At 64.1% G+C, this 57,403-nt stretch carries 51 protein-coding genes and 1 riboswitch (2 of these 52 running past the window's edge); of the genes, 37 read left to right on the forward strand and 14 right to left on the reverse strand.

Going from position 1 to position 57,403, the window contains the following annotated elements; translation table 11 throughout:
• The 6 genes in view from NMB38_RS01960 to NMB38_RS01985 are tightly spaced (at most 6 nt apart) and all read left to right on the forward strand, a layout consistent with a single transcriptional unit that may run on beyond the window.
• Positions 1-994: the 3' portion of a glycosyltransferase gene (locus NMB38_RS01960; protein WP_345956519.1), read on the forward strand. The gene continues 134 nt to the left of window position 1, outside the view; the window shows 994 of its 1,128 coding nt (coding positions 135-1,128); its start codon lies off the left edge, out of view; it ends in the stop codon at positions 992-994.
• Positions 994-1,890, forward strand: a complete 897-nt coding sequence (locus tag NMB38_RS01965; protein ID WP_028687918.1) for an antimicrobial resistance protein Mig-14 — start codon at positions 994-996, stop codon at positions 1,888-1,890. The genes NMB38_RS01960 and NMB38_RS01965 overlap by 1 nt, the downstream gene beginning before the upstream one ends.
• Positions 1,887-3,317, forward strand: a complete 1,431-nt coding sequence (locus NMB38_RS01970; RefSeq protein ID WP_132578077.1) for a PIG-L deacetylase family protein — start codon at positions 1,887-1,889, stop codon at positions 3,315-3,317. The genes NMB38_RS01965 and NMB38_RS01970 overlap by 4 nt, the downstream gene beginning before the upstream one ends.
• Positions 3,314-4,459, forward strand: a complete 1,146-nt coding sequence (locus tag NMB38_RS01975) for a glycosyltransferase (RefSeq protein WP_028687917.1) — start codon at positions 3,314-3,316, stop codon at positions 4,457-4,459. Before NMB38_RS01970 ends, NMB38_RS01975 begins: the two co-directional genes overlap by 4 nt.
• Positions 4,456-5,340, forward strand: coding sequence for a glycosyltransferase (locus NMB38_RS01980; RefSeq protein ID WP_028687916.1), 885 nt, complete (start codon positions 4,456-4,458; stop codon positions 5,338-5,340). The genes NMB38_RS01975 and NMB38_RS01980 overlap by 4 nt, the downstream gene beginning before the upstream one ends.
• Before the next feature lie 6 nt (positions 5,341-5,346).
• Positions 5,347-5,985: a CatB-related O-acetyltransferase gene (locus NMB38_RS01985; RefSeq protein ID WP_028687915.1), complete on the forward strand. Its 639-nt coding sequence runs from the start codon at positions 5,347-5,349 to the stop codon at positions 5,983-5,985.
• Here the strand turns inward: NMB38_RS01985 and NMB38_RS01990 are convergent.
• Positions 5,962-7,170 carry an acyltransferase family protein gene (locus NMB38_RS01990; protein ID WP_027913986.1) on the reverse strand — a complete coding sequence of 403 codons (1,209 nt, stop codon included), beginning with the start codon at positions 7,168-7,170 and terminating at the stop codon, positions 5,962-5,964. The genes NMB38_RS01985 and NMB38_RS01990 overlap by 24 nt on opposite strands.
• A gap of 1 nt (position 7,171) precedes the next feature.
• Complete coding sequence (locus tag NMB38_RS01995) at positions 7,172-9,028, reverse strand: O-antigen ligase family protein (protein WP_345956521.1); 1,857 nt, start codon at positions 9,026-9,028, stop codon at positions 7,172-7,174.
• Between the two features lie 147 nt (positions 9,029-9,175).
• Between NMB38_RS01995 and msbA the strand changes: the two genes are divergently transcribed.
• Positions 9,176-10,981 (forward strand): lipid A export permease/ATP-binding protein MsbA, encoded by a 1,806-nt coding sequence (msbA, locus tag NMB38_RS02000; protein WP_027913984.1) that lies wholly within the window; start codon positions 9,176-9,178, stop codon positions 10,979-10,981.
• Positions 10,982-11,110: 129 nt separating this feature from the next.
• The gene (gene hldE, locus NMB38_RS02005) at positions 11,111-12,532 is read left to right on the forward strand and encodes a bifunctional D-glycero-beta-D-manno-heptose-7-phosphate kinase/D-glycero-beta-D-manno-heptose 1-phosphate adenylyltransferase HldE (protein ID WP_027913983.1); all 1,422 of its coding nucleotides are present in this window, start codon (positions 11,111-11,113) and stop codon (positions 12,530-12,532) included.
• A 69-nt stretch (positions 12,533-12,601) separates the two neighbouring features.
• Here hldE and NMB38_RS02010 read toward each other — a convergent pair whose 3' ends face one another.
• The 4 genes from NMB38_RS02010 to NMB38_RS02025 form a co-directional block, all read right to left on the reverse strand.
• Complete coding sequence (locus tag NMB38_RS02010; RefSeq protein WP_027913982.1) at positions 12,602-13,573, reverse strand: hypothetical protein; 972 nt, start codon at positions 13,571-13,573, stop codon at positions 12,602-12,604.
• 46 nt (positions 13,574-13,619) lie between these two features.
• Positions 13,620-14,432: an aldo/keto reductase gene (locus NMB38_RS02015; protein ID WP_027913981.1), complete on the reverse strand. Its 813-nt coding sequence runs from the start codon at positions 14,430-14,432 to the stop codon at positions 13,620-13,622.
• The gene (locus NMB38_RS02020) at positions 14,429-15,604 is read right to left on the reverse strand and encodes an NAD(P)/FAD-dependent oxidoreductase (RefSeq protein ID WP_027913980.1); all 1,176 of its coding nucleotides are present in this window, start codon (positions 15,602-15,604) and stop codon (positions 14,429-14,431) included. Before NMB38_RS02020 ends, NMB38_RS02015 begins: the two co-directional genes overlap by 4 nt.
• A 104-nt stretch (positions 15,605-15,708) precedes the next feature.
• Entirely contained in the window at positions 15,709-16,041 is a 333-nt protein-coding gene (locus NMB38_RS02025) for a DMT family transporter (protein ID WP_027913979.1), read from the reverse strand.
• An 83-nt stretch (positions 16,042-16,124) separates the two neighbouring features.
• Between NMB38_RS02025 and NMB38_RS02030 the strand changes: the two genes are divergently transcribed.
• Both NMB38_RS02030 and waaA read left to right on the forward strand, forming a co-directional pair.
• On the forward strand, positions 16,125-17,015 hold the full coding sequence (locus tag NMB38_RS02030; protein ID WP_196128357.1) for a LysR family transcriptional regulator: 891 nt from the start codon (positions 16,125-16,127) through the stop codon (positions 17,013-17,015).
• A gap of 11 nt (positions 17,016-17,026) precedes the next feature.
• Positions 17,027-18,298, forward strand: coding sequence for a lipid IV(A) 3-deoxy-D-manno-octulosonic acid transferase (gene waaA / locus NMB38_RS02035; RefSeq protein ID WP_110606947.1), 1,272 nt, complete (start codon positions 17,027-17,029; stop codon positions 18,296-18,298).
• A 98-nt stretch (positions 18,299-18,396) separates the two neighbouring features.
• Here the strand turns inward: waaA and NMB38_RS02040 are convergent, their stop codons facing one another.
• A complete protein-coding gene (locus tag NMB38_RS02040; protein WP_023532888.1) occupies positions 18,397-19,830 on the reverse strand; it encodes a TolC family outer membrane protein in 1,434 nt (477 codons plus the stop codon).
• A gap of 159 nt (positions 19,831-19,989) precedes the next feature.
• Positions 19,990-20,096, forward strand: a riboswitch (TPP riboswitch).
• 154 nt (positions 20,097-20,250) lie between these two features.
• On the opposite strand from NMB38_RS02040, the gene thiC reads away from it, so the two are divergent.
• Together thiC and cytX are read left to right on the forward strand one after the other, a co-directional pair.
• On the forward strand, positions 20,251-22,131 hold the full coding sequence (gene thiC / locus NMB38_RS02045; protein ID WP_027913976.1) for a phosphomethylpyrimidine synthase ThiC: 1,881 nt from the start codon (positions 20,251-20,253) through the stop codon (positions 22,129-22,131).
• A 110-nt stretch (positions 22,132-22,241) separates the two neighbouring features.
• Positions 22,242-23,525 (forward strand): putative hydroxymethylpyrimidine transporter CytX, encoded by a 1,284-nt coding sequence (gene cytX / locus NMB38_RS02050; protein ID WP_027913975.1) that lies wholly within the window; start codon positions 22,242-22,244, stop codon positions 23,523-23,525.
• On the opposite strand, the gene NMB38_RS02055 is transcribed toward cytX, so the two are convergent.
• Entirely contained in the window at positions 23,494-24,240 is a 747-nt protein-coding gene (locus tag NMB38_RS02055; RefSeq protein ID WP_345956526.1) for an RsiV family protein, read from the reverse strand. The genes cytX and NMB38_RS02055 overlap by 32 nt on opposite strands.
• A 185-nt stretch (positions 24,241-24,425) precedes the next feature.
• On the opposite strand from NMB38_RS02055, the gene NMB38_RS02060 reads away from it, so the two are divergent.
• From NMB38_RS02060 to NMB38_RS02100, 9 genes are all read left to right on the forward strand, one after another.
• On the forward strand, positions 24,426-25,043 hold the full coding sequence (locus NMB38_RS02060; RefSeq protein ID WP_023532940.1) for an NUDIX domain-containing protein: 618 nt from the start codon (positions 24,426-24,428) through the stop codon (positions 25,041-25,043).
• Positions 24,998-25,486 (forward strand): DUF1249 domain-containing protein, encoded by a 489-nt coding sequence (locus tag NMB38_RS02065; protein WP_219858223.1) that lies wholly within the window; start codon positions 24,998-25,000, stop codon positions 25,484-25,486. The genes NMB38_RS02060 and NMB38_RS02065 overlap by 46 nt, the downstream gene beginning before the upstream one ends.
• A gap of 93 nt (positions 25,487-25,579) precedes the next feature.
• Positions 25,580-26,299: a 3',5'-cyclic-AMP phosphodiesterase gene (cpdA, locus tag NMB38_RS02070; protein ID WP_232097643.1), complete on the forward strand. Its 720-nt coding sequence runs from the start codon at positions 25,580-25,582 to the stop codon at positions 26,297-26,299.
• 294 nt (positions 26,300-26,593) lie between these two features.
• Positions 26,594-27,202: a YqiA/YcfP family alpha/beta fold hydrolase gene (locus tag NMB38_RS02075; RefSeq protein ID WP_027913971.1), complete on the forward strand. Its 609-nt coding sequence runs from the start codon at positions 26,594-26,596 to the stop codon at positions 27,200-27,202.
• A gap of 35 nt (positions 27,203-27,237) precedes the next feature.
• A complete protein-coding gene (gene parE, locus NMB38_RS02080) occupies positions 27,238-29,142 on the forward strand; it encodes a DNA topoisomerase IV subunit B (RefSeq protein ID WP_027913970.1) in 1,905 nt (634 codons plus the stop codon).
• Positions 29,139-30,125 (forward strand): esterase-like activity of phytase family protein, encoded by a 987-nt coding sequence (locus NMB38_RS02085; protein WP_027913969.1) that lies wholly within the window; start codon positions 29,139-29,141, stop codon positions 30,123-30,125. The genes parE and NMB38_RS02085 overlap by 4 nt, the downstream gene beginning before the upstream one ends.
• Positions 30,122-30,640 carry a retropepsin-like aspartic protease family protein gene (locus NMB38_RS02090; RefSeq protein WP_345956527.1) on the forward strand — a complete coding sequence of 173 codons (519 nt, stop codon included), beginning with the start codon at positions 30,122-30,124 and terminating at the stop codon, positions 30,638-30,640. The genes NMB38_RS02085 and NMB38_RS02090 overlap by 4 nt, the downstream gene beginning before the upstream one ends.
• A 10-nt stretch (positions 30,641-30,650) precedes the next feature.
• Positions 30,651-32,906 carry a DNA topoisomerase IV subunit A gene (gene parC, locus NMB38_RS02095; RefSeq protein WP_027913967.1) on the forward strand — a complete coding sequence of 752 codons (2,256 nt, stop codon included), beginning with the start codon at positions 30,651-30,653 and terminating at the stop codon, positions 32,904-32,906.
• Between the two features lie 172 nt (positions 32,907-33,078).
• Positions 33,079-33,789, forward strand: a complete 711-nt coding sequence (locus tag NMB38_RS02100) for a PqiC family protein (protein ID WP_023532908.1) — start codon at positions 33,079-33,081, stop codon at positions 33,787-33,789.
• A gap of 262 nt (positions 33,790-34,051) precedes the next feature.
• Here the strand turns inward: NMB38_RS02100 and NMB38_RS02105 are convergent, their stop codons facing one another.
• Complete coding sequence (locus tag NMB38_RS02105; protein ID WP_027913966.1) at positions 34,052-35,497, reverse strand: histidine kinase; 1,446 nt, start codon at positions 35,495-35,497, stop codon at positions 34,052-34,054.
• Positions 35,498-35,631: 134 nt separating this feature from the next.
• On the opposite strand from NMB38_RS02105, the gene serB reads away from it, so the two are divergent.
• Positions 35,632-36,846 (forward strand): phosphoserine phosphatase SerB, encoded by a 1,215-nt coding sequence (gene serB / locus NMB38_RS02110; protein WP_058604066.1) that lies wholly within the window; start codon positions 35,632-35,634, stop codon positions 36,844-36,846.
• Between the two features lie 76 nt (positions 36,847-36,922).
• Here the strand turns inward: serB and asd are convergent, their stop codons facing one another.
• Genes asd through NMB38_RS02125 form a run of 3 tightly spaced genes read right to left on the reverse strand, consistent with a single transcriptional unit; the run spans position 36,923 to position 40,183 of the window.
• Entirely contained in the window at positions 36,923-37,786 is an 864-nt protein-coding gene (gene asd, locus NMB38_RS02115; RefSeq protein ID WP_027913964.1) for an archaetidylserine decarboxylase, read from the reverse strand.
• A 9-nt stretch (positions 37,787-37,795) separates the two neighbouring features.
• Positions 37,796-38,605 carry a rhodanese-like domain-containing protein gene (locus tag NMB38_RS02120; RefSeq protein WP_027913963.1) on the reverse strand — a complete coding sequence of 270 codons (810 nt, stop codon included), beginning with the start codon at positions 38,603-38,605 and terminating at the stop codon, positions 37,796-37,798.
• Between the two features lie 42 nt (positions 38,606-38,647).
• Entirely contained in the window at positions 38,648-40,183 is a 1,536-nt protein-coding gene (locus NMB38_RS02125; RefSeq protein ID WP_027913962.1) for an HDOD domain-containing protein, read from the reverse strand.
• 130 nt (positions 40,184-40,313) lie between these two features.
• On the opposite strand from NMB38_RS02125, the gene motA reads away from it, so the two are divergent.
• Positions 40,314-41,165: a flagellar motor stator protein MotA gene (gene motA / locus NMB38_RS02130; RefSeq protein ID WP_023532967.1), complete on the forward strand. Its 852-nt coding sequence runs from the start codon at positions 40,314-40,316 to the stop codon at positions 41,163-41,165.
• A gap of 3 nt (positions 41,166-41,168) precedes the next feature.
• Positions 41,169-42,191 carry a flagellar motor protein MotB gene (gene motB, locus NMB38_RS02135; protein ID WP_049696704.1) on the forward strand — a complete coding sequence of 341 codons (1,023 nt, stop codon included), beginning with the start codon at positions 41,169-41,171 and terminating at the stop codon, positions 42,189-42,191.
• Between the two features lie 81 nt (positions 42,192-42,272).
• Here motB and rsgA read toward each other — a convergent pair whose 3' ends face one another.
• Entirely contained in the window at positions 42,273-43,304 is a 1,032-nt protein-coding gene (gene rsgA / locus NMB38_RS02140; RefSeq protein WP_104925732.1) for a small ribosomal subunit biogenesis GTPase RsgA, read from the reverse strand.
• A 139-nt stretch (positions 43,305-43,443) separates the two neighbouring features.
• Between rsgA and orn the strand changes: the two genes are divergently transcribed.
• Positions 43,444-43,986 carry an oligoribonuclease gene (orn, locus tag NMB38_RS02145; protein ID WP_027913960.1) on the forward strand — a complete coding sequence of 181 codons (543 nt, stop codon included), beginning with the start codon at positions 43,444-43,446 and terminating at the stop codon, positions 43,984-43,986.
• Positions 43,987-44,097: 111 nt separating this feature from the next.
• Positions 44,098-44,709 (forward strand): trimeric intracellular cation channel family protein, encoded by a 612-nt coding sequence (locus tag NMB38_RS02150; protein WP_027913959.1) that lies wholly within the window; start codon positions 44,098-44,100, stop codon positions 44,707-44,709.
• An 84-nt stretch (positions 44,710-44,793) separates the two neighbouring features.
• On the opposite strand, the gene queG is transcribed toward NMB38_RS02150, so the two are convergent.
• Positions 44,794-45,858, reverse strand: a complete 1,065-nt coding sequence (gene queG / locus NMB38_RS02155) for a tRNA epoxyqueuosine(34) reductase QueG (RefSeq protein ID WP_028687879.1) — start codon at positions 45,856-45,858, stop codon at positions 44,794-44,796.
• A gap of 64 nt (positions 45,859-45,922) precedes the next feature.
• On the opposite strand from queG, the gene NMB38_RS02160 reads away from it, so the two are divergent.
• From NMB38_RS02160 to NMB38_RS02210, 11 genes are all read left to right on the forward strand, one after another.
• Positions 45,923-46,783, forward strand: a complete 861-nt coding sequence (locus tag NMB38_RS02160; RefSeq protein WP_028687880.1) for an NAD(P)H-hydrate dehydratase — start codon at positions 45,923-45,925, stop codon at positions 46,781-46,783.
• Entirely contained in the window at positions 46,771-47,253 is a 483-nt protein-coding gene (tsaE, locus tag NMB38_RS02165; RefSeq protein ID WP_494354880.1) for a tRNA (adenosine(37)-N6)-threonylcarbamoyltransferase complex ATPase subunit type 1 TsaE, read from the forward strand. Before NMB38_RS02160 ends, tsaE begins: the two co-directional genes overlap by 13 nt.
• Before the next feature lie 2 nt (positions 47,254-47,255).
• Positions 47,256-48,686 carry an N-acetylmuramoyl-L-alanine amidase gene (locus NMB38_RS02170; RefSeq protein ID WP_027913955.1) on the forward strand — a complete coding sequence of 477 codons (1,431 nt, stop codon included), beginning with the start codon at positions 47,256-47,258 and terminating at the stop codon, positions 48,684-48,686.
• The gene (mutL, locus tag NMB38_RS02175) at positions 48,683-50,572 is read left to right on the forward strand and encodes a DNA mismatch repair endonuclease MutL (RefSeq protein ID WP_027913954.1); all 1,890 of its coding nucleotides are present in this window, start codon (positions 48,683-48,685) and stop codon (positions 50,570-50,572) included. The genes NMB38_RS02170 and mutL overlap by 4 nt, the downstream gene beginning before the upstream one ends.
• Position 50,573: 1 nt before the next feature.
• Positions 50,574-51,545 (forward strand): tRNA (adenosine(37)-N6)-dimethylallyltransferase MiaA, encoded by a 972-nt coding sequence (gene miaA / locus NMB38_RS02180; protein ID WP_028687881.1) that lies wholly within the window; start codon positions 50,574-50,576, stop codon positions 51,543-51,545.
• Between the two features lie 94 nt (positions 51,546-51,639).
• Positions 51,640-51,900 (forward strand): RNA chaperone Hfq, encoded by a 261-nt coding sequence (hfq, locus tag NMB38_RS02185; RefSeq protein WP_015272006.1) that lies wholly within the window; start codon positions 51,640-51,642, stop codon positions 51,898-51,900.
• A gap of 12 nt (positions 51,901-51,912) precedes the next feature.
• Positions 51,913-53,214: a ribosome rescue GTPase HflX gene (gene hflX, locus NMB38_RS02190; protein ID WP_027913952.1), complete on the forward strand. Its 1,302-nt coding sequence runs from the start codon at positions 51,913-51,915 to the stop codon at positions 53,212-53,214.
• 96 nt (positions 53,215-53,310) lie between these two features.
• Complete coding sequence (hflK, locus tag NMB38_RS02195; protein WP_027913951.1) at positions 53,311-54,489, forward strand: FtsH protease activity modulator HflK; 1,179 nt, start codon at positions 53,311-53,313, stop codon at positions 54,487-54,489.
• Complete coding sequence (gene hflC, locus NMB38_RS02200; protein ID WP_027913950.1) at positions 54,489-55,358, forward strand: protease modulator HflC; 870 nt, start codon at positions 54,489-54,491, stop codon at positions 55,356-55,358. Before hflK ends, hflC begins: the two co-directional genes overlap by 1 nt.
• 287 nt (positions 55,359-55,645) lie before the next feature.
• Positions 55,646-56,833, forward strand: coding sequence for an ATP phosphoribosyltransferase regulatory subunit (locus NMB38_RS02205; protein WP_027913949.1), 1,188 nt, complete (start codon positions 55,646-55,648; stop codon positions 56,831-56,833).
• Positions 56,834-56,889: 56 nt separating this feature from the next.
• Positions 56,890-57,403 carry the beginning of an adenylosuccinate synthase gene (locus NMB38_RS02210; RefSeq protein WP_023533002.1) on the forward strand. It continues 779 nt past the right edge of the window, so 514 of the gene's 1,293 nt are visible here — the first part of the coding sequence; the start codon lies at positions 56,890-56,892; its stop codon lies beyond the right edge, outside the window.

The raw sequence follows: 57,403 nt of genomic DNA on the forward strand, positions 1-57,403 counted from the left end.
CGCAGCCGACCCGCAGGTGGCGGCCGGCTGTGCGTCGGATGAAGTGCTGTTTCTGGAGTTCAGCTCCAAGGCGGTCCGTGGCCTGAAGCTTGGCGCGATTCGGGCGTTGCGCAAGGTCGCGGCCCAGCGCAACTTCGCGTTCTGCATAGCTCACCGCTTCAAGCCGATCTACGTCGCCTTGCTCGGTACCCGGTTACCGGTGATAGGCGTGCACCATGCCTTTGGCGACTATGAGCGCAAAGGCCGGCGCCTGTTCGCCAACCTGTTCAGCAAGCGCTTGAGCCTGCTGGGTGTATCCGACGCAGTGCGCGACGACATGCGCCGCTGCCTGGCGCAGTGGCCCGCCGAGCGCATCCAGACGCTGTACAACCGCATCGATATCGCGGCCCTGCAAGCTGCCCTGGTGCCGCGTGCCGAGGCACGCGAAGCCTTGGGGCTGGATGCGCAGACCTGGGTGGTGGGCAACGTCGGTCGGTTGCACCCGGACAAGGACCAGGCCACCTTGCTGCGCGGCTTTGCCCAGGCATTGCCGGCATTGCCGGGTGGTGCGCGCCTGGCCATCCTGGGCAAGGGCCGCCTGGAACCCAAACTGAAGGCCCTGGCCCGCGAGCTGGGCGTTGCCGATCAGGTCGACTTCCTGGGGCAGGTGCCCGATGCGCGTCGCTATTTCCAGGCCTTCGACGTGTTCGCCTTGAGTTCCGACCATGAGCCTTTCGGCATGGTCCTGCTCGAAGCCATGGTCGCTGGCGTCCCGGTGCTGGCCACGGCCTGTGGCGGCGCGCGGGAAGTGGTCGAGGGTGTCGGCATGCTGTTCCCACTGGGCGAGGCCAGCCAGCTGGCGCAAGGCCTCGAACGCATGGCTGCGCTGGACGACTCGCAACGCCAGGCGTGCGCCGAGCATATGCTCGAACGCCTGCGCGAGCGTTTCTCGGACCAGGCGGTGCGCGATACCTTCTGGCAACTGCCCCAGGTTCGCGCGTTGGTGGGGGCCTGATGTTCAACCATGTAAAAGCCCTGCGCGAGCGTGGCTGGCAAGTCATTGACGCGCAAACCTATGCCCAGGCCTGGGCGCGTTTCGGCGGCAGTGTCGCCACTCATCCCCTGGTGGTCTCGCAGTTGGCGGACCTGGCGCAGATCCCCGTGCGTTACCTGGCCTGGCACCATGGCGGGGAGCTCAAGGCGGCCATTCCCACCTGGGGGCGCCACCTGGCGCTGTCCAAGGACGTGCTCAAGCGCAGCGGCAAGAAGGCGTTGTTTGACCTGGGCAATGCCGAAATCATCCTGCCGGCGGCGGCCGACGCCGCTGCGCCGCTGCGCCATGGCGCACGCTACCTGTCCGAGCTGAACCAGGGCCGCTTTGTTGGTCTCAAGGCGCAGAAAGAACAGCTGGCGATGGCCCGTGCGCCCGAAGACCTGTCGAAGAAATTCCGTTACAACCAGCGCCGTGAGCTGCGGTTACTGGAAGAAGCCGGTGGCGTGGTGCGGCCGATCAGCGACTTCGATGCCGCTACCATCGCCGCCATGTATTGCGACCTTTTCCAGCGTCGCTGGGGGTTCGCAGCCACCGGCGCCGAGCGCATGGGCGACGTGATCGCGCGGCTGCGGGACCTGCTGATCGGCTCGGTCCTGCTGCTCGAAAACAAGCCTATCGCCATCCAGCTGGTGTACCGCGTCGAGGCGCCTGAGTGGATCAGCGTCGAATACGTCAATGGCGGCGTCGACCCCGAGACCAAGGCGTTCAGCCCCGGCAGCGTGTTGAGTTTCCTCAACACCCAGGCCGCCTGGGAAGACGCCCGCGCGCGCAACAAGCCATTGCGGTTCTCGTTCGGCCGTGCCGACCGCGAGTACAAGGACCGCTGGTGCCACCCCGTGCCGGTGTACCAGGCGTGAGCCGCAAGCAGCAGTTGCTAAAGCGCCACCGGCGCAACAAGCGCCTCGCGCTCCTGGTGGCCGTGGCGGCGTTGATTGCGCTGGGTTTGGTCACCTGGTGGCTGCCGTTGTTGCTGCTGCCGCTGCTTTGGGTGGCCCACGAGGCATGGCTGGCCGATCACCTGTTCTACACCCCGGCCGACGACTACACCTACGCCTTCGATGAGGCCGATGAAGTGGCGGGCGTGAGCTTGAAGGACGGCCGCTTGCAGCTACCTGCATTGCCCGTCGCAGAAGGCGCCACGTGGGTGCTGCAGGTTGAGCTGCGTTGCGCCCTGCTGGGCAGGTTTCTTGACCCCGGCGTGTCCATCGAAGGCGCAGGTGGCGAAGACCTGCAGGTGTTCGAGCGCGGTGTTCGCGGCAAGCGCTACCTCAACCTGACTGGGCTCGACACGGCGCTGCGTCAGGGCCAGATCACCTTGCGCGGGCGCTTCTGCCGGCTGGTGGGCCAGCCGCGCCTGTGGATGTTCCAGCAGCCAGACCTGCGTCGTAAGCGGGTGATGGTCATCGCGCCCCATGCCGATGATGCCGAACTTGCCGCCTACGGCCTGTACAGCCAGGCAGACGAAGCCTGGATCGTGACCCTGACCGCTGGCGAAATCGAGGCCGAGCACTACCAGGCCATGGGCCTGTCATCTGTCGAGGCTGCGCGCCTCAAAGGGCGCTTGCGCGCCTGGGACAGTATCGCGGTGCCTCGCTGGGCAGGCGTTGCGCAAGAGCGCTGCGTGCAGTTGGGCTATTTCTGCCTGCAATTGCCGGCCATGCGGCAGGCACCGACGACCCCCTTCGGCTCGCGTGAAGCGGACATGGCCGACACGCGCCCCTTCCGTACCCTCAACGCGTTGCCTCTGCCCGGCGACGACGGCGTCCCGACTTGGCACAACCTGCTGGCCGACGTGCGCGCGTTGATACAACAGGCGCGTCCGGAAGTGATCGTGATGCCGCACCCGGTGCTCGATCCGCACCCTGACCACGTGGCTGCCCAGCAAGCCCTGCAGGAAGCGTTGCAGGGCCTGCCGTGGCAACCCGAGATCCTGCTGGGCTATGCCAATCACCTGCACGACAACGACCGCTGGCCCATGGGCGACAGCGGTGCAGGCGTGGCCTTGCCGCCGGTCACCCACGCGTTGTCGGTCGGGCAGCCGTGCACCTTGGTGCTGGACCGTCCTCTGCAACTGGACAAGGCCATGGCTCTGGGCATGATGCACGACCTGCAGCCCCGCCCGCCCTTCAAGCGCCGAGTGCGACGGGTGATCCAGCGCTGGCTGGCAGGCCGGCGCAGTTCGCCTTACGGCGAGAACGAATTTTTCCGCAAGGCCGTGCGTCGCCACGAGCTGTTCTGGGTTCTGACGGACCGCCACCAGGGTGTACATCGGGAAAACGTATGAAGCGTTTCAAAGTCCTGCAACTGCAACCGGACTACAACATCAAGCAGCACGATTTCGCCGACCTGGCCGAGCAGATCTTCAAGGCGCTGCCAGCGGATCGGTTCGAAACGACCATGGCCTTTCTCAAGGGCCGGCCTGCGCCTGGCCAACCGGTCAGCCGCGCCGACCATTCGGTGTACTTCGACTTCAGCGACAGTGCGCTCAAGGGCATGCGTCTCAAGGCCTTGTGGCAGCTCTACCGGTATTGCCGGCGCGAACGCTTCGACGTGGTGATCTGCAACCGCTTCAAGCCTGTGAACATGCTGTTGCAGCTCAACCGCTGGTTGAAGATCCCGTTGTGCATCGGCATTTCCCATGGCTTCGGCGAGTACGACCGCGCCTACCGCCGTCGTCAGACCCAGCGCCTGATCGACGGGCATTGGCAGTTCGTAGGCGTGTCGCCGGCAGTCAAGCAGTACCTGCTGGATTGCAGCTGCGGCTTCACCGATGCCAACACCCACGCCATCACCAACGCCATCGACACGGATCAGGCCCAGGCGTTGCAGCTGGACAAGGCCGAGGCCCGTACGCAACTTGGCCTGGCCCAGAACGTTCGCATGGTCGGGGCGCTGGGCCGCCTGGTGCCGGTCAAAGGCCATACCTACCTGATCCAGGCGTTTGCCGCCCTGAAGGACAAGTACCCCACCGCGCAGCTGGCGATCATCGGTGCTGGTCGTGAGCAGGCGCGCCTGCAGGCTGAGATCGATCGCCTGGGGCTGACGGGCAGGGCGCACCTGCTGGGCTTTCGTGACAACGCCCTGCGCTACGTCCGTGCCTTCGACATCTGGGCCATGCCATCGCTGGCCGAAGGCCTTGGCCTTGCCCTGCTCGAAGGCATGAGCGGGCGCTTGCCGGTCATCGCCAGCGACGTGCCGGCCATGTTGCCGCTGATTACCGGCGCGGGCGGCGAGGTGGTCAAGCCCGCGGACGTTGACAGCCTGACCACGGCCCTGGACCGCTACCTGGCGCTGGATGACGCGGCGTTGCATGCCAAGGGCGAGCAGGCCTACCACTACCTCAATCAACACCACGACATCGACGTGTTCCGTGAGCAATACCTGGCGCTGATCGAGTCGGGCTTGGCTGCCAAGGAGCCGAAATGAGTGCGGACCCAACCCTGGTCACGGTGATCATTGCATCGTACAACCATGGCCCTTACATCGAGCAGAGCATTCTCAGCGTATTGAACCAGACCTACCCGCACATCGAGCTGCTGGTGGTGGACGACGGCTCGACCGATGACAGCGTCGAACGTATCGAGCGCCTGCAGGCGCAACATGGCTTCGATTTTCGCGTGCAGCGCAACAAAGGCCTGACCCACACGCTCAACGAGGCCATTGCGCGGGCCAGGGGCACGCTGATCGCGCCGTTCGGGTCCGACGACATCATGATGCCGGATCGCATCGCGATCCAGGTCCAGTACATGGCCGACAAGCCCGAAGTGGGTATCTGCGCTGGCAACATCGAGCTCATCGATTCCCAGGGTGAGCTGTTCCCCGAAGCGCGGCAGCGCCGCGAGGTTCCGTTCAGGCGCCTGGACTTCGAGGACATGTTCCTGGAACGCAAACCCTACCCACCTGCGCCCACGCTGCTGATCCGCCGCGAGGCGCTGGAGAAGGTGGGCGGTTTCGACCCGGATATCCGCCTGGAAGACCTGCTGATCGAACTGAAGGTGACCCATGCCGGGTACTTCATCGATGGCCTGAGCGTGGTCATGGCGCGCTACCGCAAACATGCCAGCAACTCGTACAAGAACCACCGATTCATGATCGACAACATCCTGCGTACCTATGCCAAGTTCAAGGATCACCCGGCCTACGAGCAGGTCAAGTTCAAGGCGCTGAACTCGATGTTCCTCAAGGTGGCCAACCGTGACCGCAAGCTGGCCCGCGAACTGCTGGCGCAGATTCCACTGCGCGCCTATACGCGCAAGACCTGGCGCGGGCTGGGGCGGTTGTTCTTCTCGCCCTTGGAAAAGGGCTGAAGGGCCATGGGCTGGCTATCGCGCTACCGGGAAAAACGGGCCAAGCGGGCGATTCGCAAGCTGCCGGCCATCGAGCGCGGGCAGGCGCGATTTGCCGCGCGTTACCCCCAGTACGCTTTCGGCGTGGGCAGCTATGGCGTGCCCGAGGTGCATGACTGGCAAGAGGGCACGACGCTGCGCATCGGCGCCTATTGCTCGATTGCCGAAGGCGTGCAGATTTTCCTTGGCGGGCATCATCGGGCCGACTGGGTCACCACTTACCCATTCCCGGCCATGCTGCCCGAGGCATCGGTCATAGAGGGCTATGCCTTCAGCCGCGGGGATGTGACCATCGGCAACGACGTGTGGCTGTGCTCCAACTGCACGATCCTGTCGGGGGTGAACATTGGCAGTGGCGCCATCGTGGCCGCTGGGGCCGTGGTGACGCGGGATGTACCCGCTTACGCGGTGGTCGGCGGCAACCCGGCCAGCGTCGTGCGCTGGCGATTCCCGGAAGCGGTACGCGTGCAACTGCTGGCCAGCGCCTGGTGGGACTGGCCACCTGCCGAGATTGCCCACGTGGTGGGCAAGCTGTGCAGCGATGATATCCAGGCGTTTCTCGCCTATGCCGAGCAGCGCGCCTCAGGCCTGGCGGGTCGAACCTGACTTCAGGTTGTCAGGCTTGGTCTGCCGGCGCTGGGCCAGGCGCTTGCCCAGGGCGATCCCCGGCTTTTCCAGTATGAGGAACGTGGCGCTGCTCAAGACCACCAGGACGGTGCAGGCGATGGCGATCACGGCCATGAATGCCCCGTGGTCGTCGTAGGTGAACCCGTAAGAGGGGTAGAGGCGATAGGCGAGCCACCACAGCACCAGCCCATGGAGCAGGTAGAGGCTGTAACTGATTTCACCCAGCCAGCGGGCACTGCGCAGGGCCAGGGCGCCCAGCAGGTCGTTGCCCGAGACGATGATGCAGAACACGAGGCTCAGCAGCAGCAGCGGGAATACCGCGAAGGTCTTGTGCAGCACTGTCATCACCAGCACCAGCAAGCCGATGGCCATCCAGGTGCCGTACCTGCCCTTGGCCCATTGCACCAGCCTCGGGCTGCGTACCCAGTACACCGCCGCAATGCCGCCTGCAAAGCTCATCAGGTATTTCTTCTTCAGCGCATGTTCCCAGCCCACGAGCTTTGCCAGCAGGTACAGGGCGACCACGCAGGCAATGGCCCTCAAGAGCGTACCGCGGTAGACGAACATCAGGCCCAGCAACGGCAAGGCCAGGTAGAAGTAGATTTCGTAGTTCAGGGTCCAGGTCACGTTCGAGATCAGGTTGCCGGTGCCGGCCAACTGGTTGATGTCGGGACGGTGGAACAGCAGCCAGGCTGAAAGCTGTTGTGCCAGCGCGGTCGGCGTATCCAGCAGCTCCCAGCCTTGCAGATAGAACACCGTCACAAGCACCGCAGCCAGCAGGCCGAAATACAGGGGGTACAGGCGCATGACCCGGGAAATGGCAAAGGCCCGCCAATCGAAGGCGCGGCCCTGGCGAACCAGCCTGCTCCAGAACAGAAACCCGGTGATCATGAAGAACAGGGCGACGCTCGCTTGCCCGATCTGGGCAAAGAAGCGCTCCGGTGGCATGTTGATCTGGCCAGTGTGCTGGTAATGCCAGGCAATGGCGGCATGGTGGATGAAGACCCCCAGTGCCAGGTAGCCCCTCAAGCCATCGAGGGTGGCCCAGCGCCCCGCCACCGGCTCCAGATGGCGCGCCACCCAAGGGCTGCGCAGCAGCAGCCCTGCCAGCAACAGGGCCAGGCCGAACACCAGGAAACTGAGCAGCGGCGCGAGGTAGCCCATGTCAGCGATCCGCTCCAGGGGCCAGTTCGAGCTTCTGGCGCAGGGCGTGGCTCATGGTCTGGCTGGCCGCTGCACTGTAGCCCTCCAGCAGGGCCTGGACGTTTTCCTCGAACAGCCACTGCTTGTCTTCGGCGTAGCGCTGCATGTGGCGCAGGTTGCGCTGGCGCAGGTCTGCCGACAGTGGCGAAGGCAGCAGGCGCATGTCGGCAAGGTCGATCAGGCCAAATTCGCCGTTGTCCATCAGCAGTACGTTGCCCAGGTGCAAGGACCGGAAGTAGACGCCTTGCTGGTGCAACTGACCCATGAACCGCCCCAGCCGCTGCACCAGGGCCTTGCGTGCTGCCAGCGAGGGGCAGGCCTGCAGCGCCTGGCGCACGGTCTGGCCTGCCAGGGGGATGTAGCGCACCCCCTGGGTGCCATCGGCGTAGTTCAGCAGTTCCACGACGGGGGGCGTGGGAATGCCTTCGAGTGCCAGTTGCTGGCTGTTTCTGGCAAAGCGGCGCGCGTAGGGGTAGAAGGCGCCGGCGGTGTACCAGGCGCGCGGGCGGAACAACTTCAGGAAGCTGCCATCTTGCAGGAGCAGGACCTTGGGCCCAAGCCCGTCCTCTTCGATGATGCGGGCACCCTCATGCAGCTGCCTGGCCTGCGCCTCGCTCAAGCGAGCGCGGTTGGCCGCCACCAGCCTGCCGCCCCGGCGGGCGATGTTCAGCCCGGCGACCAGTGCCAGCGGAATCCACAGCAGGAACCAGTGCTCCTTGGGCCGCGACAGGATACCGCCGCCCTCGGTCAGGCCCGCACCAATGCCGAACACCAGCAGTGCCGAGGCCATCTGCAGGGCAGGGTGGGTGCGGTACGTCCAGCCGCTGTAAAGCGCGTAGAGGATCATGCCCAGCCACGGCAGCAAGCCCAGGATGCCCACGTAATACAGCACGCCCATGACGAAACTGTGGGGCTCGCTCAGCAGGTAGCCCACGCCGACATCGATGGACAAGGGCGCGTCGTAGCCGTGGCCAATCAGCGGGTGCTGGAGGAACAGGTCCCAGGTAATGCGCCAGATATCGAAACGGTACGAGTCGCCGCGCGCCATGATCAACTGCGGGTCCACCACCAGTACTGCGGCGATGAACAGCGGAGCGGCCAGGAACAGGGGGATCGAACGACGGTCCAGGCACAGCAGGGCGATCCAGTTCACCGCCAGGGTCATGGCCACCAGGGGCGTGCGGGAACCGGTGGCCACCACCGCGGCGAACATGACCGCAAAGGCCGCCATGCACAGCGACACGGTCAGCGCCCGCTTGCCGTTGACCGCCATCCACAGCCAGTAGGTCCCGAAGAAACCGTACAAGTGCGAGCTGAGCAGCGGGTTATCCAGAGCGCCTGCGCCGATCAGCCGGCTGCCTGGCGTGTAGGTGAGCATGAACGTGGTCAGGTCCCGCAGCGTGGCCAGCAGCGCCAGTAGCGCAGCCCCCAGGAAAAGGCCCTTGAGCGCCTCGGGCCGGTAACGCAGCATCAGCCCGGTGCCCAGGAACAGCATCAGGGTGTGCAGGGGCCGCTTGATCAGGTTGTCCGCCTGCGCCGCCGAGGGTGACCAGCTCAGGCTGAGGATGGCGTAGCCGGCGAAGGCCACGAACAGCCACAGCAACGGTTCACGAAACAGGGTTTTCAGTTCACGAGGCCGGACACATAGCGCCAGCAGGGTCGGGATGCTGAAAAGGCCGTAGTACAGCTTGTGGTGCAGGCTGCGTTCGGGCAGGAAGAACAGGGCACCGAGCAGCGCCAGCATGCCGGCCGGCAGCAGCCACAGGCACACGAAATCGAAAAAGCGGTTGCCGGCGTTGTGTAGGCTGCTTGGGAACATGGAGAAAGAGGGCCCAGGTCGAAAGAACGGGCAATGTTACCCCAGCTTTGCGCGCATTGCTGCTGGTAAGCGGCGGGGGCCGAGTGGTCCGACGTCGCTGCCAACGTGTGGTAAAGTCAGCACCCCATTTTCAGCATGTTCCGTGATATGACAGACGCCAACGGCTCTCAGAGCCCATCGAGCATGAAGATCTATTTCCGTCTACTTGGCTATGTCCGACCCTACATCGGCGTGTTCCTGCTGAGTATCCTGGGCTTTCTGATCTTTGCTTCGACCCAGCCAATGCTGGGTTACATCCTCAAGTATTTCGTCGACGGCCTGTCCAACCCGGATGCCTCGCTGTTTCCCAACGTCCCGCACCTGCGCGACCTGAACCTGCTGCACACGGTGCCGGCGCTGATCATCATCATCGCCGCCTGGCAAGGCCTGGGTTCGTTCCTGGGCAACTACTTCCTGGCCAAGGTCTCGCTGGGCCTGGTTCACGACCTGCGGGTGCAGCTGTTCAACAACCTGCTGAGCCTGCCCAACCGCTACTTCGACCAGAACAACTCCGGGCACCTGATTTCGCGCATCACCTTCAACGTGACCATGGTCACTGGGGCGGCTACCGACGCCATCAAGGTGGTCATTCGCGAAGGCATGACGGTGGTGTTCCTGTTCGGCTCGCTGCTGTTGATGAACTGGCGCCTGACGCTGGTGATGCTGGCCATCCTGCCGCTGATCGCCTTCATGGTGGGCCGTGCCAGCAAGAAATTCCGCAAACAGAGCAAGAAGATCCAGGTTGCCATGGGCGACGTCACCCACGTGGCGTCCGAGACCATTCAGGGCTACCGCGTGGTGCGCAGCTTCGGCGGCGAGGCCTACGAGCGCCAGCGCTTCCTCAAGGCCAGCCAGAGCAACACCGACAAGCAGCTGCGCATGACCCGTACCAGCGCCATCTACACGCCCCTGCTGCAACTGGTGATCTACGTTGCCATGGCCGTGCTGATGTTCCTGGTGCTGTACCTTCGTGGCGATGCCTCGGCAGGCGACATGGTGGCCTACATCACCCTGGCCGGCCTGCTGCCCAAGCCGATTCGCCAGCTTTCGGAAGTGAGCTCGACCATCCAGAAGGGCGTGGCCGGTGCCGAGAGCATCTTCGAGCAGCTCGACGAGCAGCGAGAAGTGGACACCGGTACCGTCGAGCGCGATGCGGTCAGCGGGCGCCTGGAAGTGCGCAACCTCAGCTTCACCTACCCCGGTACCGATCGCCAGGTGCTGAGCGACATCAACTTCACCGTCGAGCCTGGGCAGATGGTCGCGCTGGTGGGCCGCTCCGGCAGCGGCAAGTCCACCCTGGCCGGCCTGATTCCACGCTTCTACCACCACAGCAGCGGCGAGATACTGCTCGATGGCGTGGAAATCGAAGACTTCAAGTTGCTCAACCTGCGTCGACACATCGCCCAGGTCAACCAGCATGTGACCTTGTTCAGCGACACCATCGCCAACAACATTGCCTACGGTGACCTGGCCGGGGCGCCGCGTGCCGACATCGAAGCGGCGGCTGAGGCAGCCTTCGCCAAGGATTTCGTCGATCAGCTGCCCAAAGGTTTCGATACCCAGATCGGCGAAAACGGGGTGTTGCTCTCCGGTGGCCAGCGCCAACGCCTGGCCATCGCCCGCGCGCTGTTGAAGAACTCGCCACTGCTGATCCTGGACGAAGCGACCTCGGCCCTGGATACCGAGTCCGAGCGGCACATCCAGGCTGCGCTGGACCGCGTGATGCAGGGGCGCACCACGCTGGTGATCGCGCATCGCCTGTCGACCATCGAGAAGGCCGACCAGATCCTGGTCATGGATCAGGGCCGTCTGGTGGAGCGGGGCACCCATGCCGAGCTGCTGGCCGCCAACGGTTACTATGCGCGCCTGCATGCCATGGGCCTGGATGAGCCGGCCAAGGCCGACATCACCTGATCCTACCTGCCAAGGGGCCTCGGTGCCCCTTCTGTTTCGGGGTACTCCTCAGCGCGAACTGGCCCTAAAGCCGCCAGCCGCGCTGTGCTAATATCCCGTCCCTGTTCACTATTGTCATATGGGTTGCCCATGAAGTTGTCCATGCCGCGTTTCGATCAAGCCCCGGTACTGGTGGTCGGCGATGTCATGCTCGACCGCTACTGGCATGGCGGTACGTCGCGTATTTCGCCGGAAGCGCCAGTGCCGGTGGTCAAGGTCGATCAGATCGAGGATCGCCCAGGCGGTGCGGCCAACGTGGCCTTGAACATCGCCGCACTGGGCGCGCCGGCGTCCCTGGTGGGCGTCACCGGGCAGGACGAAGCTGCCGACAGCCTTTCCAACAGCCTGCAGGCGGCAGGCGTGCGTTCGGTCTTCCAGCGCATTGCGCATCAGCCGACCATCGTCAAGCTGCGGGTCATGAGCCGGCACCAGCAGCTGCTGCGCATCGATTTCGAAGAATCCTTCGCCACCGACCCGGTGTCGCTCAGCGCAGAAGTCGACGGTTTGCTCGAAGGCGTCAAGGTCCTGGTGCTGTCGGACTACGGCAAGGGCGCGCTGAAAAACCACCAGGCGCTGATCCAGGCCGCACGGGCCAAGGGCATCCCGGTGCTGGCCGACCCCAAGGGCAAGGATTTCTCCGTCTATCGCGGGGCCAGCCTGATTACCCCCAACCTCAGCGAGTTCGAGAACATCGTTGGGCGTTGTACCGACGAGGCGGAGCTGGTTGCCAAAGGTTTGCAGCTGCTCCAGGAGCTGGACATGGGCGCCTTGCTGGTGACCCGTGGCGAGCACGGCATGACCTTGCTGCGCAATGGTCATCCGCCCCTGCACCTGCCAGCCCGTGCACGTGAAGTGTTCGATGTGACCGGCGCAGGCGATACGGTGATCTCCACCCTTGCCGCCGCCATTGCCGCCGGTGAAGAGCTGCCCCAGGCAGTGGCCCTGGCCAACCTGGCGGCGGGTATTGTCGTCGGCAAGCTTGGTACTGCGGCGATCAGCGCGCCGGAACTGCGCCGCGCCATCCAGCGCGAAGAAGGGTCCGAGCGCGGGGTGCTGGGCCTTGAGCAATTGCTGGTAGCGATCGACGATGCCAGGGCACACAACGAGCGTATCGTGTTCACCAATGGCTGCTTCGACATTCTGCATGCGGGCCACGTGACCTACCTGGAGCAGGCGCGCGCTCAAGGCGATCGCCTGATCGTGGCGGTCAACGACGATGCATCGGTCAGCCGGTTGAAGGGCCCGGGCCGGCCGATCAACAGCGTCGATCGCCGCATGGCCGTGTTGGCAGGCTTGGGCGCAGTGGACTGGGTGATCAGTTTCTCCGAAGGCACCCCAGAAAACCTGCTGAGCCAGGTCAAGCCGGATGTGCTGGTCAAAGGCGGCGACTACGGCATCGATCAAGTGGTTGGCGCCGACATCGTCAACGCCTATGGCGGCACCGTGAAAGTGCTGGGGTTGGTCGAAAACAGCTCCACCACTGCCATCGTCGAGAAGATCCGCAAGCACTGACAGGGCAGGGCTGCGTGGCAGCCCTTGTTGCGGCGGCGCCAGCGGCGGCGCGCTGCATGCCCGCTTCGCTCAGGGCTTGTGCAGCGAGGTACGCGCCCGCTTGAGCAGCGCTCGGGCCTTGGCACCGAACCGTTGCAGGTGGGAGGCTCGGGCAGGCTTGGGTTCAACCAGGCCTTGTTGACGCACCCAATCCTTCCAGCGTATCCGTTCCTCGTTGACCACCCAGCCCTCCTGCCGGGCGAAGCTTTCGGCCAGGTACAACCCCCGTGTGCTGGCCGGCACCAGTTCGTCTTTCTTCAGGGTATACAGCTCGGCCAGGGGTTGGCCGTCCTGTAGCGGCATCAGGTACAGGTCCGGGCGCTTGCGGTTCAGCCGCGCCACCAACTGGTCGCCCTCAAGACGTTCATCCACATGGAACAGGCTGAGCTTCTTGGCCTCCCTGGGCACTTGCAGGCGCATGTCGTAGATCAGTTGCAGCGAAGCGGTCGGCAGGTGCACGTAGGCACGGGGCCGCTCCAGCAGGACCAGGTTGCCGCAGTGGACCGGGCGGGCGGCACCGGACTGCGGGGTCAGTTGAAAATGCGGCGTTTCTCGGTAGTGCAAGGCTGCCGCATAGGGCACAGGTAGCCAGGTGTCGTTGAAGCGGCCGCCCAGCCAGCCCTCTGTGGTTTCCAGCAGGCATTCCTCGGCTACTTCCTGCACGGCGGTGTGCAATGGCAGGTTCAGTTCCTGAGCGGGCACGTAACCTGAGATCAGCTTTAGCACCACGTCGCCGCGGTCTTGGCGCCGTTGACGCACCAGCACCCAGTAGTCGCGGTTCTGCCAGCTCAGCGTCAGGCGCACCGACACACCCAAGTTGGCAAGCTCGACCACGAACCGCTGGGGATCTGCCACCGCCACCGGTTTGCGACGTTGTTGGGTCTGGGCGAAATTGAGGGGCATGCCAGTGCCCTGGTAGAGAAGGCTTTCGGCCGTGGCCTCGACATGCAGCGGCAGCGTCTTGAAGTTGCTCGGGTTCTTGCGTATCAGCGTTCGCGCCACGTTGCTCCTCCTTGCGACGGCTCGCCCGGCGCGTGGCCAGGCAGACTCAATGCTGGCCCAGGATTCGGGCGACGGTGGCCACGTTATGGGCCAGGTGCAACGGGTTGATGGTGCCCACGATAGCACTGCTGACGCCAGGGTGGGCGAAGAGCAGCTCGAAGCTGGCACGGACCGGGTCGACGCCGGGTGCCAGGCAGGCATGGCCGCTGGCCAGGGCCTTTTTGACCAGGATGGCCTTGCCGTGCTGCGCAGCGTAGTCGAGTACCGGGCGCTCTGCCTGTTCGTTCAGGTTGAAGGTGACCATGGCGCAGTCGCCTTGCTCCAAGGCCTTCAAGCCTCCGGCTACAGTCTTGCCTGAAAACCCGAAGCCCAGGATCTTGCCTTCACGCTTGAGCGTGGCCAAGGTCTCATACACCGCCTGCTGCTCGAGGATGGCCAGGTCATTACCGTCGGAGTGCACCAGCACCAGGTCGATGCGGTCGGTTTCCAGCCGGCGCAGGCTGCGCTCCACCGATCGGCGCGTGTGGGCCGCGCTGAAATCGAAACGCGATTGACCGGCGTCGTATTCCTCGCCCACCTTGCTCACCAGCACCCAGGCATCGCGCTGACCCCGCAGCAGCGGGCCAAGGCGCTCTTCACTGCGGCCATAGGCCGGAGCGGTATCTAGCAGGTTGATGCCCAGGTCGCGGGCCTGGCCAAGCAGCAGCCTGGCTTCATCGTCGCCGGGGATGGTGAAGCCTGAAGGGTATTTCACGCCCTGGTCCCGGCCAAGCTTGACCGTGCCCAGCCCCAGGGGCGAAACCTGCAAGCCCGTGCTGCCCAGGGGGCGGTGCAAACCGTGGAGAGTTGGCAAGCTCATGGCAGGAGGGTCTCCCATGCAGGCTGGCCCAGCGGCGGGCGCGGCAAGTCGGTCAGGTCGGCCTGGGCCTGAGGTTGCACGGCGTCGCGTTGCAACTGGCGGATAACCCGGTCGCTGAAGTCAGGTGCCAGGGCCAGCTTGGTAGGCCAGCCCACCAGCAGCCGTTGCTGTTCGGCAAGAAACGCATTGTCCGGGCGCACCAGGCCGGACTGGGCAGGCTCGGCACGGTCCACTCGCAACGTGGCCCAGTGCAACTGGCTTTGATCCACCCAGGGCAGCAGGCTGGCCACTTCTTTCTGCGCGGCGGCGATCTGCGCGGCCGGCTCGCGGGCCACGCCATCGGCTTCGGCCAGTTCGCCGCCCAGGTACCACACCCACTGTCCGTCGGCGGCCGGGTGGGTGGTGACCGTCATCCGCGGCTTGGGGCCTGCGCCCAGGCAATGGGCATAAAGTGGCTTGAGGTTGGCTCCCTTGACCATCACCATGTGCAGGGGGCGGGTTTGCATGGCGGGCTGCTCGAGCCCCAGTGCCTGCAACAGGTCCGCGATGCCGGCGCCCGCGCTGAGCACGATGCGCTGGGCGCGGATGTCACGCCCGTCCACACGCAGGCCCACCAGCTCGCCCTCGTCGCGCAGCGGCTCGATGCGTTCGCCCGCCAGGAGGCTGTCACCGGCCAGTTCGGCCAGGTTGGTCAGCAGGCTGGGCACGTCGATCACCAGTTCGGCCAACCGATAGACCTTGCCCTTGAAGGCACGGTCCTGCAACGCCGCAGGCAATTGGTCGCCTTTGACCTGATCCACCCGGCCGCGCACCGCCTTGCTGGCGAAGAAGCTGGTGAGATTGCCGGCCAGGGTGCCTGGAGACCACAGGTAGTGCGCATCGGACAGCAGGCGCGTATGGCGCAGGTCCAGTTCGCCGTTGCCCGCCAAGGCTTCGCGCCAGCGGCGCGGCATGTCGGCAATCGCCTCCGAGGCGCCGGTCAGCGCCCCATGCAGCGCGTACTTGGTGCCGCCATGGATGATGCCCTGGGACTTGAGCGTCTGTGCGCCGCCTACCGTGGCGCGCTCCACCAGCACTGTCGAATAACCCAGGCGGCGCAAGCGGGCATTGAGCCAGAGGCCTGCGACCCCGGCGCCGACGATCAGCACGTCAGTGGAAATGGCAGATGGCATGGCGATACCTCGAAAACTGGGACAGCTGGCAAGTATACAGGCTCAGGGTCGGATGCACGGGCTGGCGTGCGCCACGCATCCTGACGCTGCTGCCACGGCCCGGCTCAGTGCCCCGTGGTCTTGGAGAACAGCTGAATCACCACCACGCCGCCGACGATCATCGCCATGCCGAGCATCGCCGGGATGTCCAGTTTCTGCCCATAGAGCACCAGTGCCGCCACGCTGATCAGCACGATACCCAGCCCCGACCAGATCGCGTAGGCGATGCCCACCGGGATGCTGCGCACCACCAGCGTCAGCATCCAGAACGCGATGGCGTAGCCCGCCACCATCAGCAGCAGAGGCAATGGGGTGCTAAGGCCTTTGACAGCCTTCATGGAGGCGGTGGCGACGACTTCGGCGCAGATGGCAATCGCGAGGTAGGTGTAGGCATTCATGGCGGTTCTCCAGTGGATGGGCGCATTCTAGGCCGTACTCGAATGCGGTAAAGTCATTACCTATCTGGTAAGGAGATAGGTGAATGGCCGAGCAATGGAGTCTGGATCAGTTGCGCACGTTCATGCGCGTGGCTGAGCTGCGTTCGTTTTCTGCCGTTGCGCGCGAACAGCACAAGGCTCAATCAGCGGTCAGCAACGCCATCGCCCTGCTCGAAACGGACCTTGGGGTCACCCTGTTCGAACGCAGCAGTGGGCGCCAGCCGAAGCTCACCGCAAACGGCGAAGCGCTGCTTGCCGATGCCCGCGAGCTGCTGCGCCAGTGCGAGCGTCTGGATGGGCGGGCCTTGGCGTTGATGCGTGGCCAGGAAGCACTGCTGCGGGTGGCGCAGGATGAGGCGATGCCGTATCAGCCTGTCATCGACAGCCTGGATGAGTTGGCAACCCGTTACCCCTTTCTGGAAGTTCAACTGGCCAGCGGCGCGCAGGGCGACGTCGCACGCAAGCTGGTGGAGCGGCGTGCCGACCTGGGGTTGTTCTTTCACCATGAGCGCATACCGGCGTCGCTGGAACGGCGGGCCTTGGGTAGCGTGGAAATGGTCACGGTCTGCGCCGTCGGCCACCCCTTGGCGCAGGCCGGCCGGGCGGACCGACAGCAACTGGCACGCCATCGCCAGCTGCTGATCACCCCCCAGCAGAGCGGTTACCCGGGGGGTGAGGCGATCAGCCCACAGGTGTGGCGGGCCGACAGCTTCTATGCCATGGCCGAACTGCTGATGCGCGGGCTGGGCTGGGCCTGGCTGCCGCGGCATGTGGTGCAGTACCCCACCTATCAGGCGCACATGGTGGAGCTGGCCAGCGACTGGCGGCCACCGGCGCTGGTGGTGGAGCTGGCCTGGCGTCGGGACGAGCCATTGGGCCCGGCCGCGCAGTGGCTGGCCGAGCGTTTTGCAGTGCATTTGCGTGCGATCGGGTAAACTTCGCCGCCATGAACAGAACTCTCTACACCTTGCTGTTTCACCTTGCCCTGCCACTGCTTGCACTTCGCCTGTACCTACGCGCGCGCAAGGCGCCTGCCTACGGGCGCCGTATCGACGAGCGCTTTGCCATCAAGCTGCCGACGATGCGCAAGGGCGGCATATGGGTCCATGCGGTTTCCGTAGGCGAAAGCATCGCAGCTGCCCCCATGGTGCGCGCACTGCTCAAGGCCTACCCTGAGCTGCCGATCACACTGACGTGCATGACGCCCACCGGTTCGGAGCGCATTGGCGCCCTGTTCGCCGATGAGCCGCGGGTCCAGCATTGCTACTTGCCATACGACCTGCCGTGGGCGGCGGGGCGCTTTCTCGACCATGTGCAGCCAAGGCTGGGCGTGATCATGGAAACCGAACTCTGGCCCAATCACATCCATCAATGCGCCAGGCGCGGTATTCCCGTGGCGCTGGCCAATGCGCGCCTGTCCGAACGCTCGGCCCGTGGCTACGGGCGGTTTGCCAGGCTGACCCGGCCCATGCTGGCCGAAATGAGCCTGATTGCCGCGCAGACCGAGGTGGAGGCGCAGCGCTTTCTGGCACTCGGCGCGCGTGCTGCCTGCGTGCAGGTCACCGGCTCCATCAAGTTCGACCTGAAGATCGATGAGCAGCTGGTGCCGCGCGCCCAGGCTTTGCGCCAGCAATGGGCCGCCACTTCGCGCCCGGTGTGGATTGCCGCCAGCACACACGACGGCGAAGATGCCCTGATCCTCCAGGCACACCAGCAGTTGCTGCAGGTGCATGGGGATGCGTTGCTGATCCTGGTGCCCCGGCATCCGGAGCGCTTTGACGCGGTTCATGCCATCTGCAGTCAGCAGTTTGCCACGGTGCGTCGCTCTACCGGGCTACCGGTGCTTGCCCAGACCCAGGTGCTGCTGGGCGACACCATGGGTGAATTGCTGTTCTTGTATGCCCTGGCCGACATGGCGTTCGTCGGTGGCAGCCTGGTGCCGACCGGCGGGCACAACCCGTTGGAACCGGCAGCCCTGGCGCTACCGGTGCTCATGGGGCCGCACGTGTTCAACTTCCTCGAAATCAGCGCCATGCTGCGCGAGGCGGGTGCGTTGCAGCAGGTCGATGACGCTCAGGGGTTGGCCGGTGCCGTGCAACGGCTGGTCGAATTACCGCAAGATGCCCGGCGCATGGGTGAGGCGGGTAGGGCGGTGATGAGGGCCAACCAAGGGGCGCTGCAGCGCTTGCTGAAGGGGTTGGGAAGGCTGATGCCCTGAGCGCTCACTGTCGGGGCGATGGTTGCGGTTGGCGTGATCAGGGCCGCTTTGCGGCCCATCGCCGGCAAGCCGGCTCCCCCAGATGAGGCTGCCCGTCCTCAGGGCTTACGCTCGAAATTCTTCGCCGCCGCTGCCGCCAGGTCCGGTGGCAGGAAATCCTTGTCCGGGTTGTAGTCGGGTTTCAGGTAGCGCTTGAGGTCCTGCAAGTCTTGCGGGCTCAGCGTGCCGGCCGCCTGTTTCAGGCTCAGGTTGTCGAGGATGTAGGCGTACCGGCTGTTGTTGTAGTCGCGCACCGAGGTGTACAGCTGGCGCTGGGCGTCGAGCACATCGACGATGTTGCGGGTGCCCACCTGGTAGCCGATTTCGGTAGCCTCGAGCGCGCTCTGGTTGGAGATGATCGACTGCTTGCGCGCCTGTACCTGTTCGACGTCGGTGTTCACCGCACGGTGCAGGTTGCGGGTGTTCTCCACCACCTGACGGCGCAGGCTTTCGCGCTGCTGTTCGCTCTGGCTGAGGCGCTGGTAGGCTTCGCGTACCTGTGAACTGGTCAGCCCGCCGCTGTAGATGGGAATGTTCAACTGCAGGCCAACGGTGGTCTGCTCCACGTCGCCACCATAGCGAACACCCAGCGGCGATGGATTGCTGAAGCCCAGGTTGTCGTTGTCACCCTTCTGGTATTTGGCCACGGCATCGACGGTCGGGGCGTGACCGGCCTTGCGCTGACGCAACGTTTCTTCCGCCGCGGACACCGCGTAGTTGGTCGCCAACAGGTTGAGGTTCTGCCGGCCGGCGGTTTCGACCCAGGCCTTGGCGTCGTTGGGCACGGGCACCTGCACCGGCAGGCTGTGGACCACACCCTGGATAGCGGTGTACTCCCGATTGGTCAGGGTGACCAACGCCTGGAAAGCATCCTGCACCTGACGGTCGGCGATGATGCGGTTGGCGCGGGCCGTGTCATAGCTGGCCTGGGACTGCAGCACGTCGGTCTTGTCCGAAAGCCCCACGTCGAAACGTTCGTTGGACTGGTCGAGCTGACGCTTGAGGGCCGCTTCCTCGGCCTTGCTGGCCGCCAGGTTGTCCTGCGCACGCAGCACCGCAAAGTAGCTTTGCGCAGTCTGCAGGATCAGGTTCTGCTCGGTGGCAGACAGCTCCAGCGCGGCCTGTTCGTTGACGGCCTCGGCCGCTTGCAACTGGAACCAGCGGTCAGCGCGGAAGATGGGCTGGGCCAGGGTCGCGCTCCAGGCATTGCCGCTGCGGTTGGATGTGATCGACGGCTCGTCGAGCTTGGTGCGGGTGCTTTGCATCTCGGCACCGGCCGACAGGTTGGGCAGCAAGCCGGCACGGGCCTGGGGCACGATTTCGCGGCGCGCGCCGTAGTCGGCGCGGGCGGCTGCCAGGTCGGCGTTGTTCTCTACCGCTTCCTGGTAAACGCTCACCAGATCGGTTTTCACCGTTGCCGGTACGTCCGCCGCCCAGGCCATCGTATGGGACGCACAAGACACGGCCAGGGCCAGTGAGAGTTTGCGCAGCATAGGGGCAATCCTTGTACGAAATGTAATTACTGAACTGTTGAGTTTTGCTTGATGACGCAGTGTAGTGCCACGCGCTCCGGGCAACAATCACCCTGATGCCGTTGATCATTCCCGGGATTGCTCGCTTGGCTTTGCCGGCAACTCCAGTCTAGACTGCGCATGTTCTTGTCGGGGTGCCTTGAAGCAAAGGCTGAGATCGCATAGGTGCGGATCCCGTTGAACCTGATCAGGTTAGCGCCTGCGTAGGGAACAAGATTGCTCGCCTTCCCGGGGAGCCTCTTGTGCCAGGTCCGGGAAAGCATCGGCTGTTTGCAGCCCATGACACCCCGTCTTTGGCACCGCACCCGTCTAGGAGTGCGTCCGCGTCCTTCAGGTTCACCCCGACATTCCACTGCTAGGAAGCCGTCTGGAGAGCCTGTGATGACCCAACAAGAAAAAGCGATGAACCTCAGCGAATCGGCGCAAGTCGATCAGCAGTCCGTGCAGCCGTTTCCGCGCTCGCGCAAGGTCTATGTCCAGGGCTCGCGTCCGGATATTCGCGTACCGATGCGCGCGATCAGCCTGGCCGACACGCCCACCGATTTCGGGGGCGAGCGTAATGCGCCCGTGCTGGTCTACGACACTTCCGGCCCCTACACCGACCCAGAGGTGTTGATCGACGTGCGCAAGGGCCTGGCCGACGTGCGTTCGGCCTGGATCGATGCACGCGGTGACACCGAGCGCCTGAACGGCCTGAGCTCCCACTTCGGCCAGCAGCGCCTGAACGACGCCGAGCTGGCCAAGCTGCGCTTCGCCCATGTGCGCAACCCGCGTCGTGCCAAGCCAGGCGCCAATGTGTCGCAGATGCACTACGCCCGCCAGGGCATCATCACCGCCGAGATGGAATACGTGGCCATCCGCGAGAACATGAAGCTGCAGGAGGCCCGGGCGGCAGGCTTGCTCGATACGCAGCATGCCGGTCACAGCTTCGGCGCCAGCATTCCCAAGGAAATCACCCCCGAGTTCGTGCGCGAGGAAGTGGCCCGTGGCCGCGCCATCATTCCGGCCAACATCAACCACACCGAGCTGGAGCCGATGATCATCGGCCGCAACTTCCTGGTGAAGATCAACGGCAACATCGGCAACAGTGCGCTGGGTTCGTCCATCGAAGAAGAGGTGGCCAAGCTCACTTGGGGCATTCGGTGGGGTTCGGACACCGTCATGGACTTGTCCACCGGCAAGCACATCCATGAAACCCGCGAATGGATCATTCGCAACTCCCCCGTGCCCATCGGCACCGTGCCCATCTACCAGGCATTGGAAAAGGTCGGTGGCGTGGCCGAGGACCTGACCTGGGAGCTGTTTCGCGACACGCTGATCGAACAAGCCGAGCAGGGCGTGGATTATTTCACCATCCATGCCGGGGTGCTGCTGCGCTATGTACCGCTGACCGCCAAGCGCGTCACCGGCATCGTCAGCCGGGGTGGTTCGATCATGGCCAAGTGGTGCCTGGCGCATCACCAGGAGAACTTCCTGTACACCCACTTCGATGAAATCTGCGAAATCATGAAGGCCTACGACGTCAGCTTCTCGCTGGGCGATGGCCTGCGCCCGGGCTCGATCGCCGATGCCAACGATGCGGCGCAGTTTGGCGAGCTGGAAACCCTGGGCGAGCTGACCAAGATTGCCTGGAAGCACGATGTGCAGTGCATGATCGAAGGCCCCGGCCATGTGCCGATGCAGTTGATCAAGGAGAACATGGACAAGCAGCTCGAATGCTGTGACGAAGCGCCGTTCTACACCTTGGGCCCGCTGACCACCGACATCGCCCCTGGCTACGACCACATCACTTCCGGCATCGGAGCGGCCATGATCGGCTGGTTCGGCTGCGCCATGCTCTGCTATGTCACGCCCAAGGAACACCTGGGGCTGCCCGACAAGGACGACGTCAAGACCGGCATCATCACCTACAAGATTGCGGCCCATGCAGCCGACCTGGCCAAAGGTCACCCAGGGGCCCAGATTCGCGACAACGCGCTGTCGAAGGCGCGCTTCGAGTTTCGCTGGGAAGACCAGTTCAACCTGGGGCTGGACCCCGACACGGCGCGTGCCTTCCATGATGAGACCCTGCCCAAGGAGTCGGCCAAGGTGGCGCATTTCTGCTCCATGTGCGGGCCGAAGTTCTGCTCCATGAAGATCACCCAGGAGGTGCGTGAATACGCTGCCCGGATCGAAACCGTGGACGTCTCGGTGGAGCAGGGCATGCGCGAGCAGGCCGAGCGCTTCCGCCAGGCCGGCAGCCAGCTGTACCACAAGGTCTGAGGCCCAGCCTTTGGGCCAAGGTGGGCGCCACTCAGGCCGCGAAGCAGGGACCTGGTTAGCGGCCTGCCTTGCGCCCACCCCAACAATCACATTGCCGAGTGCGAGCAAGCATGACCACGTCCAGTCAATTTTCCCCTGATCATCCCATTCCCAACGGCCAGCGCGTATTCGGTGGCCGCGACCTGTTTTCACTGTGGTTTTCCCTAGGCATTGGCCTGATGGTGCTGCAAGTCGGTGCCATGCTGGCGCCGGGCCTTGGCCTGTCTGGGGCCATCCTGGCCATCGTCCTGGGCACCGGGGTCGGTGTGCTGTTGCTGGGTGCTGCCGGTGTGATCGGCAGCGACACCGGTTTGTCCGCCATGGGTACGCTCAAGCTCAGCCTAGGGGCGCAGGGTGCGCGCTTGCCAGCGCTGCTCAACGTATTGCAGCTGATAGGCTGGGGCGCCTTCGAGATCATCGTGATGCGCGATGCCGCCAGCCTGTTGGGTGCGCGAGCCTTCGGTGAGGGCAGCATCTGGAACAGCCCGGTGCTATGGACGCTGTGTTTTGGCGCGCTGGCCACCGTGCTGGCGGTCAGTGGACCGTTGGCTTTCGTGCGCAAGATCCTGCGGGCCTGGGGCATCTGGCTGCTGCTGGGCGCCTGTGTCTGGCTGACCTGGAACCTGTTCGCCAAGGCCGACCTGGCGATGTTGTGGCAGCGCGGCGGGGATGGGTCGATGTCGCTGGCCGTGGGCTTTGACATCGTCATCGCCATGCCCCTGTCCTGGCTGCCGCTGATTGCCGACTATTCGCGTTTTGCCCGCGACGGCAGGCAGGTGTTCGGCAGCACGGTGGTGGGGTATTTCATCGGCAACACCTGGTTGATGAGCCTGGGGGTGGCCTATACCCTGGCCTTCGCGGCGCAAGGCGAAGTCAATGCCCTGCTGCTGGCGCTCGCTGGGGCGGGCATGGGTATTCCGTTGCTACTGATTCTGCTCGACGAATCGGAAAAAGCCTTCGCCGACATTCATTCGGCGGCGGTCTCCGCCGGCGTGCTGGCACGCGTGAAGGTTGAACACCTGGCCCTGGCCATCGGCGTGCTGTGCACCCTGATCGCCCTGTTGGCACCGCTTGCCCAGTACGAAAACTTCCTGCTACTGATCGGCTCGGTGTTCGCCCCACTGTTCGGTGTGGTGCTGACGGACCATTACTGGGTTCGCCGTCGCAGCATTCCAGCCCATGTGGGGGCGCTGCACTGGCCGGCATTGCTGGCATGGGCGGCAGGCGTGGCGGCGTATCACATCATCGCCGCCCAGGCGCCGGACCTGGGCGCGACCCTGCCGGCGTTGGTGCTGGCAGGTGTGTTGTATGGCGTATTGAACTTCAGCCGCGGCCGGGGAACAGTTCGGGCTTGATCACGCCATTGAGGCGTGGGTAGGGAATTTTCAGCTCCACATGGCCCATGGAATACGGCGCGATGGCGTACACCTCGTACTTCACCACCACCGCGCCGTAGGTCAGAGCGATATGCGGCGAGCGCTTGAATGGCCAGGTTTTGATGAACTCGGCATCCTTGTCCATGCCGACACTCATCAGCCAGGCCCGGTGTGATTCCTCCACCGTCTTCCAGAACGTTTCTTCCTGGCCGGGGACCAGCATGTCCTTCAGGGTCAGGACCTTGTCCAGCTTGCGTGAATAGTTGATGAACGCACGACCTGGCATGCCATGGGCGCCACCGGTATCCAGGTAGCTGGACAGCTCGATGATCACCAGCCCGTCATGCTGTTCGCGTACTTTGGCCTGCAGGTAGCTGCTGTTGCGCTTCTCGGCGTTGGACAGGTAGTGCTGTTCGTAGGCTTGCAGCGTTGTCGGTGCCGCCCCGTGCTGGTTGTCCTCGGTCAGTTGCAGCAGACCCTTTTCGACAATGCCGTCGAGCTTGGGCAACGCCGGGAAATGCACGGTGTCAATATTCACCAACGGGCAATCACGCTCGCTGCAGCCTGGCTTGACGTGTTCCCAGGCTTCGCGCTTGACCTCGAGCGGCGCTCGGTAGTTGGGGGCGAACAGGCTCTGGCATGCGCCCAGCGCCAAGGCCAGCACAGCGATGGATGTCAGTTTGACAAGTGTCATGATGATCCTTGCAAGAACAGGGAAAAGTCGGCCTTTGACCGTCGGCATGGCCTTCAGTTCGCCACTAAGCTAACAGAGACCGGGCCTGCTGTGCCATGTACGCCAACGGTTGTCGCCGGGGGGTGAAACGTGCCAGCGTGCAGAGTAGGATGGCGCGATGCAGCAGCGATGCAACGAGGATTTTCATGTCGGATACGTTGAATTCAGTGCCCCAGGCGGTCGAGATCGTCAAGCGGGACAAGTGCTTCCAGGGTTTTTATAGGCTCGACAAGCTCCACCTTCGCCATGAGCTGTTCGCCGGTGGAATGGGTCGGGAAATCAGCCGTGAGCTGTTCGTGCGCCATGACGCGGTGTGCGTTCTGCCGTACGACCCGCAGCGCGATGAAGTGGTCCTGATCGAGCAGTTTCGTGTGGGTGCCCTGGACAAGGTCGCCAACCCCTGGTTGATCGAGATGGTCGCCGGGCTGATCGACAAGGACGAGCAACCTGAAGAGGTGGCGCACCGCGAGGCCGAGGAAGAGGCCGGCCTGACCTTCAGCGCGCTGTGGCCGATGACGCGCTATTTTCCTTCGCCAGGCGGCAGTGACGAATACGTCCACCTGTTCCTGGGCCGCTGCAGCGCCGAGGGTGCCGGCGGCCTGCACGGGCTGGAGTCCGAAGGCGAGGACATCCGGGTGCGCGTGTGGTCGTTCGAGGATGCCTTGCAGGCGGTACGCGACGGGCGCATCTGTAATGCCGCGACCATCATCGGCTTGCAATGGCTTGCCCTGAACCGCGACGAAGTTCGAGGTATGTGGAAGTGAACCTGTTGCGCGAGCGCTACCGGGTCGACCTGGCCGGGTTGCAGGCCGCCTGCGAGGCCAACTATGCCCGGCTGATGCGCCTGCTCCCGGACATGCGCACCACCCAGAGTTCGCGCAGCATCGGCATGACCCAGGGCGACCAGATGCTGGGCGTGCTGGTGCTCGACGTGGTCCTGGCCTGCCCCTATACCACCACGCTGCGCATACGCCAGGAGCACAGTCTGCCCTGGCTGCCGGTCCCGGTCATGGAGGTGCAGGTGTACCACGATGCCCGCATGGCCGAAGTGGTGAGTGCTGAGCACGCCCGGCGCTTGCGTAGCATCTATCCTTACCCCAACGCCGCCATGCATCAGCCGGACGAGAAAGCCCAGCTGAACCTGTTCCTGGGTGAATGGCTTTCCCACTGCCTGGCCTGCGGCCACGAACTGGTAAGCGCTCGCTGAAAGGAGACGGCCTTGCCGCACTCGAACCCTGCCGGCACCGTTAACGTGGTGCACCTGACCGACGCCCATCTGTTCGCCAGCCCCGAGGGCAGCATGCTGGGCCTCAATACCCGCGACAGCCTGCGCCATGTGGTGCAGCAGGCGTTGCGCGAGCAGCACGACACGCACCTGCTGGTGTGCACGGGGGACCTGTCCCAGGACGCCAGCGTTGCGTCCTACGCAGCCTTTGAGCAATTGACCGCAGGCTTTGCCGCGCCGGCGCGCTGGCTACCGGGCAACCATGACGAAGCGCAGGTGATGGCGCAGGTGGCGCCCGAGTTGGTGCAGCCAGTTACCGACATCGGGGTCTGGCGCATCGTCATGCTCGACACGGCAGTGCCAGGGGCGGCCCATGGTTGGCTGCAGGACGCCCAGCTCAGTGTGCTGGAGGCGGCCTTACGCACGGCAGGGGAGCGCCATTGCCTGGTGTGCCTGCACCATCAACCGGTCGACATCGGCTGCGCATGGATCGCCCCCATCGGCCTGCGCAACGCCGATGCGCTGTTCGCCGTGCTCGATCGTCATCCCCAGGTGCGCGCGCTGTTGTGGGGGCACGTGCATCAGGAATGGGATCAATGGCGCGGCGACCTGCGGCTGCTGGCCACGCCTTCGACCTGCATTCAGTTCGCGCCAGGCAGTGAGGATTTCGAGGTGAGTCAGCAGCATCCTGGCTACCGCTGGATCCGCCTGCATGCTGATGGGACGGTGGACACGGGGGTGGAGCGAGCGCTGGATTTCGAGGTCAGGCTCGATTTCGATAGCCCCGGGTATTGAACCGCGAGGCCGCTCCATAGACCGTGTGGTGCCTGAGCTGACGGGCTCATGGGCTTGTGGGCCCAACTGTCTGGTGCCGTATCAGCAAGCCAGCGCATTGCCGTGTAGATGCCGGTCAGACGCCCATCCCGCCGCTTACACCAAAGCTGCGACTCCTCTCAGTGACTCTTCACCCTGCCCGTCGGGGAATGTGTTTCAGAAAAACCGGCGCGGCGCCAAAACCTTGCGAACGCGATACACTGCGCGTCCCTGCGCCTGCCTACAGGCGCAACGCTACAGCTTTCGGGGAGCAGCATGTCGGGTTCCATCCTTTATATACACGGCTTCAACAGTTCGCCGTTGTCAGCCAAGGCCAGGCAGCTTCAGGCCGTCATGCAGCACCTCGGGCTGATCGACCGGCTGCGCCTGCCAGCGCTGCATCACCACCCCCGCCAGGCCATCGAGCAGCTTGAAGGCTGCATCGCCGAACTGGACGCGCCGTTGCTGGTGGGCAGCTCACTGGGCGGCTACTATGCCACCTACCTGGCCGAACGCCATGGCCTCAAGGCCTTGCTGATCAATCCCGCCGTAGGGCCGCACCGCTCGTTCGACGGCTATCTGGGTACCCAGCACAACCATCACACAGGCCAGGCGTGGGAGTTGACCCTCGACCACGTCCAGGCGCTGGCCGAGCTGGAGGTCCCGCCTCCTGCGGACCCAAGCCGCTACCAGGTATGGTTGCAGACCGGTGACGAAACCCTGGACTATCGCCATGCCGAGCGGTACTACCGCCACTGCGCGCTGCGTATCCAGGCCGGTGGGGACCACAGTTTTCAAGGCTTCGCCGAGCGCCTGCCGGCCCTGCTGGCCTTCGCCGGTGTTGCCCCGACGCAGTACGCTGCACTCGATTTTTCTGTATTTTGATTTTTTTGCATTCACCAGACTGACGACGAGACCCCATGGCCAATCCCAGCGCTAGCGCCTATAACGCAGACGCCATCGAAGTCCTCTCGGGCCTTGACCCGGTTCGCAAGCGGCCGGGCATGTACACCGACACCAGCCGCCCCAACCATCTGGCCCAGGAAGTCATCGACAACAGCGTCGACGAAGCCCTCGCCGGCCACGCCCGTTCGGTGCAGGTCATCCTGCACGCCGACCATTCGCTGGAAGTCAGCGACGACGGACGCGGCATGCCGGTGGACATCCACCCAGAAGAGGGCGTGTCGGGCGTCGAACTGATCCTCACCAAGCTGCATGCCGGCGGCAAGTTCTCCAACAAGAACTACCAGTTCTCCGGCGGCCTTCACGGCGTCGGCATTTCGGTGGTCAACGCCTTGTCCACGCAGGTGCGCGTGCGCGTAAAGCGTGATGGCAACGAGTACCAGATGACCTTTGCCGATGGCTTCAAGGCAAGCGAGCTGGAAGTGGTCGGCACGGTCGGTAAGCGCAACACCGGCACCAGCGTCTATTTCAGCCCCGACCCCAAGTACTTCGACTCCCCGCGGTTTTCCATCAGCCGGCTCAAGCACGTGCTCAAGGCCAAGGCCGTGCTCTGCCCAGGCCTGCTCGTCAGTTTCGAGGACAAGGCCAGCGGCGAGAAGGTGGAGTGGCATTACGAAGACGGCCTGCGCTCCTACCTCGTGGATTCGGTCAGTGACTTCCAGCGCCTGCCCGACGAGCCGTTCTGCGGCAACCTGGCCGGCAACAAGGAAGCGGTCGATTGGGCCCTGCTGTGGCTGCCCGAAGGGGGCGACAGCATCCAGGAAAGCTACGTCAACCTGATCCCCACGGCCCAGGGCGGCACCCATGTCAACGGCCTTCGCCAGGGCCTGCTGGATGCGATGCGTGAGTTCTGCGAATTCCGCAACCTGCTGCCGCGTGGTGTGAAGCTGGCCCCCGAAGACGTCTGGGAGCGCATCACCTTCGTGCTGTCGATGAAGATGCAGGACCCACAGTTTTCCGGGCAGACCAAGGAGCGCCTTTCCTCGCGTGAAGCCGCCGCCTTCGTTTCAGGCGTGGTCAAGGATGCCTTTAGCCTGTGGCTCAACGCCCACCCGGAGCTGGGCATGCAGTTGGCCGAGTTGGCCATCAGTAACGCCGGGCGCCGCCTGAAAGCCAGCAAGAAGGTCGAGCGCAAGCGCATCACCCAGGGCCCGGCACTGCCGGGCAAGCTGGCCGACTGCGCAGGCCAGGACCCAATGCGCGCCGAGCTGTTCCTGGTCGAGGGCGACTCGGCCGGCGGTTCGGCCAAGCAGGCGCGTGACAAGGAGTTCCAGGCGATCCTGCCGCTGCGCGGCAAGATCCTCAACACCTGGGAAGTGGACGGCGGTGAAGTACTCGCCAGCCAGGAAGTGCACAACATCGCCGTCGCCATCGGCGTAGACCCAGGTGCCACCGACCTGGCCCAGCTTCGCTATGGCAAGGTGTGCATCCTGGCCGACGCCGACTCCGACGGCCTGCACATCGCCACCTTGCTGTGCGCGCTGTTCGTGCAGCATTTCCGGGCACTGGTCGAAGCCGGTCACGTGTATGTGGCCATGCCGCCGCTGTACCGCATCGACCTGGGCAAGGAAATCTACTATGCCCTGGATGAAGCCGAACGAGACGGCATTCTCGACCGCCTGGTGGCAGAGAAAAAACGCGGCAAGCCGCAGGTCACCCGCTTCAAGGGCCTGGGCGAGATGAACCCGCCCCAGTTGCGCGAAACCACCATGGACCCCAACACCCGGCGCCTGGTCCAGCTCACCCTGGACGACGTGCAGACCACGTGCGAGCTGATGGACAAGCTGCTGGCCAAGAAGCGTGCAGGTGATCGCAAGGCCTGGCTGGAAACCAAGGGCAACCTGGCCGAGGTCATGGTTTGATTCGTTGGCTCCTGGCGGCTTGCCTGCCGCTGGTGGCCTTGCCGACCTTGGCAGACACCTGGCCTGAACTCGAACTGATGGGCGAGCACCCCGTCGATGGCATGCGTGCCGGTAACCTGTCGGGCCTTGCGCAATGCCGCGGCAGCTTGTGGGGTGTCTCGGACCGCGACGACGACCGTATTTACCGTTTCGAGCTCAAGGACGGTGCATGGCAGGCGCAGGCAGTGGCCTTTGACCCCCCACCGGTGCCGGAAAGCGGCTTGCCATGGGGGCTGAAGATGCGGACCTGGCTGGCGTCGTGGCTGCGCGGTGGCGACCTTGACTTCGAGGGCATCACCTGTGACCAGGCCGGCAACCTGTACCTGGTCAGCGAGGCGCATGCCGCCGTGCTGCAACTGCCTGTTTCGGGCACGCCAGACTGGCTGAAGATCGATTCGGCCATGGTGCGCCAGGCGCGCGCCAGCGGCATGCTGCTGAACTTCAATGCGCTGTTCGAGGGTGTGGCCGTCAACCCTGCTGGCGATCGCCTGTGGCTGGCCGGCGAGCGTGAGCGCCGCGGGCTGGTGGCCATCGAGCGCCAACAGTCGGTGTGGGCCTGCGGGCCCCGCTGCGTCCTGTTCAGCGAAGCCGGTGTAGAGATGCAACCGCCGCAGATACCCGATGCGCGGCCGGTTTCACGGGACTTCGCCGACCTGGCCTGGTTCGACGGCAAACTGTTCACGCTCGAGCGCAATGCCTATCGCATCTGTCGCCGCGATGCCGACAGCGGCCAGGTCGAGCGCTGCTGGTCATTTGCGGCCGACGCGTTGACCGAGCCGCGCCGCTATGACCAGCTGTTCGGTGTGGCCGAGGCGCTGGTGGTCGACGCCGAGGGGGCGTGGATCGGCCTGGACAACAATGAAGGCGCGCGTGCCGATGGCGAGCGCCGACCGATCGTCTGGCGCTTTGCGGCCCCTGCCGGCGGCTGGAGCGCCAAGCCGTGAGTCAGGCACCGGGCAGACGGGCGGGCAGGGTGCTGATGATCCTGGCCTGGGCGGCGGCGCTGTTTCTGGCTACGCGCTTCTTCGGGCAGTGGGAAGACCGCCAGCGCAATCCCAATGCGCAGGTCCAGTCCTCCCACGGGCAAGGGTTCGTCGAGGTGCGCCTGCTGGGCAATGGCCAGGGCCACTTCGTGGCCGATGGCGCCATCAATGGCCAGGTGGTGCATTTCATGCTCGACACCGGTGCCACCGATGTCGCCATACCCGAATCCCTGGCCGACGGCCTTGCGCTCAGACGTGGCAGCCCGGTAACCGTCAGCACGGCCAACGGTCGCACGCAAGGCTATCGCACCCAGCTGGACAGCCTGCAATTGGGCGATATCCACCTGCGCGACATCCGCGCGATCGTGGTGCCGGGCCTGGATGGCACCACCGTGCTGTTGGGCATGAGCGCCTTGAAACAACTTGAATTTACCCAGCGCGGCGGCACCATGCTGCTGCGCCAGAACCTGAAATGACGAGGCTCGCATGAGCGAACTACAAGACAGTCTGGACGGCGTCGAACGCCGCTCGTTGGCTGACTTCACCGAACACGCCTACCTCAACTACTCCATGTACGTGATCATGGACCGGGCCCTGCCGCATATCGGCGATGGCCTCAAGCCAGTGCAGCGGCGCATTGTCTACGCCATGAGCGAGTTGGGCCTGGACGCCGATGCCAAGCACAAGAAGTCGGCGCGTACCGTGGGCGATGTGCTCGGCAAGTTCCACCCTCACGGGGACTCGGCCTGCTACGAAGCCATGGTGCTGATGGCGCAGCCCTTCAGCTACCGCTACACATTGGTGGACGGCCAGGGCAACTGGGGCGCGCCGGACGATCCCAAGTCGTTTGCCGCCATGCGCTATACCGAAGCACGGCTGTCGCGTTATGCCGAGGTGCTGCTTGACGAAGTCGGCCAAGGTACCGTGGATTGGGTGCCCAACTTCGACGGCACCTTGCAGGAACCGGCGGTGTTGCCTGCGCGCCTGCCCAACATTCTGCTCAACGGCACCACCGGTATCGCCGTGGGCATGGCCACCGATGTGCCACCGCACAACCTGCGTGAGGTGGCCAGTGCCTGCGTGCGTTTGCTCGACGAGCCAAAGGCCACCATCGAGCAGTTGTGCGAGCACATTCAAGGGCCCGATTACCCGACCGAGGCAGAGATCGTCACGCCTCGGGCCGACATCCTCAAGATGTATGAAAGCGGGCGCGGTTCGATTCGCATGCGTGCAGTGTACCGGGTCGAGGATGGCGATATCGTCGTCACGGCGTTGCCGCACCAGGTGTCCGGCGCCAAGGTACTGGAGCAGATTGCCGCACAGATGCAGGCCAAGAAGCTGCCGATGGTCGCTGACCTGCGCGATGAGTCCGATCACGAAAACCCGTGCCGTATCGTCATCATCCCGCGCTCCAATCGCGTGGATGCCGACGAGCTGATGCAGCACCTGTTCGCCACCACCGACCTTGAAAGCAGCTACCGGGTCAACGTCAACATCATCGGCCTGGACGGTCGTCCGCAGCTGAAGAACCTGCGGGCGCTGCTGCTGGAATGGCTGGAGTTCCGTACCGGCACCGTCCGGCGCCGCTTGCAGCATCGTCTGGACAAGGTGGAAAAACGCCTGCACTTGCTGGATGGTTTGCTCACTGCCTTCCTCAATCTGGACGAAGTGATTCATATCATCCGCACCGAGGAACACCCTAAGCAGGCGCTGATCGCCCGCTTCGACCTCACCGAGATCCAGGCCGATTACATCCTGGAAACCCGCCTGCGCCAGCTCGCCCGGCTGGAAGAAATGAAGATCCGTGGCGAGCAGGACGAGCTGCTCAAAGAGCAGGCCAAGCTGCAGGCGCTGCTGGGCAGCGAGGCGAAGCTGCGCAAGTTGGTGCGCAGCGAATTGCTCAAGGATGCTCAAACCTATGGCGACGACCGACGCTCGCCGATCGTCGCGCGGGCAGAAGCCAAGGCGCTCTCCGAAAACGAGCTGATGCCGACCGAGCCCGTCACGGTGGTGCTGTCGGAAAAAGGCTGGGTGCGGTGTGCCAAGGGCCATGACATCGATGCCACGGGCCTGTCGTACAAGGCCGGGGATGGGTTCAAGGCCGCAGCCGCGGGGCGCTCGAACCAATTTGCCGTGCTCATCGATTCCACCGGCCGAAGCTACTCGGTGGCTGCCCACAGCCTGCCGTCAGCCCGTGGCCAGGGCGAGCCCCTGACCGGGCGCCTGACGCCACCACCGGGCGCCACCTTCGAGTGCGTGCTGCTGCCCGAAGACGATGCGCTGTACGTGGTGGCCTCCGACGCCGGCTACGGGTTCGTGGTCAAAGGTGAAGACCTGCAGGCCAAGAACAAGGCTGGCAAAGGGCTGCTCAGCTTGCCCAACGGCGCCAAGGTGATGACGCCGCGACCGGTGCTCAACCGGGAGCAGGACTGGCTGGCAGCCGTGACCACCGAAGGCCGTCTGTTGGTGTTCAAGGTCAGTGATTTGCCGCAGTTGGGCAAGGGCAAGGGCAACAAGATCATCGGCGTGCCCGGTGACCGGGTCGCCAGCCGGGAAGAGTATGTCACCGACCTGGCCGTGGTAGCCGAAGGGGCTACGCTGGTGCTGCAAGCCGGCAAGCGGACCCTGTCACTCAAGGGCGATGACCTGGAGCACTACAAGGGCGAACGCGGCAGGCGCGGCAGCAAGCTGCCACGTGGCTTCCAGCGGGTCGATGGGCTGCAGGTCGAATTGCCCGCCTGACCGTCAGACAGGCCCGCAATGGCGATTTCACCGCCGTTGCGGGCAGAAATGCTGGAGTCGAGCACTCATTTCGCGGATGATATGCCCCCTGCGGTGCCGGCGTAGCCGTGTGCCCGTTTGAATCCATACGTATCACTGCGGCATGCCTGAAGGCAGCCGCCTGGATGGGATGATGAAATTTCTGCGCCTTCCCTTTGCGCTGTTGATGACGGGTCTATTGGGCCTTGGCGGGTGCACCATGCACCAGCCGGTTGCCTTGTACCAGCTCGACAGCGGTGATCCTGGCCAGCCGTCGCAACACGCGGGCATGGCCGTCGTGCTCGGCCCGGTTTCGGTGGCCGACTACCTGCAACGTGAGACGTTCCTGCAACGCCAGGCCGACGGCAGCCTCAGCGCCGCCACCGACGGGCGCTGGGCGGGCAGCCTGTCCTCGGACATCGACCAATTGCTGGTGCGGCAGCTGGCCTGGCGTCTGGATAGCCAGCGCGTGGTGCTGGCGCCGGCGACGGCAGGTTTCAGCCCGGACGTGCAAGTGCTGCTGTCGATCACGCGGCTGGACTCTGGCAAGAACCAACCCGCGGTTCTGGATGCACAATGGCGTGTGCTCGACCGCCGTGGCCAGGTGCGCGACAACCGCATCGTGCATTTGGAGCAGAAGCATGAAGGTAGCGAGGCCTCGCAGGTACAGGCGCAAGGTCAATTGCTGCAGAAGCTGGCCGAGCAACTGAGCACTGCGGTGAAGCCGTTGGCAAACCAGCCGGCCATTGCCGAAGCCGCACCCAAGAAGCCTGCAGCGCCTGTGCAGGTCAAGAAGCAGCCCGAGAAATCCAAAATCCCGATGGCCTCGCCGATTCGTACCGACATGGAAGTGTATCGGTTCTAACCGAAGGCCAGGCATGAAGAAGCCCGCATCAAGGCGTAATGCTGTTCATTTAGGGCCGCTCCGCGACCCATCGCGGCACAAGGCCGCTCCCACAGTGACTGCGTGACGCTTGAGTTAGCGGGCTCACTGGGCATCGTGGGAGCGGCCTTTGTGCCGCGATGGGCCGTGAAACGGCCCCAACACGCTTAAGTGAACAGCATTAGCATCAAGGCGGGCTTTTTCGTGGGCGCTGTACAGGGCCGCGCAGCGACCCTGTAATGGCTCAGGCGCGGCGTTCGTGCATGCGGGCCAGTTGGCGTTCCAGCATCGAGGGGTACGGCTCCATCAGGCGCTCCACGCAGCATGCCCCTTCCGGGCTTGCGATTGGGCGAATGCGAGCTCGCTGGCGGATCAAACCGTCGTCGTTGACCTTACGCTCGACCAGCAGCAGGTTGCGGCTGTGTTGAGACAGTGCCAGCGCGTCCTGCACCTTTTCAGCCATCAGCAGGTCGACCAGTTCCAGGCCATCGAGGTCATTGCTCATGGCAAGGCCCAGTTGCAGTTGCAAGGTGATGCCGCTGTCAGCGACGTCGATCTGCAAGGCATGGCCCAAGGCGCGTAGCAACTCGCCGCAACAGATGGCATTGGTGAGATAGTCCTCGCCGCACTGGCGGCTGTGGAACAGGACCAACGTACTGCCGTCGTTGAGGGTGTGGGTTTCGCCCTCGTACAGCGAGGCCGCATGCTCCAGGCACTCCTGATAGCGCTCGGTCAGCTCGGTCAGGCGGGTGCGCGGCAAGCGCCGCAGCTGCTCCTGGGAACCCAGTTGCACGGCAAGCACCGCGCTGAACTGAGGCTCATCGGACTCCACTTCGACCGCGTGTGCCGGTGCGTCGTCGTCCAGCAGGCCGGCGAACGCCTCGTCGTCATCGTCCGCGCTCGTGACGGTAGTGCGCTGAGCAGGCTTGGAAACGGGGGCGGGCGCGTCATCGAAATGCTCGTCGTCCTCAGGCTCCGGTTCCGGCTCTGGCGGAGGCGGTGGGGCCAAGCGGGCATGCAGTTGCCGGGCGATGTCGCCGATCTCGTCCTGGCGGTCGGTGGCGGGCGTGTAATACTGCGGATCGCGCAACCAGACCCGCAGTTGCAGCAGCGGCAAGGTGATGAATCGGCCTTGGCGCAGGCTCAGGGTCAGGGCAAGCACCAGCAGAATGGCCGCCAGGATGGCCATGCTCTGCATGCTGATCAACATGGGCTGCTGGAACTGGCTCATGTCCAGGCTCATGCGCAGTTGCCCGGCAGCCACGTCCTGGAAGGTGATTTTGGTCTGATAGACGCCCTCGGCCTCACCCAGCAGGCTGTTGCGCGGCCGCTGGCCTGCCTCGGCGAGGATGCGGTTGTCGACGCTGTAGATGGCGGCGTGTGCCACCAGCGGGTTCTTCACCAGGTTGCCCAGCAGCACGTTGAGGCTGAGGATATCGTTGGCCACCAGCAACTCGGTCGCCGACGTCGCCGTCTGGGTCGTCAGGCTCTGGCCCACGGCATCGGCCTGATCGTGCATGGCCTGTTTGAACTGCAACCCCATGACGCAGGCATAGATCACCAGCGCCAGGGCCACCAGGAAGATGTTGGTGCAGGCGATGCGCAATGCCAATGGCACGCGACGTTGACTCAGGGCGCGATAGATCATCAGGAAGAAATTGTCTGTTTTGACTGAGGTGGGCCGGTTCACTGAGCTCGGCTCTTAATGGCATGAAGTGGGGGGGAGTATAGCGACCCGGGTTTTGTCGGCAAAGTAGCGTTAGCGCCCGATGGTCACGGAAAATCGGTAGAATGCGCATTTTTCATCGAAGTCGGAGCCTGGTTGTGCGCGAAATCGTCCTGATCAACATCACCGGTGAGGACCGCCCCGGTCTTACTGCTGCCATCACTGGCGTCCTGCTGCAGGGCGGTGTGAGCATTCTCGATATCGGCCTGGCGGTGATGCACGGCACATTGTCGTTCGGCATCCTGGTGGATATTCCGGATAACGAAGTGGCGACCAAGCTACTGCAGAGCGTCCAGGCCAAGGCGCACGAGCTGAACCTGCAGGCGCGCTACACACCGATTTCCGAAGCGGACTACCAGCACTGGGCCGATGGCCATGGTGAAGCACGGCACGTGGTCACCCTGCTCAGCCGCAAGATCTCGCCAGACCAGTTGCAGCGTGTCAGCGCCATCATCAGCCAGCACGGGCTGACCATCGAGCGCATCGAGCGCCTGTCGGCCCGGGTGGCCCTGGACGCGGACACCAGCAAGGGCAAGGCTGCGGTGGAGATTTCGGTTCGCGGCGAGCCTGACGATGGCCAGGCGTTGCGCGCCGAGTTCTTTGCCTTGTCCGAGGCCCTGAGCATCGACATCGCCTTCCAGCGGGACGACCTGTTCCGCCGCAACCGCCGCCTGGCCGTGTTCGACATGGATTCGACCCTGATCGAGGCTGAAGTAATCGACGAGCTGGCCAAGGCCGCTGGCGTGGGCGAGCAGGTCGCGGCGATCACCGAGCGGGCCATGCGTGGCGAGTTGGACTTCCGGGCCAGCTTCAAGGAGCGCATGGCGCTGCTCAAGGGCCTGGATGTCAGCGTGCTGGATGAAATCGGCGCATCGCTGCGTTTGACCGAAGGTGCGGAAAACCTCTTTGCCGAGCTCAAGCGCCTGGGTTACAAGACCGCCATTTTGTCGGGTGGCTTCACCTACTTCGCCCGCCAGGTACAGGCGCGCCTGGGCATCGACTACGTTTTTGCCAATGAGCTGGAAGTGGTCGATGGCAAGGTGACTGGCGTGGCGGTGGAGCCTATCGTCGATGCCCAGCGCAAGGCCGAGCTGCTTCAGCAACTGGCCAGCGAAGAAGGCCTGCAGCTGGAACAGACCATCGCCGTGGGCGATGGCGCGAACGACTTGCCGATGCTGGCGTTGGCGGGGCTGGGCGTAGCTTTCCGCGCCAAGCCGCTGGTGCGGCAGTCGGCCAAGCAGGCAATTTCCACGCTGGGCCTTGATGGCGTGCTGTACCTGCTGGGCCTGCGCGATCGCGACACACGCGGCTGATATAGCCTGCGCTTGCGCAAAGCGGCCCCAGGGCTCTGGCGCTAGCGCCCGAACCCTGGGGCCACGTCTCAGGCCATTACGCCTGTAACGGCGTGGCCAACAGCTGGCCCATGCGCACGGCCGAGGCGGCGCCCACGTGTTCGGCCCATTTGACCTGATCGGGGCCGAACAGCACGATCGCCGTCGAGCCCAACTTGAACCGACCCAGCTCGGCGCCTTTTTCCAGGTGAATCGGCGCACGGCTGGCGTCGTCGTAGCGGAAGGTCTTGAGCTCGCGCTTGGGCGGCGTGATCAGCCCTGCCCAGACGGTCTCGATGGAAGCCACGATCATGGCACCGACCAACACGACCGCCATCGGGCCGCGCTCGGTGTCGAACAGGCAGACCACCCGCTCATTGCGAGCGAACAGTTCGGGCACGTTTTCTGCGGTGGTCTGGTTGACCGAGAACAGCCGCCCCGGCACGTAGACCATCTCGCGCAACGTGCCTGCCAGCGGCATGTGCACGCGGTGGTAGTCCTTGGGTGACAGGTAGACAGTGGCAAACTCGCCGCCCATGAAGGGGGCCGCCATGGCCGGATCGCCGCCCAGCAGTTCCTGTGCGCTGTAGCTGTGGCCCTTGGCCTGGAAGATGCGGCCGTGCTCGATCGGTCCCACCTGGCTCACTGCACCGTCGGCCGGGCACAGGATGGCGCCGGGGGTCTGGTCCAGGGGGCGTGCGCCGGGTTTCAGGGCACGGGTGAAGAACGCGTTGAAGTGCTCGTAGGCGGTCAAGTCTTCGACCAGCGCCTCACGCATGTCGACCTGGTAGCGCTTGGCAAACCAGGCGGTGAAGGCGTTCTTGAACCAGCGGGCGCGGCACTCGGCAACGCAGCCGGCCAGGCGCGACAGCAGGTGATGCGGCAGCAGGTACTGGCTGATGATGAACAGACGGGATTTCATTCAGGTTCCTTAAACTTCGACAGGCGTGTCCGGGTGGTTGCCCCATTCGCTCCAGGAGCCAGCGTACGCTTTGACTCGCGGGTAGCCGAGGGCCTTTGCCACCAGATAAGTGAAGCCGGAGCGGCGATGCGTCTGGCAGTGGGTGATCACTTCCTTGTCAGGCGTGATACCAAGGGACTGCAGCACTTCGGCGATGTCCGGGCGGATGCGCAGATGGTCGTTGAGGTCCATGCCGGCGGTCCATTCGAAATTGACCGCACCGGGTATGTGCCCGCCTTTGGCCGCGAGCATTTTTTCGCCGGTGAATTCCTGTGGGGCGCGAGCATCCCAGATTGCCAGGTCATCGGCGCCCAGGCGGCTTTGCAGGTATTCGCGGGTGGCGGTGGGTTCCGGATGCAGGTGCAAACTCACCGGCTGGGTACCCTTGGCAGGCACATCGGTACTGAGCCGGTCGGCAGGCCAGGTCTGGATGCCACCGTTGAGGTAGTGGTACCGGGTGTGACCGATCACATCGAGCAGCCAGATGAAGCGGCCAGCCCAGCCACCGCCATCATCGTCATACACCACATAGACGGCATCGCTGCGGTGGCCCAGTTCGCCGAACAGCTTTTCCAGGTCGCTCAACGGCGGTAGCAGCCCCGGTGCAGGCGGCTGACCGAGCTGAGTCCGCTTGCCCTCGACGAAATGCGCGCCCGGGATATGCCCGCTGACGTAACGATTGGCGCTGCTGAGGTCGACCAGGATCAAGTCGGGCGAGCCCAGGCGTGGCAACAGGTCGGCGGCTTCGATCACCAGCGGCAGGCCGGAAAAGTCGGTCATCCACGGTCTCCAGTGTGCAAAGAGGCGATTGTAGCGCAAGGCTCAGCCCTTGCGGTTGGCAAACACCGATAGCGCCCGTTCGATGCATTGCGAGGTTTTGCCAAAAGCCTGCACGCTGATGTCGGCCAGGGGCCGGCACCCTTGGTCGGCCACCAAGAGCATCAGCACCTGGTCATTGACCGCCAGCGAGCGCAGCAGCACATGCTCGCCTCGGAACAGGGCACGCAAGGGCGGCGGCAACAACGAGGCGAACTGGGTGTGGTTTTCGGGTGTAATGCGCAGTTGCCCGGCCTTGGACATCAGCTTTTGCAGCAGCTTATTCGCCGCCACCGGCAATATCAGGCTGCTCGCCTCTTTCGCTAGCCCGGCTGCCTGCTGCACGCGCAGGCAGTCATTGGCACGGTCCAGGCCCAGCAGCAGCAGGCGTTGCATGCCGCACGCCAGTACCGCTTCACGGGCCTGGGCCGCCAGGTGCACGGTATTGGTGAAAGGACTGGGCTGGGCCAGCAAGTCCTGGCAGAGCGACCGCCAGCGCGCCAGTTCTTCGGCGGTGGGGGGCGGGGGCGCCAGCATGTCCGGGTGGGGGCGGCGTTGATGCCAGGGCCAGATCAAGGCCTCGGCAGGGTGGAACAGTGCTAGGCGCGCATGACGCCTGGCACTGGCCGCAGCTTGTTGGTGAACCTGCTGTTGAACATCTTCGAGCGAGGTCTGCAGGTAGAGTGCGGTCAGCAGTTGCCAGCGCAGCAGGTGGGGATTGTCCCAGCCCACCTGCGCTGCCAGTGCCAGGTTGTTGGCCAGCAGCACGGTGTTGGCCGGTTGGTTGAACCAGCGCCGCAGGCCGGGCTCGGCATCGAGCCGGTGTTGTTGATTGAGCAGGTCTTCGTCCCGAGCGATGTTCAACACCTGGGCAAGCTGGTCGCGCTCCTCGAGCAGCAGGCGATAGCCCTGGGTCACCCATTGCGGCAGGCGCCACTGCTGGGCCACGGCCTGGCACAGCGCCATGATGCGAACACCGAACAGCTCCTGCTCGACAATGGCGGCGTCTTCACCTTTATGGATGACCCGCAGCTCCCAGGTGTCGAGCAGCTTCGGGTGGGCCAATGCCAGCGGCCATAACGGGGACAGGAACAGCAGGCTACCCCAGTGAATTTCCTGCCACAGCCGCGCCAGACGGCTGGCGAACAGGCCGCTGGCCTGCTGCGAGGCATGCTGGCTGATCAACTGGAACTGGCGCAGCACCGGCGGGATGTCTTCGATCGGCAGGGCTGGCAGGCGCCTGAGCAGGAGAGCGCTACGCTCAAGCCCCAGGCGATTGAGGGCGATCTCCAGGCTTTCGGCCGGCTCGGCCTGGCTGGCGTTGGTCGGGTGGTTGGCTTCGCGCATCACCGAAAGCACCAGGGCCGGGCTGTCCTGCATCAGCTCGGCGATGTCGCGCAATGAACGCCGGTTATCGTTGATGGCCGCCATGACCCGGTCGTAGCTGTGCTTGGGCACAGGAATGCGCACACTCTCCAGCAACTTCACCCAAGCCTCTAGCGTACGCGGGGCCTGGCCGGATACCTCGGTTTCGATTGGCATTTTGACATCAGTCCAAACTGGCTTTTCGCTTTTAGTGGCTATAGTCTGGCGCAGTTCTGCCGATAAGGAGAAGAAGAGTTTTGACGCTCCCGCCTCTTTCCCTGACCACGACAGCAAGTGCTTTGAATCTATGGCTAAAATTATCGGCATCATCGTCGTATTCGCGAGCGTGCTCGGCGGCTACGTCCTCTCCCACGGCAAGATTGCGGCGCTGATCCAGCCGTTCGAAGTGCTGATCATCGGCGGCGCGGCCTTTGGTGCGTTCCTGCAAGCCAACCCTGGCTACATGACGATGCACGTTCTGAAGAAGTCGATGAAGATGTTCGGCTCGCGCTTCACCCATGGCTATTACCTGGAAGTGCTGGGGCTGGTCTATGAGATTCTCAACAAGAGCCGCCGCGAAGGCATGATGGCCATCGAGGCCGACATCGAAGACGCCTCGGCCAGCCCGATCTTTGCCAAGTACCCGACCGTACTGGCCGATGAGCGCATGACTGCGTTCGTCTGCGACTACCTGCGCATCATGTCCACCGGCAACATGGCCCCCCACGAACTCGAAGGCCTGTTCGACATGGAGCTGCTGAGCATGAAGGAGGAGCTGGAGCATCCATCCCACGCGGTCACTGGGGTCGCAGATGGCATGCCAGGCTTTGGTATCGTTGCAGCCGTATTGGGCATCGTCGTCACCATGGCGTCGCTGGGCGATGGTGACCAGGCAGCCATCGGTATGCACGTGGGCGCCGCCCTGGTGGGTACCTTCTTCGGTATTCTCGCCGCCTATGGCTTCTTCGGCCCGCTGGCCAAGTGCCTTGAGCACGATGCCAAGGAAGAACTCAACCTGTACGAGTCGATCAAGGCCTCGCTGGTCGCTTCGGCCTCGGGCATGCCGCCGTCGCTGGCCGTGGAGTTCGGGCGCAAGGTGCTGTACCCCAAGCATCGCCCCAGCTTCTCCGAGCTCGAGCAAGCGGTACGCGGTCGCTGAGTCATGGAGAACAATCAGCCCATCATCGTCAAGCGCGTAAAGCGCTTTGGCGGCGGCCACCACGGTGGCGCCTGGAAGATCGCCTTTGCCGACTTCGCCACGGCCATGATGGCGTTCTTTCTGGTGCTGTGGTTGCTGTCGACGGCAACACCTGAGCAGAAGATCGCCATCGCCGGGTACTTCAAGGACCCGATCGGCTTCTCCGAAAGCGGTACACCTTACGTCATCGACCTGGGCGGCTCGCCCGAGCTGGCGCCGGAAAAGACCATCAACCCCGAGGTGAAATCGGAGCCGACCCCCGACACCAGCATCGAACTGAACAAGGACCAGGTGGAAACCATGGCCGAGCAGGTCGAGCGCGAGCGCCTCGAGCTGCTGCTGCAGGAGTTGCAGAACAAGGTGGAAGAGAACCCGCAGCTGCAGAAGTTCAAGGACCAGATCCTGTTCGAGATCACTCAGGACGGCCTGCGCATCCAGATCATGGACGCCGAGAACCGGCCCATGTTCGACATCGGCAGCGCACGCTTGCAGCCGTATTTCGAGGACATCCTGCTGGCCATGGCCGATACCATCAAGACCGTGCCCAACAAGATCAGCGTCAGTGGCCATACCGATGCCAAGCCGTACGCAGGTGCTGGCGAGTTCGGCAACTGGGAACTGTCGGCCAACCGCGCCAATGCTGCACGGCGAGCACTGGTAGCAGGGGGCTATCCAGAGGGTCAGGTGGCACGGGTGGTGGGGTATGCGTCTTCGTCGCTGTTCGATCGCAAGAACCCGCTCAACCCGGTAAACCGCCGGATCGACATCATCGTGCTGACCAAGAAGGCCCAGCGTGATATCGAAGGCGAGCAGGGCGCCGCGCCCCCGCCGGCTGAAGCGCCTGCCGGGGCGCAGGCACCGTCACCATCCGCACCGGCACCTTCGGCGGTCGATGACCAGACGCCCATGCAGCCACGTGAGTTGCGCCAGAAGCTCAACATCTTCGAGGACGGCACGTTGAAGATGGATGAGACCAAGGAGCAGTGAGGGCTTGGCAGCCCCGTGGGGCTGCCGGTCACTGCCGGATCGGACGAGGCGCCATGCCTGCATCGTGCTCGCAGGGGTTGATCAGTAGGTTTCTTCCGGCAGGCTGGCGATGATCGAGCGGTAGCTGTTCATTCGCTGAGGCTTGATTCGCCCGTCTTCCAGAGCCTTGAGCAGAGCGCACCCGGGCTCGCGATCATGCTTGCAGTCGCGGAAACGACAGGTGCCGAACAGGTCGCGGAACTCGATGAAGCCTTCTTCTACATCGGTGCGGCGGACGTGCCCCAGGCCGAACTCACGGATGCCCGGCGAGTCGATCAGGTCGCCCCCGTTGGGGAAGTGATAGAGGCGGGCGGTGGTGGTGGTATGGGTGCCCTGGCCAGACCATTCCGACAGGTCACCGACCCGGGTGCCGGCCTGTGGCAGCAGGCTGTTGACCAGTGACGACTTGCCCACCCCCGACTGACCGACGAAGACGCTGATGTGTCCATCCAGCGCCTGCTGCAGGCGCTGCATGCCATCCCCTTGGTGCGCCGACACTTCCAGCAGCGGGTAGCCCAGTTCACGGTAGACGTCCAGGAGCGCCTGCAGGCCTGGCCCGTTCTCGTCATTGACCAGGTCGGCCTTGTTCAGCAGCAACAGGGGCCGCAGGCCGGCATGTTCGGCGGCCACCAGGTAGCGGTCGATGAGGTTGGGGTGCGGTTCCGGCGCCGGTGCGAAAACGATGACGATGAGGTCGACGTTGGCGGCCACTGGCTTGAGCTGGCCATGGTTGTTGGGGCGGCACAGTTCGGTTGCACGGGGCATCTGCGCAACGATGACGCCGATCCCCTGGTTGCCGGCACGCCAGACCACGCGGTCGCCGGTGACCAATGCCGGGAGGTTGGCGCGCAGGTGGCAGCGAAATACCTGGCCTGCGGTGTCGCCATCTTGGGCTTCGACTTCGACTTGCACGCCGAAGTGTGCGATCACCAGCCCCAGCTGTTCGGGCCCAAGGTCGCCGCCTTCCAGTTCCTGCAAGGCATGCTGCTCGCGCTTTGCTGCACGTGCAGCGCGCTCGTTCTGGATTTTTTCGATACGCCAGTTCTGGCGACGGTTGAGCTGGCGTTTGGCCATGAACGCTCCGTAGAAGGCCCCGAGCGGGGCGTAGAAAACGACTGGCAGTCTAGCATGCCGGGCCTGAACGCTGTCCGCTTCACTTTGGTTCATGAGGGTGCACTGCGCTAATATAAGCCTCCATCGGAGGAGTGCCTGCATGCAAAACCCACAGAACCTGATCTGGATCGACCTGGAGATGACCGGGCTGGATCCGGACAGCGATGTCATCATCGAGATGGCCACCATCGTCACCGACAGCGACCTCAATACGCTGGCCGAGGGACCGGTCATCGCCATCCACCACAGTGATGAAGTGCTGGCGCGAATGGACGACTGGAACACCCGCACCCACGGCGCCTCCGGCCTGACCCAGCGGGTGCGTGAGAGCCAGGTGAGCATGGCCCAGGCCGAGGCCCAGACCATCGCCTTCCTCGAGCAGTGGGTACCCAAGGGCAAGTCGCCGATCTGCGGGAACAGCATCTGCCAGGACCGTCGGTTCCTGTACCGGCACATGCGTCAGCTGGAAAATTACTTCCATTACCGCAACCTCGACGTCTCCACCCTCAAGGAGCTGGCAGCGCGCTGGGCCCCCGAGGTGCGAGACAGCTTCAGCAAGGGCAACACGCACCTGGCGCTGGACGATATCCGCGAATCCATCGCCGAGCTGCGCCACTACCGCGAACACTTCATCAAATTCTAAAAAAACGTAGCTCACACGCTGCATGCGGCCAGCCAATGACGGGCCGGGCACTGATGCCCGGTTCTTTGCGCTGACGGCCGCTCGCGTGTGTGATCGGTGTGGGTCTTGCTCATGTTGCTGATGCTTTATCTGATCGCCATCACCGCCGAAGCGATGACCGGTGCGCTGTCTGCCGGCCGTCGCGGCATGGACTGGTTCGGCGTGGTGCTGATCGCGTGCGTGACCGCATTGGGCGGTGGTTCGGTGCGTGACATGCTGTTGGGGCACTACCCGCTGACGTGGGTCAAGCACCCGGAATACTTGGTGCTGACCAGCTGCGCGGCGCTGTTGACCATTTTCATCGCGCCGATGATGCGCCGCCTGCGCTCCCTGTTTCTGGTGCTCGACGCCTTGGGGCTGGTGGCCTTTACCCTCATTGGCTGCATGACCGCGCTGGAGATGGGGCAGGGGATGCTGGTGGCGTCCATCAGCGGTGTGATCACGGGGGTCTTCGGCGGAATTCTGCGGGATATCTTCTGCAATGACATTCCGCTTGTGTTCCGCCGGGAGTTATACGCAAGCGTGTCGTTCGCCGCGGCCTGGTTCTACCTGGGCTGCGACTACTTCAAGGTGCCCGCGGAGCAAGCCATGCTGCTGACGTTGTTCGGTGGGTTTCTGGTGCGGTTGCTGGCTATTCGCTTTCACTGGGAGATGCCCAAGTTTCATTACAATGACCAACAGTGAAGGTGGGCGCCCGCACCCGGCTAGCAGGCTCAGGCTTTGTGCTTCACCGCAAGGCTGCAGAGGCGGCGTAGCCTCCCAGCAGGTTCATGCCACCCCGTGCCGGGCAAGCGCCCACTCCACGTGCTCCCTCACCAGCGGCGAGGCATCGTCGCGCCTCGCCTTGAGGGCTTCGATGACCGGGATCGTGGAAGGGGCGTTGCCCAGGCCGACGGCCAGGTTGCGCAGCCAGCGCTCGTAACCGGCACGTCGCAGAGGCCCGCCTTCGGTCTTGCGCAGGAAAGTAGGCTCATCCCACAGAAACATCTGCGCCAGCTCCGCGTTCTCCAGGCCGTGGCGGGGCTGGAAGTCCTGCTCGCGGCTGGGCTTGGCGAAGCGGTTCCAGGGGCAGACGATCTGACAGTCGTCGCAGCCGAATACCCGGTTGCCCATCATCGAGCGCAACTCCACGGGAATCGGCCCTTTGAGTTCGATGGTCAGGTAGGAGATGCAGCGGCGTGCATCCAGCACGTACGGGCCGACGAAGGCCTGGGTGGGGCAGATGTCCAGGCAAGCCGTGCAGCGGCCGCAGTGTTCGCTGGTGGTGGCCTGGTCCACTGGCAGAGGCAGGTCGACGAACAGTTCGGCCAGAAAGAAATAGCTGCCGGCCTTGCGGTTGAGCAACAGAGTGTTCTTGCCGATCCAGCCAAGCCCGGCTTGTTCGGCCAGGGCCTTTTCCAGAACTGGCGCGCTGTCGACGAAGGCTCGGTAGCCAAAGGGGCCAATGGCCTGCTGGATGCGGTCGGCCAGCGACTGCACACGCTTGCGCACCAGCTTGTGGTAGTCCCTGCCCAAGGCATAGCGGGACACGTAGGCCTTCTCCGGCTGGGCCAGGCGCTGCGCCATCTGCGTGTCGCCGGGCAGATAGTCCATGCGCAGCGAGACGACGCGCACGGTGCCTGGGATCAGTTGCTCGGGGTGGGCGCGCTTGCTGCCGTGCGCCCCCAGGTATTCCATCTCCCCCTGATAACCGGCGTCCAGCCAGCGCTGCAGGTGGTGCTCGTGTTCGCCCAGGTCGATACCGGCGATGCCGACGTGGGCAAAGCCCAGTTCCTGGCCCCACAGCTTGATGTTGTGGGCCAATGCGTCGAGGTCAGGTGTGGAGGCGGACATGGATGGGCAAGCAATACGGGCAGAGGTGCGTATAATTCTGCCAGACATTGGAGCTTTTGACCCCATGCAACAGACCAGTAACCCCCTACACACACCCACAGTGCTGAGCAGCCTGACCGTTGCCCACCTGCCGCCACGCCCTGCTCAGGCCCATAAAGGTGACTTCGGCCATGTGCTGGTGGTCGGCGGCGACCTTGGCACCGGCGGCTCCGTCCTGCTCAGTGCCGAGGCCGCCTTGCGCTGCGGCGCTGGGTTGGTGAGCGTGGCCACGCGGCCGGAGCACGTGGGCGCCGGGCTGACCCGCATGCCCGAAACCATGTGCCTGGGCGTGCAGTCGGCCAACCAGTTGATGACCGTGCTGGGCCGCGCTTCGGTGGCGGTCGTGGGGCCTGGCCTGGGGCAGGCGGCATGGGGTCGCAGCCTGCTGTCCGCCGTGGCCAACGCCGATGGCGCGCAGGTCTGGGATGCCGATGCCCTGAACCTGCTGGCAGCCACGCCCCTTGCGCTGCCCAGTGGCAGTATCCTGACCCCGCATCCAGGCGAAGCTGCGCGGCTGCTGGGTATTTCCACCGAAGCGGTGCAGGCGGATCGCCCGGGTGCAGCGCGCAAGCTGGCACGCCGCCACAACAGCGTGTGTGTGCTCAAGGGCGCAGGTACCCTGGTCGCCGACCCCGAAGGGCGGCTGGCGCGCTGCGACCGTGGCCATCCGGCCATGGCGGGCGCAGGCCTTGGGGATGTGCTCAGTGGCGTGTGCGGCGCGCTGCTGGCCCAGGGGCTTGGCGCCTGGGACGCCGCAGGCCTGGGCGTCTGGCTGCATGCCTGTGCTGGCGAGCGCCTGGGTAGCGGCGGCCGTGGGTTGGCCGCCAGTGACCTGATACCTGTGATTCGTGAGTTGTTGGAGGAGCATTCAGCGTGTCTGGCTTAAACCTGTTTCTGGCCGACGAAGCGGCCATGGTCGCCTTCGGCGGCCAACTCGCCCGGGTGACCGGTGGGCGCGGGGTCATCTTCCTGGAAGGCGACCTTGGCGCTGGCAAGACAACCCTGTCTCGCGGCCTTATTCGTGGGTTGGGCCATACGGGTGCGGTGAAAAGCCCTACATTTACCGTGGTAGAACCCTACGAGATTGGTGATGTCCGAGCTTTTCACTTCGACCTCTATCGGCTGGTCGATCCGGAGGAGCTTGAGTTCATGGGCATTCGTGACTATTTCGAGGATGATCCACTGTGCCTGTTCGAGTGGCCACAAAAGGGTGCGGGCGTTTTGCCAAAGCCTGACCTGACCATTACCATAAGCCCCCAGGCGAGCGGACGCTCGCTTGTACTTTCGCCGCAGGGGGCTCGCGGCGACGCCTGGTGCGTGGCACTGGCCGAATACTATAAACAGCAAGCGGGGTAGGTATGCGCATACGCGCACTGGTCGCCATCGTTGGGCTTTTGCTGACAACGGTGACCGTTGAGGCTCTGGCCGTCACTCAAGTCAAGAGCGTGCGCCTGTGGCGTGCGCCGGACAACACCCGGTTGGTCTTCGACCTGTCCGGGCCTGTGCAGCACAGTGTCTTCACATTGAGCGCACCCGATCGGCTGGTCATCGACATCAACGGCGCAACCCTGGGCGCACCCTTGAAGGTGGCAACGTCCAATACGCCGATCAGCAGCGTGCGCTCGGCCCAGCGCACACCGACCGACCTGCGGGTGGTCGTGGACCTGAAGAAGTCGGTCACGCCCAAGAGCTTTACCTTGGCGCCCAACGCGCAATACGGCAATCGTCTGGTGGTCGACCTGTACGACCAGGAGGCGGACGCCATTGCCGCCAGTGCCCCAACGCCTGCGCCGCCACCGGTGCAGGCACCGGCCACCACGCCAGCGGTGCCCGTCACGCCGACCCAGCCAGCCATCAAGCTGCCACCGGTGCCCAGTGGCAAGCGCGACATCGTGGTGGCCATCGATGCTGGCCACGGTGGCGAGGATCCTGGCGCTTCGGGCTCCAGCGGGCAGCATGAAAAAGACATCGTCCTGCAGATCGCCCGCGAACTGCAGCGCCAGATCAACAGCGAGAAGGGCTTTCGCGCCGAGCTGACGCGCACGGGCGACTACTTCATCCCATTGCGCAAGCGCACCGAGATCGCTCGCAAGAAAGGCGCCGACCTCTTCATCTCCATCCACGCCGATGCTGCCCCGTCGCGCGCTGCCTTCGGCGCCTCGGTGTTCGCCTTGTCCGACCGCGGTGCGACCTCCGAGACCGCACGCTGGCTGGCCGATACGGAAAACCGCTCCGACCTGATCGGCGGTGCCGGCAATGTCAGCCTCGACGACAAGGACCGCATGCTGGCCGGGGTGCTGCTCGACCTGTCGATGACGGCCACGCTCAGTTCCAGCCTCAACGTCGGTCAGAAGGTGCTGGGCAACATGGGGCGTATCACCTCGCTGCACAAGCAGCGCGTGGAGCAGGCCGGCTTCATGGTGCTCAAGTCCCCGGACATTCCGTCGATCCTGGTCGAGACCGGTTTCATCTCGAACAATGCAGAAGCCGCCAAGCTGGCTACGCGCAGCCACCAGCAGGCATTGGCCCGCTCCATTCACACCGGGGTTCGCCAGTACTTCCAGCAGAACCCACCGCCAGGCACCTACGTGGCGTGGCTACGCGACAGCGGCAAGATCGCCCAGGGCCCGCGTGAACATACGGTGCGGCCTGGTGAGACCCTGGCCATGCTCGCGGTTCGCTATCAAGTCAGCGTCACCAGCCTGCGCAGTACCAACAGCCTCAAGACCGATGAACTGAAGGTCGGCCAGCGCCTGGACATTCCTGCCACCACGTTGGCCTCGCAATGAGCGGCGGCTCACGCATCCAGCTGCTCAGCCCGCGGCTGGCCAACCAGATTGCGGCTGGCGAGGTGGTGGAACGGCCCGCATCGGTTGCCAAGGAGCTGTTGGAAAACAGTCTCGACTCCGGTGCTCGCCGGATCGACGTGGACGTCGAGCAAGGTGGTATCAAGCTGCTGAAGGTGCGCGACGATGGCAGCGGCATCTCTGCCGACGACCTGCCGCTGGCGCTGGAGCGCCATGCCACCAGCAAGATCCGCGAGCTGGAAGACCTCGAAGGCGTCCTGAGCCTGGGGTTTCGCGGTGAAGCCCTGGCGTCGATCAGCTCGGTCGCACGGCTGACCCTGACCTCGCGCACGGCCAACGCCAGCGAAGCCTGGCAGGTGGAAACCGAAGGGCGCGAGATGACCGCGCGGGTGCAGCCTGCTGCGCACCCTGTCGGCACGTCCGTGGAAGTGCGGGACCTGTTTTTCAACACGCCGGCGCGGCGCAAGTTTCTCAAGGCCGAGAAAACCGAATTCGACCACCTGCAGGAAGTGATCAGGCGCCTGGCACTGGCCCGGTTCGACGTGGCCTTCCATCTGCGGCACAACGGCAAGAGCATTCTGAGCTTGCACGAGGCCCGCGAGGAAGCCGACCGGGCCCGGCGGGTGGGCGCCATCTGTGGTCCCGGTTTCATGGAGCAGGCCCTGCCCATCGACGTGGAGCGCAACGGTCTGCGCCTGTGGGGGTGGGTCGGGTTGCCGACGTACTCGCGCAGCCAGGCAGACTTGCAGTACTTCTTCGTGAACGGGCGCGCGGTGCGTGACAAGCTGGTGGCCCATGCCGTACGCCAGGCTTACCGGGACGTGCTGTTCAACGGTCGTCACCCGACCTTCGTACTGTTCCTTGAGCTTGAGCCCAACGGCGTGGACGTCAACGTTCACCCAACCAAGCACGAAGTGCGCTTCCGTGAAGGCCGAAGCGTCCACGATTTCCTGTACGGCACCTTGCACCGTGCCCTGGCCGATGTGCGTCCCGAAGACCAGTTGGCTGCCCCGGCTGCCCTGCCTGAGGCGACCCGGCCGACGGGGCAGCAAGCAGGCGAGTTCGGGCCTCAGGGCGAAATGCGCCTGGCTGCGGCCGTGCTCGAGCAACCACGTGCTGCGCCGTCTCCCATTGCCGGCAGTGGCAGTGGCGCGGGTTACCAGTACTCATACACGCCCAGGCCGTCGCAGCCATTGCCGGCTGCCGAGGCCCAGGCGGTCTATCGCGAGTTCTACAAGCCCTTGAGCGAAGGCGCTGCCGCGCTGCCGGAAAGCCAGGGCGACATCCCCCCGCTTGGCTTCGCATTGGCCCAGCTCAAGGGCATCTACATTTTGGCCGAGAACGCCGCGGGCCTGGTGCTCGTCGACATGCATGCCGCCCATGAACGGATCATGTACGAGCGGCTGAAGGTGGCCATGGCCAGCGAGGGTCTTAGCGGTCAGCCGCTGCTGGTGCCCGAAACGCTCGCCCTGAGCCAGCGCGAGGCCGATTGCGCCGAAGAACACGCGGCCTGGTTCCAGCGCCTGGGCTTCGAACTGCAGCGCCTGGGCCCGGAAACGCTGGCGATTCGCCAGATTCCAGCATTGCTCAAGCAGGCCGAAGCCAACCGCCTGGTGCAGGATGTGCTGGCGGACCTCATGGAGTACGGCACCAGCGACCGTATTCAGGCACACCTGAACGAACTGCTCGGCACCATGGCCTGCCACGGTGCCGTGCGTGCCAATCGGCGCCTGGCGATTCCTGAAATGAACGCCTTGCTGCGCGACATGGAAAATACCGAGCGCAGCGGCCAGTGCAACCATGGCCGTCCCACATGGACCCAGATGGGCCTGGATGATCTGGACAAACTATTCCTGCGCGGTCGATGACATGAGTGGCAAGCCCCCTGCAATATTCCTGATGGGCCCGACCGCGTCGGGCAAGACCGACCTGGCCATCGAGCTGAGCAAGGTCTTGCCCTGCGAACTGGTGAGCGTTGATTCTGCCCTGGTCTATCGGGGCATGGACATTGGTTCGGCAAAGCCCTCGAAGGTCGTCCTGGCTGCCCACCCGCACCACCTGATCGACATCCGCGACCCGGCCGAAGCCTACTCGGCAGCGCAGTTTCGTGCCGACGCCTTGCGCGTGATGGCCGAGATCACCGCACGTGGCAACATCCCCTTGCTGGTGGGCGGGACCATGCTCTATTACAAGGCGTTGACCGAGGGGCTGGCCGACATGCCGGCGGCCGATGCCCAGGTCAGGGCCGAGCTCGAGGCTCTGGCCGAGGCCGAGGGCCTGGCAGCGCTGCATCGGCAGTTGGCTGAGGTCGATCCGGAGTCGGCCGCGCGCATTCATCCCAACGATCCGCAGCGGTTGATCCGGGCGCTGGAGGTGTACCGGGTCAGCGGGCAAAGCATGACGGCCCATCGCCAGCGTCAATTGGCTGAAAGTAGCGGTGTAGACGCAAGCGCCTGCGGTCATTTGCCCTATACTGTCGCCAGTCTTGCGATTGCGCCTACAGATCGTCACATTCTGCATCAGCGAATTGCGTTACGATTTTCACAGATGTTGGAACAGGGCTTTGTCGACGAGGTCCGATTGCTGCGAGCCAGAAGTGACTTGCACGCCGGGCTGCCGTCTATACGGGCAGTGGGCTATCGGCAGGTCTGGGATTACCTGGACGGCCAGCTGACTGAGAATGAGATGCGTGAACGCGGTATCATCGCGACCAGGCAGCTGGCCAAGCGGCAATTCACCTGGCTGCGTGGCTGGCCAGGCGTGCATTGGCTCGACAGCCTGGCCTGCGACAATCTGTCCCGCACCTTGAAATACCTTGGGGCCGTCTCCATATTGAGCTGAGTCCCTGCTGATTGCCGTCTATCCTTGTGAAAGCCGGCCTTACTTATCGTTTTTTCAGATTTTCCAATTATTTATCCTTACAGGAGTGCGGCATATGTCAAAAGGGCATTCGCTACAAGACCCTTACCTGAATACCTTGAGAAAAGAAAAGGTTCCGGTTTCGATCTACCTGGTCAACGGCATCAAGCTGCAAGGCTCGATCGAGTCGTTCGACCAGTTCGTGGTACTGCTGAAGAACACCGTCAGCCAGATGGTCTACAAGCACGCCATTTCCACTGTTGTACCTGCCCGCCCGGTTCGTCTGCCAAGCCCGTCCGATTCCGATCACGGCGACAGCGAGCCAGGCAACGCCTGATAGGAGCCTGCATTGTTCTTTGAGCGCCACGGTGGTGGTGAACGCGCGCTGCTCGTTCACTTGGAAGGTCAGAACCCTGAGGCGCGCGAAGACCCGCAGGAGTTTCAGGAACTCGCGTTGTCGGCCGGTGCCGACATCGTCTCGCTGGTAACGGTCACGAGGCATCAGCCCTCGGCCAAGTACCTGATTGGCAGTGGCAAGGTCGAGGAGTTGCACGACCGTGTCCATGCCGAGCAGGTAGACCTGGTGATTTTCAATCACACCCTCACGCCCAGCCAGGAGCGCAACCTCGAACGCGTGTTCGAGTGCCGTGTGCTCGACAGGACCGGGCTGATTCTGGATATCTTCGCTCAGCGCGCACGTACCCACGAAGGCAAGCTGCAGGTCGAACTGGCCCAGCTTGAGCACATGAGTACGCGGCTGGTACGCGGCTGGACCCACCTTGAGCGACAAAAAGGGGGTATTGGCCTGCGGGGGCCGGGTGAAACTCAGCTCGAAACCGACCGTCGCCTGCTGCGCGTGCGCATCCGGCAGATCAAGTCCCGCCTCGAGAAAGTGCGCAGCCAGCGTGAACAGGCGCGTCGCGGGCGTAAGCGTGCGGACATCCCGTCGGTCTCGCTGGTGGGCTACACCAACGCCGGCAAGTCCACGTTGTTCAACGCCCTGACCCAGTCGCAGGTGTACGCGGCCGACCAGTTGTTCGCTACCCTCGACCCGACGCTGCGTCGGCTTGAGCTCAACGACCTGGGGCCTATCGTGCTGGCCGATACCGTGGGCTTCATCCGGCACCTGCCGCACAAGCTGGTCGAGGCGTTTCGAGCTACGCTCGAGGAGTCGAGCAACTCCGACCTGCTGCTGCACGTGATCGATGCCCATGAGCCCGAGCGCATGGAGCAGATCGAGCAGGTGCTGGCAGTATTGGGCGAGATTGGCGCTGAAGGCTTGCCGATCCTCGAGGTGTATAACAAACTCGACCTGCTCGAAGAGGTCGAGCCGCAGATCCAGCGCAACGCCGACGGCAAGCCGGAGCGGGTCTGGGTTTCGGCACGTGACGGGCGTGGCCTGGAGCTGGTTGGCCAGGCGATTGCCGAGTTGCTGGGTGATGATCTGTTTGTCGGCACCTTGTGCCTGGAACAACGTTTTGCTCGCCTGCGCGCGCAATTCTTTGACTTGGGCGCGGTGCAGAGTGAAGCGCATGATGAAGAAGGGCGCAGCCTGCTGAGCGTGCGTCTGCCCAGGGTCGAACTCAATCGCCTGGTCAGCCGTGAAGGCATGGAGCCGCAAGTGTTTGTCGAGCAACACACTTTGCAATAAATGCCCCACGAGGTCGTCGGGCAGCAGTGACAGGCATTCTGTAGCATTGGACGGCGCGCCGTGGGCGCGTCTTTGCTTTATCAGATGGAGAGCGCTATGGCTTGGAACGAGCCGGGTGGCAACTCGAACAATCAGGATCCCTGGGGCGGCCGCCGCGGTGGCGGTGGTGGCGGCGACAAAAAAGGTCCGCCGGATCTGGACGAGGCCTTCCGCAAACTGCAGGACAGCCTCAACGGCATGTTCGGTGGTGGCAAGAAACGGGGTGGCGGTGACCGCAATGTCGGCAAGGGCGGCGGCCTGGGGCTGCTGGCCATCGGCCTGGCAGTGCTGGCGGCCATCTGGCTGTACAGCGCCGTGTATGTCGTCGACGAGCAGGAGCAAGCCGTCGTGCTGCGCTTCGGCAAGTATTATGAGACGGTCGGTCCCGGCCTGAACATCTACTTCCCGCCGATCGATCGCAAGTACATGGAAAACGTCACGCGCGAGCGGGCCTACACCAAGCAGGGCCAGATGCTGACCGAAGACGAGAACATCGTCGAGGTGCCGCTGACCGTCCAGTACAAGATCAGCAACCTGCAGGACTTCGTGCTCAACGTCGACCAGCCCGAGGTCAGCCTGCAGCATGCGACCGACAGCGCCCTGCGTCACGTGGTGGGCTCTACGTCCATGGACCAGGTGTTGACCGAAGGTCGTGAACAGATGGCCGTGGACATCCGCGAACGTCTGCAGCGTTTCCTCGACAACTACCGCACCGGTATCACCGTTACCCAGGTCAACGTGCAGAGCGCGGCAGCCCCGCGTGAAGTGCAGGAAGCCTTCGATGACGTGATCCGGGCCCGCGAAGACGAGCAGCGTGCCCGCAACCAGGCCGAGTCCTACGCCAATGGCGTGGTGCCTGAAGCCCGTGGTCAGGCTCAGCGCATCATCGAAGACGCCAACGGCTACCGCGATGAAGTCATTGCCCGAGCCAAAGGTGAGGCCGACCGCTTCACCAAGCTGGTCACCGAGTACCGCAAGGCACCTGACGTGACCCGTCAGCGCCTGTACCTGGAAACCATGCAGGCGGTGTATAGCAATTCGAGCAAGGTCATGGTGGCGACCAAGGACGGGCAGAACAACCTGCTCTACCTGCCGCTGGACAAGATGGTCGAAGGCAGCCGCAACCCGTCCGCGCCTGCAAGCGGCGTATCGTCGGCCAACGACGCTGCGGCCGCGCGCTCGGCGCAGGACACGCAACAGCAACAGCAGCCGCTGCGCACTAGGGAGAGCCGCTGATGAGCAACCGATCGCTGATCGCCCTGATCGCCGCCGTGGTTCTGGCCATCGTGGCCTGGAACAGCTTCTACATCGTGTCCCAGACCGAACGTGCAGTTCTGCTGCGCTTCGGTAAGGTCGTCCAGGCCGATGTCCAGCCAGGGCTGCACGTGAAAGTGCCGTACGTGAACCAGGTACGCAAGTTCGACGCCCGCCTGATGACCCTCGACGCGCCTACCCAGCGGTTCCTGACCCTGGAGAAGAAAGCGGTGATGGTCGACGCCTATGCCAAATGGCGCGTCAAGGATGCCGAGCGCTTCTACACGGCCACCTCCGGCATGAAGCAGATTGCTGACGAGCGTCTGTCCCGTCGTCTGGAAAGCGGCCTGCGTGACCAGTTCGGCAAGCGCACCTTGCACGAGGTGGTGTCGGGTGAGCGTGACGCGTTGATGGCCGACATCACCGCTTCGCTGAACCGCATGGCCAACAAGGAGCTGGGTATCGAGGTCGTCGACGTCCGCGTCAAGGCCATCGACCTGCCCAAGGAAGTCAACCGCAGCGTGTTCGACCGCATGAGCACCGAGCGTGAGCGCGAGGCGCGCGAGCACCGGGCCAAGGGTAACGAGCTGGCTGAAGGTATTCGTGCAGACGCCGATCGTCAGCGCCGTGTGCTGCTGGCCGAGGCCTATCGCGAAGCTGAAGAGACCCGCGGTGACGGTGATGCCCAGGCGGCTTCCATCTACGCCAAGGCCTACACGCAGGACGCTGATTTCTATGCGTTCTACCGTAGCCTGCAAGCCTACCGCGAGAGCTTCTCCAGCAAGAGCGACGTGCTGGTCCTGGATCCGAAGAACGAGTTCTTCCGCTTCATGGACAAGAGCAGGCCCTGAGTCGAATTCGGGCAGGCGCCCCGCCTGGCAGCTAAAACGCCAGGCAGGGTGCATCCCGAATCAAAAGGGGTGTATGATGAGTCAGCCGGGAAATTTCCCGGCTTTTTTGCGTCTGCAAGGTTGATCGGCCCGGTGTCGGTCCGCTTTTGACACGTTCGCAAGGCAATTCGAGGGTATCGGGTACGGTGGCTGCGCTGGGATCAGTGCTGCCCGTTGCTGTGCGCGATACCTGCTTTACTGACGGCCGGCCTGCTGGCGGCCGCCCGGACCAGAGGGGAAAAGGCGTAATGGCAACGGTAGACCGCTGGCTGCTGCCAGATGGCATCGAGGAAGTACTGCCACCTGAGGCTGCGCGTATCGAGATCGCGCGTCGCCAGGTGTTGGACCTGTTCCAGAGTTGGGGTTACGAACTGGTCGTCACCCCGCATATCGAGTACCTGGAGTCGCTGCTCACCGGCGCCGGCCAGGACCTGGATCAGCGTACCTTCAAGGTAGTAGACCCGCAGTCCGGCCGCCTGATGGGCTTTCGTGCCGACTTCACGCCGCAGGTTGCGCGCATCGACGCCCATACCCTGCGCCGTGAAGGCCCAAGCCGGTTGTGCTACGCCGGCAGTGTGCTGCATGCCCAGCCGCGTGCCTTGTCCACCTCGCGCAGCCCTATCCAGCTGGGTGCCGAACTGTATGGCGATGCCAGCCCCACCAGCGATGTGGAAGTCATCAGCCTGATGCTCGCCACGTTGCAGTTGGCCGATGTGCCTGATGTCCACATGGACCTGGGCCATGTGGGTATCTACCGTGGGTTGGCTCGGGCCGCCGGTCTGTCGGGCGCGGTCGAGCAGCAGTTGTTCGACGCCCTGCAACGTAAGGCGGTCGACGAAGTGCAGGCGCTGACGGCCGACGTGCCAAACGATGTGGGCAACATGTTGCGAGCCCTGGTCGAGCTATGCGGCGGCAGGGAAGTCCTGGCCGAGGCCCGCGTACGCCTGGGTCGTGCACCTGCCAGCGTGCTGGCGGCCCTGGACGATTTGCTGGCCATCGCCGATCGGCTGGCCGCCCGTTACCCGCAGTTGCCGTTGTACTTCGACCTGGGTGAGCTGCGCGGTTACAACTACCACACGGGCGTGGTGTTTGCGGTGTTCGTACCAGGTGAAGGGCAGTCGATTGCCCAAGGCGGCCGTTATGACGACATCGGCGCCGACTTTGGCCGGGCGCGCCCGGCTACCGGTTTCTCCACGGATTTGAAGACCCTGGTCACACTGGGGCGAGCGGAGGTCGTACTGCCCACGGGCGGCATCTGGATGCCGGACAGTGGCGATGCGGCCCTATGGCAGCATGTCTGCCAGTTGCGCAACGAGGGCCAGCGTGTGGTCCAGGCCCTGCCTGGTCAGCCGCTGAGTGCTGCCCTTGAAGCGGATTGTGATCGTCAATTGATTCAGCAAGACGGGCGCTGGCAGGTTCTGCCGCTGGCCCAGTGAGTTTCTGCGTCGGCAACAGGCCGGCAACCAAGTTTGCGTGAATGAGGACCAATGTAATGGGTAAGAATGTCGTCGTCCTGGGCACCCAGTGGGGTGATGAGGGCAAAGGCAAGATCGTCGATCTGCTGACCGAACATGCTGCCGCCGTCGTGCGCTACCAGGGTGGCCACAATGCGGGCCACACCCTGGTGATCAACGGTGAAAAGACCGTTCTGCACCTGATTCCATCCGGCATCCTGCGTGAAGGCGTGCAATGCCTGATCGGCAACGGTGTGGTCGTTGCACCCGATGCACTGATGCGCGAGATCACCAAGTTGGAAGAGAAGGGCGTACCGGTGCGTGAGCGCCTGCGCATTTCCCCGGCTGCGCCGCTGATCCTGTCGTACCACGTCGCGCTGGACCAGGCCCGTGAAAAAGCCCGTGGCGAAGCCAAGATCGGCACCACCGGCCGTGGTATTGGCCCAGCGTACGAAGACAAGGTTGCCCGCCGTGGCCTGCGCGTGGGCGATCTGTTCCACCGCGAGCGTTTTGCCGCAAAGCTGGGCGAGCTGCTGGACTACCACAACTTCC

It is taken from the genome of Pseudomonas sp. FBCC-B35 (genome assembly GCF_059133755.1).

Coding starts and splice junctions, on each gene's coding strand:
- NMB38_RS01965 (WP_028687918.1), top strand. CDS start 994: ATGTTCAACCATGTAAAAGCCCTGCGCGAGCGTGGCTGGCAAGTCATT.
- NMB38_RS01975 (WP_028687917.1), top strand. CDS start 3,314: ATGAAGCGTTTCAAAGTCCTGCAACTGCAACCGGACTACAACATCAAG.
- NMB38_RS01980 (WP_028687916.1), top strand. CDS start 4,456: ATGAGTGCGGACCCAACCCTGGTCACGGTGATCATTGCATCGTACAAC.
- NMB38_RS01985 (WP_028687915.1), top strand. CDS start 5,347: ATGGGCTGGCTATCGCGCTACCGGGAAAAACGGGCCAAGCGGGCGATT.
- NMB38_RS01990 (WP_027913986.1), bottom strand. CDS start 7,170: ATGGGCTACCTCGCGCCGCTGCTCAGTTTCCTGGTGTTCGGCCTGGCC.
- NMB38_RS01995 (WP_345956521.1), bottom strand. CDS start 9,028: ATGTTCCCAAGCAGCCTACACAACGCCGGCAACCGCTTTTTCGATTTC.
- msbA (WP_027913984.1), top strand. CDS start 9,176: ATGACAGACGCCAACGGCTCTCAGAGCCCATCGAGCATGAAGATCTAT.
- hldE (WP_027913983.1), top strand. CDS start 11,111: ATGAAGTTGTCCATGCCGCGTTTCGATCAAGCCCCGGTACTGGTGGTC.
- NMB38_RS02015 (WP_027913981.1), bottom strand. CDS start 14,432: ATGAGCTTGCCAACTCTCCACGGTTTGCACCGCCCCCTGGGCAGCACG.
- NMB38_RS02020 (WP_027913980.1), bottom strand. CDS start 15,604: ATGCCATCTGCCATTTCCACTGACGTGCTGATCGTCGGCGCCGGGGTC.
- NMB38_RS02025 (WP_027913979.1), bottom strand. CDS start 16,041: ATGAATGCCTACACCTACCTCGCGATTGCCATCTGCGCCGAAGTCGTC.
- NMB38_RS02030 (WP_196128357.1), top strand. CDS start 16,125: ATGGCCGAGCAATGGAGTCTGGATCAGTTGCGCACGTTCATGCGCGTG.
- waaA (WP_110606947.1), top strand. CDS start 17,027: ATGAACAGAACTCTCTACACCTTGCTGTTTCACCTTGCCCTGCCACTG.
- NMB38_RS02040 (WP_023532888.1), bottom strand. CDS start 19,830: ATGCTGCGCAAACTCTCACTGGCCCTGGCCGTGTCTTGTGCGTCCCAT.
- thiC (WP_027913976.1), top strand. CDS start 20,251: ATGACCCAACAAGAAAAAGCGATGAACCTCAGCGAATCGGCGCAAGTC.
- cytX (WP_027913975.1), top strand. CDS start 22,242: ATGACCACGTCCAGTCAATTTTCCCCTGATCATCCCATTCCCAACGGC.
- NMB38_RS02055 (WP_345956526.1), bottom strand. CDS start 24,240: ATGACACTTGTCAAACTGACATCCATCGCTGTGCTGGCCTTGGCGCTG.
- NMB38_RS02060 (WP_023532940.1), top strand. CDS start 24,426: ATGTCGGATACGTTGAATTCAGTGCCCCAGGCGGTCGAGATCGTCAAG.
- NMB38_RS02065 (WP_219858223.1), top strand. CDS start 24,998: ATGGCTTGCCCTGAACCGCGACGAAGTTCGAGGTATGTGGAAGTGAAC.
- cpdA (WP_232097643.1), top strand. CDS start 25,580: ATGCTGGGCCTCAATACCCGCGACAGCCTGCGCCATGTGGTGCAGCAG.
- NMB38_RS02075 (WP_027913971.1), top strand. CDS start 26,594: ATGTCGGGTTCCATCCTTTATATACACGGCTTCAACAGTTCGCCGTTG.
- parE (WP_027913970.1), top strand. CDS start 27,238: ATGGCCAATCCCAGCGCTAGCGCCTATAACGCAGACGCCATCGAAGTC.
- parC (WP_027913967.1), top strand. CDS start 30,651: ATGAGCGAACTACAAGACAGTCTGGACGGCGTCGAACGCCGCTCGTTG.
- NMB38_RS02100 (WP_023532908.1), top strand. CDS start 33,079: ATGAAATTTCTGCGCCTTCCCTTTGCGCTGTTGATGACGGGTCTATTG.
- asd (WP_027913964.1), bottom strand. CDS start 37,786: ATGAAATCCCGTCTGTTCATCATCAGCCAGTACCTGCTGCCGCATCAC.
- NMB38_RS02120 (WP_027913963.1), bottom strand. CDS start 38,605: ATGACCGACTTTTCCGGCCTGCCGCTGGTGATCGAAGCCGCCGACCTG.
- NMB38_RS02125 (WP_027913962.1), bottom strand. CDS start 40,183: ATGCCAATCGAAACCGAGGTATCCGGCCAGGCCCCGCGTACGCTAGAG.
- motA (WP_023532967.1), top strand. CDS start 40,314: ATGGCTAAAATTATCGGCATCATCGTCGTATTCGCGAGCGTGCTCGGC.
- motB (WP_049696704.1), top strand. CDS start 41,169: ATGGAGAACAATCAGCCCATCATCGTCAAGCGCGTAAAGCGCTTTGGC.
- rsgA (WP_104925732.1), bottom strand. CDS start 43,304: ATGGCCAAACGCCAGCTCAACCGTCGCCAGAACTGGCGTATCGAAAAA.
- orn (WP_027913960.1), top strand. CDS start 43,444: ATGCAAAACCCACAGAACCTGATCTGGATCGACCTGGAGATGACCGGG.
- NMB38_RS02150 (WP_027913959.1), top strand. CDS start 44,098: ATGTTGCTGATGCTTTATCTGATCGCCATCACCGCCGAAGCGATGACC.
- queG (WP_028687879.1), bottom strand. CDS start 45,858: ATGTCCGCCTCCACACCTGACCTCGACGCATTGGCCCACAACATCAAG.
- NMB38_RS02160 (WP_028687880.1), top strand. CDS start 45,923: ATGCAACAGACCAGTAACCCCCTACACACACCCACAGTGCTGAGCAGC.
- NMB38_RS02170 (WP_027913955.1), top strand. CDS start 47,256: ATGCGCATACGCGCACTGGTCGCCATCGTTGGGCTTTTGCTGACAACG.
- mutL (WP_027913954.1), top strand. CDS start 48,683: ATGAGCGGCGGCTCACGCATCCAGCTGCTCAGCCCGCGGCTGGCCAAC.
- miaA (WP_028687881.1), top strand. CDS start 50,574: ATGAGTGGCAAGCCCCCTGCAATATTCCTGATGGGCCCGACCGCGTCG.
- hfq (WP_015272006.1), top strand. CDS start 51,640: ATGTCAAAAGGGCATTCGCTACAAGACCCTTACCTGAATACCTTGAGA.
- hflK (WP_027913951.1), top strand. CDS start 53,311: ATGGCTTGGAACGAGCCGGGTGGCAACTCGAACAATCAGGATCCCTGG.
- hflC (WP_027913950.1), top strand. CDS start 54,489: ATGAGCAACCGATCGCTGATCGCCCTGATCGCCGCCGTGGTTCTGGCC.
- NMB38_RS02205 (WP_027913949.1), top strand. CDS start 55,646: ATGGCAACGGTAGACCGCTGGCTGCTGCCAGATGGCATCGAGGAAGTA.